Raw genomic sequence first — 55867 nt, forward strand, 5'->3', positions numbered from 1 at the left:
TCCCGAATCCGGTCCCAATTCCATGATTTCAACTCCAGGTTTTTATCTTGAATATGCAATGTTTTATGCATAATAACCATAAACCTCCCCCATTCCCCAAAAAAACCTCCCTGGCTTGGGTCTCCCCAGCCCATCCCCTGCCCACTGTTTATTCAGTGTTTTTGAGTCACCCAATTTTCGAAACTCGGTTGACTCACGGTTTTCCTTTGGGTATACTGAGACCATTGAATTCAATCCCTGGAGGTACTCATGAGCAGCCGCAAAATCCTGAAAATCCTTGAAGAACATAAAGGAGAGATCCTCTCCGGCATCCATCTGGCCCAGGAACTGGGCCTGTCCCGCAACGCCATTTGGAAGGGCATTAACACCCTAAAGGAGGAAGGTTATCTCATCGAATCCGTGAAGAACAAAGGCTATCGCCTTCTGCCGGAAAGCGATTCCTTATCCGAAAGCGAAATCCGCCTGAAGCTTCAGCCCCAGGCGCCACACTACCAGTTCATCCTACTGGACGAGGTCCCTTCCACCAACTCCTACCTGAAAGAAAACCGGGAGAGCCATCTGGAAAACAACACCGTGGTGCTGGCCAAAGTCCAGACCCAGGGCCGGGGACGGCTGGGGAAAACCTTCCATTCCGAGGACAAAGGCGGCATTTACCTTTCCCTCTATAAGAATGAAAACCTAACGGATTACGACATTGGTCTCCTCACCATCGCCACTGCCCTGGCCGTATCCGATACTCTGGATGAGACAGCCCAGGTGAACACCGGCATCAAGTGGGTCAATGATCTCTATCTCCAGGGAAAGAAGATCGCCGGCATTCTCACCGAGGGTACTCTGGAAATGGAAACGGGCAGTCTCAGCAGCTTCATCATCGGCATCGGCATCAACGTCAATGTGGATGCTTTTCCCGAAGAGCTCACGGACATCGCTTCTTCCCTTTCCCTTCTCACGAAAAAAACCTATAGCCGAAATGAGATCATCGCAGCCCTCTTGAGCACTTTAGAGTCCTATCTCCTCCTGACGAAAACCGACCCGAAAGGACTTCTGGCCCGGTATCGGGAAAAGCTGCTCTTTGTGGGCGAGACCATCGAGGTCTTCCGAGGGAAGGACACCTTCCAGGGCACCCTCCAAACCGTCAATGATGAAGGGCACCTGGTGGTGGACTGTCAGGGACAGCGTAAAACCTTCAACTCCGGCGAAATCAGTATACGAAAAGCAAAGAATTAAAGGAGAACATCATGCAGACACAGAAGAAAAGATTGCTCACCACGAAAGAAATGGCCATTATTCCGATTTTTTCCGCCCTCACCGCCATCGGGGCCTTCATTAAAATCCCCATCGGACCCGTCCCGGTTTCCCTGCAAACCGTCTTTGTCATCCTTTCCGGACTCCTCCTGGGCCGCAAAGCCATTTTTGCCCAGCTCATCTATGTCCTCCTGGGCCTCATGGGGCTTCCCGTCTTCACCGGCGGTGGCGGCCTGGGGTATATCCTGACTCCTACTTTCGGCTACCTGGTGGGCTTCATCCTTGCCGCAGGACTCATCGGCTATCTTCGGGAAAAGCTCACCGCCCCCACCTTCCTGCAGCTCCTCACCCTGAGCCTCCTGGGGGTTCTGACGATCTACACCTTGGGTGCAGGTTACCTCTATGTGCTGAAGAACTTCCTGGTGGGAACCTCCCCCATGAGCCTGAAAAACGCCATCCGCTATGGCGCACTGGTCTTCCTTCCTGCAGACACCCTCTGGAGCATTTTCGCGGCCGGCCTCTCCCGGCGTCTGCTCCATCACCCCCAGTACAAGAGTCTCCTGGGCTGAACCTAACCTTAATCGAAAAAACACCCCATAACAAAAGGGGAAGGGACACACCGTGTCCCTTCCCCTTTTGTTATTTCTTTCTTTACGCTTCTTTGGCTTTGGCCATGACCTGGACCACTTCCACCAAATGGTGATTGACGGAAACCAGAACAACATATTCCTGGTTCCCCACTTGGACCAGCAACATGAACCGTCCCTTCCCCATCTCCGGACACTCTTCCCGGAGTGCGCCGTCCAGATCATACCGGGCAAGCCCCAGCTTTTCCATGGCCGCCTTGGCCTCCTGGGAATAAATAATAAATAGTTTTACTCTCAACATATCGCATTCTTTCATCACGCAGATCCAGTCCCATCAACAGTCACAGCAATACAGTCAGTGCAGCCTGAGAAACAGCGGCGGATCGAACGAAGCTAAGGCAAAATCCTGTGGGGATCTGCCTGTTTTTTTGCCTGCAGGATCTCTCTACTCTCTGCTCTCCCGCCTGCTCACTTCATTACAACGTCTTCAGCGCGCCTTAGTCATTCTTTCATCCTACTATACGCGTTTGGAAATGTAAATCAAATTTCCGTGAATTTACAAATATAGTAAAAGAGCCCTGCATAGGCAGAGCTCTTGCTACTCAAGGGATGGAGGAAGGCGGGTGAGTCCTTCCTCCGTCTTTTAAGAAATTACACGGTCTTTTGCTTTTTCAGGAGGAGAAGTCCAGCGCCTAGAAGGGTCAGTCCCAGCAGGAGGTAGAGGGCCCCACCAGCACTTCCCGTACTGGGCAGCGGCTTATTCTCCACATCCTCAATCTCCAGGACGTTGACAACTCGAAGGGTAACTTCTTCCTTGTCCGTCGTCAGGCGTACGGTTTTCGCCTCCGCATCCATGATATAGTTCTCCGGAGCCTTGGTTTCCATGACGGTGTAGCTTCCCAGGGGGAGAATCACCCTCAGAATTCCTGTCTCGTCGGTGGTACCGGTGAAGACCACCCGCTCTTCGGCATCCCGAATCACAAAGTCCACACCAGCCAGCGGTCTGTCCGCATCATCCACTTTCTCGATCTTCAATGTTCCCCGAAGGAGCCTGTTCAGGAGGTTATAGCCATCCACCGTCGATTCAAATCCCGGTACCGGAACCTCCTTCACGGTGTAACGATAGGCTTCGCCCATTTCATCAAACTCTGCCAGTTCCGGGAACTCATAGGTCCATTTTCCGTTCTCATCGGCTTTCACCACCACATCGTCATAGAGGACGCCGTTGCGAAGAAGCTGCACGGTGATGCTTTCCGGACGAAGGCCCAGATCATCCCAGGTCTTTTCGCCCTTGATGGTGATGACGGCATAACGGTTTTCAAAGAGGAGATCCTCCGGATTCTTGTCCGCCGTGGCGGTGAGGGTGCCATCCAGATTATCCTTCACGCTGATGACCAGCGGATAGACCGTTTCATCATAGAGGACTCCGTAGGCATTTTCTTTACGCTCACGGATCTCATACCCGTAGACTCCGGCTTCCGTAAACTCCAGGGCGGTGAACCCATAGGTGCCATCGGCAGCATTCTTCACCGTTTCCAGAGGCTCTTCGCCATCCTTGGCCCAAAGCTCAAAGATGAACTCCCCAGCCAGCAGCTCGCGGCCCAGAAGGGTCTTAAGCCCGGACAGGATATAGGTGGTCTTGGCTGCCATATAGGTGTTGACAAATTCCAGACCATTTTCCGGATATTCCGCAGTGGTGGTGAGGGTTCCGTCCAGATTGTCCTTCACGGTGACGGTGACCCTATACTCGGCATCGTCATAGGTTATTCCGCCTAATTCGCCCAGGACTTCCTTCACGGTATAGGTGTAGGTGCCTGCCTCGGTGTAGGTCAGCGCAGGGAACTCAATCTTTCCATCAGCATCGTTCTTCACCGTGTGGAGAAGCTCGTCCCCAGACCAGAGTTCAAAACTGAACTCCTCCGCCAGCAGCGGTCGTCCTTCCAGGGTCTTCAGCCCTTCCAGCACCGTTGTGGTGGAAGCGGCCTTGTAGATGTTGACAAATTCCACGCCACCTTCCGGATAGACTAGGGTGGCCGTGAGGGTGCCGTCCAAGTTGTCCTTGACGGTGACGGTAATCGTGTATTCCGTATCGTCGTAGGTGACACCGCCTAAAGTGCCTAGAACTTCCTTCACCGTATAGGTGTAGGTGCCCACTTCTGTGTAGGTTAGGGCCGGGAAGCTAAAACTTCCGTCGGCTTCATTCTTCACCGTATGGAGCAGTTCATCGTCGGCCCAGAGTTCAAAACTGAACTCCTCCGCCAGCAGCGGTCGTCCTTCCAGGGTCTTTTCCCCTTCGAGAACCGCGGTGGTGGAAGCGGCCTTGTATGTGTTCACAAACTCCACGCCGCCTTCCGGATAGACCGGGGTGGCCGTGAGGGTACCGTCCAGATTGTCCTTGACGGTGACGGTGATCGTAAACTCCGCATCATCATAGGTGACGCCGCCCAAGGTGCCCTCGACTTCCTTCACCGTATAGGTGTAGGTGCCAATCTTTGTGTAGGTTAGCGCCGGGAAGCTAAAGCTTCCGTCGGCTGCGTTCTGCACCGTATGGAGCAGTTCATCGTCGGCCCAGAGCTCAAAACTAAACTCATTAGCCAGCAGCGATCGCCCTTCCAGGGTCTTTTCCCCTTCCAGCACGGTGGTGGTGGAAGCGGCCTTGTAGGTGTTCACAAACTCCACGCCGCCTTCCGGATACACCGGGGTGGCCGTGAGGGTACCGTCCAGGTTGTCTTTCACGGTGACGGTGATCGTAAACTCCGCATCATCATAGGTGACGCCACCTAGGGTGCCCAGAACTTCCTTCATTGTATAGGTATAGGTGCCCACTGCTGTGTAGGTGAGCGCTGGGAAGCTAAAGCTTCCATCGGCTGCGTTCTTCACCGTATGGAGCAGTTCATCGCCGGCCCAAAGTTCAAAACTGAACTCCTCCGCCAGCAGCGGTCGTCCTTCCAGGATCTTTTGCCCTTCCAGCACGGTGGTGGTGGAAGCAGCCTTGTAGCTGTTCACAAACTCCAGCCCGCCCTCCGGATAGACTGCCGAGGCCACCAGGGCGCCCTTCAGGTTGTCCGTGACGGTGATGGTGATGTCGTAGGTCATTTCGTCATAGGTAATTCCGCCTAAAGCGCCCTTCGTTTCCTTCACCGTATAGGTGTAAGTGCCCGCCTGGGTGAACTTCAGTGCTTCGAAGGCAAAGCTTCCATCGGCTTCATTGACCGTGGACTGCAGGGCTGCCATGCCGTTCTTTTCCCAAAGTTCAAAGGTGAACTCGCCCGCCTTCAGCGGTCTTCCCGATAGGGTCTTCTCCCCTTCCAGGATCAGGGTAGCCGGTGTTGGCCCATAGGTATTTTCCACTGTGACCTGATCCGGCGTAACTTCGGCCTGAAGCTGTCCATTGCCATCATCGGTGACGGTGACGGTGACAGCCTTTTCTTCCAGGTCGTAGTTCACGCCACTGAGGCTTCCCGCCACTTCGGAAATGGTGTAGTGATAGACGCCTGCCTGGGTGAAGGTTTGAGCCGGGAAGCTAAAGCTTCCGTCTGCCTGGTTCTTCACTGGGCTTCCCACCACATCCCCAGCCTCATCCTTCAGGATAAAACTGAACTCTTCCGCTAGAAGAGGTCTGCCGGTGAGGATCTTCTCGCCCTTCAGGGTCACATCCACGGACTTTGCTTGATAGGCGTTGGTAAACTTCGGAAGCTCAGGAGAAACGGCGGCCTTCAGCTGTCCCTTTCCGTCATCGGTGACGGTCACCGTGACTTCATGGATGACGGCATCATAGGTCACACCACCTAAGGTTCCCTGGACTTCTTCCAGATAGAGCTTGTAGGTGCCTGGGGCATCAAAGGACCAGGCGGGGAAGGTAATCATGCCGTCGGCACCATTTGTCACGGAAAGTCCCAGCTGAGCTCCTGCGGCATTGCGCAGTATAAAGCTGAACTCTCCCGCCTTCAGAAGGCGGCCCGTCAGGTGCTTTTCGGCCTTCAGTTCCACAGAAACCGCCTTGGCGGTATAGGTATTGGTAATCTGGGTAAGTGTCGGATTAACTGTCGACTGAAGCTTGCCGTTTCCGTCATCGGTGACGGTGACGGTGAGGGTCTTCGGGGTCAGATCGTAGGTGACGCCGCCCAGAGTACCCGGATTTTCCTGAAGGGTATAGGGGTAAACCCCTGCAGCATCCAGAGTTACTTTCGGAAGCAGAATCTTTCCGGTGGCATCATGGGTGTATACCCCTAAAGTCTCCCCTTGGGGCCCCTTTAACATAAAGCTGAACTCTCCTGCGGTGAGGGATCTTCCCTGCAAAACCTTCTCGGCTTCCAGGGAAACTTCCACAGGTGCAGGGGTATAGGTGTTGGTGATGACCACGGGGAGGGTCTCCACCGTCGCCTTTAGCTGACCTTTTCCGTCATCGGTGACGGTGATGGTCACGGTTTTCTTCGTCAGATCATAGGTGATGCCAGGAACGGTGCCCGGGATCTCTTCGATGGTGTAGGTATAGACGCCTGTCTTGGTGAAGAGGATCTGGGGGAAGGAGAACTCGCCCAAGGCATTATGGGTCACGGAAGTGCCCACAGCAGCTCCATCCTTGTCCTTCAGAAGGAAACTGAACTCTCCGCTCTTTAAGGGGCGGCCAGTGAGGCGTTTTTCGCCCTGGAGGGTGACCCCCACAGGCTTGGCTTCATAGGTATTGGTGAAGGTCAGGGCTAAGGGATTCACCACGGCCACCAGTTCCCCTTCGCTGTTCTGGGTCACGGTGACCTTCACGGTCTTCACCGAAGGATCATAGGTGACGCCACCCAAGGTGCCCGCCACTTCCCGGACACGGAAGGTGTATTCGCCGGGTTGTCCAAACTGGATTCCCGGGAACTGGAAACTGCCGTCGGCAAGGTTGGCCACCGCCTGTCCCAAGGGATTTCCGGAAAGATCTTCCAGCACAAACTGGAATTCTCCCGCCTGAAGAGCACGGCCTTCCAGAACCTTTTGTCCGCGGATGACTGCCGTCACCGCCGAAGGCTGGTAGGTATTGCGGATGATCACCGGAGGAGACAGGACCACGCCATGGAGTTTCCCCTGAAGATCATCGGTGACGGTGATTGTCACGGGGTAACTCACCGGATCATAGGTGATGCCGCCTAAAGCGCCCGGAACTTCCGAGACGAAATAGGTGTAGACGCCCGCTTTATCCAGACTAAGTTCCGGGAACCGGAACAGGCCCTGGGCATCATGGGTCACAGGGTTCCCCACGGGATATCCCTGGGCATCCTTCAAGACAAACTGGAATTCTCCCGCTTTCAGGGGTCTTCCCGTGAGGACTTTCAGCCCTGTAACGGAAACCTGCGCGTTTTGGGGGAGATAACGATTGACAAAATGGATACCCCCTTCAGGAATCACCGGTGTAGCCACCAGATTTCCCTGAAGGTTGTCCGTGACGTTCACCGTAATGGTGTACTCCTTGGCATCATAGGTTATGCCCGGAAGGGTTCCCTTTCTTTCCCGCACCACATAGGTGTAGGTTCCAGGGACCTGGAAGGTCAGCGCATCAAACTGGAAGGTTCCTCCAGAGGTATTGGAGGCGCTGTCCAACAAGATATCCCCAGCAGCATTGTAGAGTTCATAGATAAACTCATCTGCCAGGAGTGGTCTTCCCGTAAGAGTCTTCGTCCCCGATAGGGTCAGAGACGCCGGCAAGGCCTCATAGCGGTTCTGGAAGGTAAAGCTTCCCACGGGAGCGGAAACGCTGGTGGAAAGGACACCCTTAAGATTGTCCGTCACCGTTACGGTGACGGGATACTCGCGAACATCATAGGTGACTCCGCCTAAAGTTCCTGCCGTCTCCTTGACGATGTAGCGGTAGGTCCCTGCGGCAGTATAGGTCTGGGAGGCGAAGGTAAAGGCACCCAAATCGCTGTTGGTCGTTACCGCCAGCGGTGTGGCAGAGCCCAGGGCATAGAGGGCAAACTGGAACTCGCCCGCCTTCAGCGGTCTTCCCGAAAGGGACTTGGTCCCGGAAAAAGTCACAGAAATCGGCTGGGGAACATAGGTATTCACCGCCTCCAAGGCGCTCCCCGGATACGTGACCACATAGCCGTCGGAGGTTCTGGCCCCGTCACTCAGAACTTGTCCGTTTTCCAGTTCCCGAACATAGTAGCTGGTAAAACGCTCACCAAACTTCGTGGTGATGGGCACTTGGAAGGTTCGGGAAACTCTGGCCCCGCTGACATTGGAGGTCAGGGTCAGGGGCGTAATCACCTGATCATTGACATCATAAGCATCCAGACGATAGACTCCCGAAGGGGCAACGCCAAAGATGGCAAAAGACGCCGTCTTTCCGCTGGCGATGCTGCCGCCGGTCCAGATCTTTCCGATGGTGACAGGATTCGTCACCAGATCAAAAATAATGTCTCCGCCCAGGTTATGGCCTCCGCCCTGCCCTTCCACGAAGATGCTGAGGGTACCCTGAAGCTGAGCCCGGGGGAACGTAAAAATGGTAAAATGGCTATCTTTGGTGTTGCCATTAAGAAGGTCCGGTGAATAGAACGTCCCATCAATGCTAATGCGAGTGCCCGCCAGATACTCCCAGCGGCTCACCGAGGGAACGGAAACCATGCCACCCGCGGTATTCACCTGCATGGTCATGGCCTTCACCGTATGAGTCGAAGAGATCACGGCATACAGGTAATCCCCGCTGACCCATACCAGGCCATCCACACTGGTGTGACTGTTGGTCGAGTCTCCGTAGAAAATATCCACCACCTGATACCCAGGATCGGAGGTGAAGGTCGTGGGACCCTCCGCACCGCTGACCCGAGTGGAGAACTGGAAATTCGGCAGAACGAAGCTAAGCAGCAGCAAAACCGCAACGAAGGTCCTCCTCAGTCTGTTCTTTGTCAATTTACTCACCCTTTCATGTTTGCTCGAGTAACACTCGAAAATAACGACAATATTAAACATTTCATGTCTATTCTGCGACAACTTTGAATTTGCTTTATATTCTAACTCTAATTATAAACGATTTCCGACATTATTCACGTCTTATTCGACAAAATTCACAGTAATTCCATATAATCCCTGTGAACACTCGCCGGTACTTTTACGATAAAATAATAGCTATTGAATAATCTTCCCGCGGATGATGTCGAATAATTGCACCCATATATTTTACCCATAGTTATCTGTAATTTATCCTGCACACTCCACAATCCTTCGCCTTGACGCCCTTTATTTCCCAGCTTTAATGGAAATAATACTTTTATGGCGACTTCTTAAAAAATCTCTCTTGAAAATCATTCTCATCTTTCCTTTCTCTATTCTTCACCCATTTCAGCAAATCCCGATTAATCCGCCGGCAGAAAACGAATTTCTTCCTCACTCCGACAATATATTCAGATCCCAGCCCCTCTATACCGGTTTTATTCAGAAAAGCGCATGCTCATCCCCATCCCCTTCCGGTGATTTTTTGTACTGCTGAGTTCATTTTTTATTCATAAACCATAGAAAATACTCTTTTGCATGAAATTATCTGCTAAAAAAATGAAAAGAGCGTAAAAGCAACCCCTATAATTCCCCTCAGATCACCCCCTATTCGACAGATCAGTGAGCTGCTAAATCGATTAAACTTAAAACTCCATACAAAAAGGCTGGCCAACCCGGAGTTTCCTCCGGGGGCCAGCCTTCCAAGCATGATTAGGGTGAGTAATATCAAGTGCCAAACATGCCTAGTCTTGATGCGCTCTAAATAGCATGGTTGTGCGATTCTTATTTTTTGTCAAAATCCAAATTATACCTTATTAGTCTTCGTTTTGTTGACTAATAGTTGACCAATTGCACAAAATCAAAATACGCGCAGAAAATAGCGGCATCCTTAGTGGACGCCGCTATTACTCACTTATATGTCCTGGTTACCATCCTTCTTTATCTCCAAGTACAGTTTTCGCCAGAACATGTCTTGTGACTCCACAGACTCTCTTACTTTAGGCCGCAGAGAGGTATAGTCTGTTTGTACTTCTTCACAGCAGTAAATGTATCTGATCCCCATCAGTTCTTCTAGGTCATTCTCCTTCGAGCAATAATAGCATCTCATCTAGTCACCTCCTCATAACTAAATTATGCGAAGATCCAGAGAAAAGCATTAAGCACAAAAAAAAATAAACCGGATCGACTCCGGCTTATACTTTGCTATGATATAGGGGATAGCACCCCTATCAGCCCCGCACATAAGTGTGGGGTTTTTAATCGTCTTCTTTTTCACTCAACTGCTTCCTGGCCGCTCGCTTTCCATAAACTGAGGTTCCAAAGAATGTAAATGCTGTAGTTACTATAACAACTATTCCTTGAATATTTTTATCGTTTAGTAACAGTACAGTACCACAAATGATCGCCGAGGTAGCTATAGCTCCAGCAATATAGGTTCCAGCAATACTTTGCTTGTTTCTGGAAAAAATAAATGCTTTTTCAATTTGCTGTCTATGCGTAGATTGATTTTCAGCCATCGATAGGATTCTATCTGCAGCTCCCGGGCAAATTTCTTCGTATTTTTCAAAAATTTCTGGTGGAGGTAAGGGCCCCGAGAATTCACTTCTTTCCTCTAAAACCGCTCGTCCGGTAAGAGTCTCTATAGCACCTTTCTTCTCTGTTACTTTATGGTTACGATCGCCTCTATTTTGCAAATTCCTTTTCCCACTCATAAAAAGCTTCCTTCAAATCCTTCCCCGCCATTTCAAAATCAGCCTTCATCGCTTTCATATCTGCCTCATTAGACGATGCGGAATCATTAATTGTGCTGTTATCAGGAAATAGATCAAAAGCAGATGCCACTCCAGATGCAAAAGATGGGATTGCAAACAATCTGAATGTTTTACTATTCTTAATCTTATAGTCACCCATTTCTTTCACTCCTTTCATATTAAAGGTATCATAGTATTCTTAAGAATAATTATAATTAAGAAAACTTTACTTTAAATTAACTTTTTGCGTGATGTTTATTTTATCACTAATTTATTTGCGTTTCAAGAATAATCGAAGCGCCTCTTTAATCCCTCTTTAGACGCTTCGATTGTTTCTTTTATTGAAATGACGGTCTTATTTGTCTCAATAGAGTTCTCATTAATATGTTTTCCCTAAAAGCTGAACCTCTAGCATGGCTGTAATCTCATATCCTATAGATCTAGCCAAGGCGTGCATCACTGGATCCTGATAACGTTCAACGACAGCCTGCACACAGTCCATGGCGGCAGCTCGGTAGATCTCCCGGGTTGAGACGTCACTCTCCGGGGTGTACTCGGTTAAATCATTAGCGCTGCACTTGATCTTAACCTGGGGAACCTTGAAATACACCAGTAATACCTCTCCAGCTACGGCCTGGATCTCTCCTATGCCGTAGTGCTTGTATTCCTCGTTCTCCCCAGTGTATACCACCGGCATCCCAATGACATAGGTCATGTGCATCTCCTCCTCGCGCGTATACGCCCTCCTGGGGCGTTTTTGCTGTTATAGGGTTCTCGTCCATTTATCGCCGAAAAACTCCACTCGCTTTGAGCCTGCGGCGAGTTGCTACACTCTTTCGGTGTAGTCAAGGTTGATCCATCCGGCTCCGCTTTTGAGCTGTCCCCAGCCGTCCTTTTCGCCCACGATGGTGTAGACCTGTCCCAGGCGGATGGTGGTTGCGATTGGGTGGTTGATCCCGGGTCCTTTTCGCACGTTAAGGGCGTAGGCCGTAACCTTCACCAGGTACTCCGTAAAGGCAGGTGCTGCTGGAGTAGCTTTGCTGTACGCCACGAACTTGTCGCCTGTCGTGATAAACAGGCCGCTCTTTAGGCGATAAAACTGGCCATCTGTGGTGATTCCGGTGACCGTGAATACTTCCCCGGCTTTGACCACATGGTCCACAGCGTCCTGCTCGAAGCTCGGGGCCTTCCTGGCATTGACGCCGTCTGCGCCGGTGTAAATGATCTTTACTGTTCCGGCCAGGTCCTTGATGCCCGTTGCAGGAGCAGGTGCTACCTTCTTTTTGAGTTTAAAGGTCTTGACCAGGGCGCGGGTGATGGCGTCCGCAATGGCGGGCTTATTGTCGATGATCCATTTTGCCGTGGTCGGGTTGTCGTGGAAGTCCACCTCCAACAGAACCGGCTTCAGGTCCTTCTCGAATGGCTCCCTGATCTCTCCGGCTCCGGCTCCCTTAAACAGGGTCATGCCGTCCACCACCTGGCTGTTGCGGTTCTCCTTGTTCGGATTGATTGCATTGAGCTCTGCGATCAGGTTTGTGGCCAGGGTCTTAGTCACGGATGCCTTAGGATGATAGAAGGCCACAGCCCCCTGAGCCTTGCCAGCTCCTCCAGCATTGGAGTGCAGCGCCAGATAGTGGGTGCAGCCCTTTGCCTTAGCCTCGTCATCTCGCTTGTTAATATCATAGCTCAGTGTTGCCATGACCAGGTCGATCTCGTAGTCCTGGAGGCGGGCCTGGACCAATTTGGCCAGGGCCTCCATCTGGATTTTTTCGGTGGTGCTGCCCACGGCGTATTTGTTCGCGGGCTGGTTTGAAGGGCTCAGGTAAAGTTTCATGAATTATTCCTCCTTGGTTACGTTGTAGGGGATCCCGAATCCAGGGTCAATCTCTGCCGGGGTGGCGGGGGTGTTATTGAAAACAATGCTTCCGGCGGGTTTGCTGAGGGTCAGGTTATGGACAAAGGCTTCAATGAGAACCTGGAGCTCCTCCTCGGTTACGGTGAGGCCGCGTTGGTTGATCCAAATTAAAACCTTGGCTTTGGCCAGCTCGAATTTTTCCTCTGGCTTCAGGTCGATGCCGATTTGCTCTACAAATTCGACGGTCGCCTTGATGAATTGCATCAGCCGCTCCTGGTTGTCCTTGTCGATCCGGGCGTCAAAAAACGCCTTGATTTTGGTGGCCAGGTAGCCGGCGATGGCGGTCAAAATGATCATGATGTAAGGGGTGATCTGGGTCATTAATTCTTCCATTTTTGGTCCTCCTTTATTTGGCAAGAATGGGAAAAACGGCGTATAGAATATAGGCGACTACAATGCCAATAATTACGCCCTCGACTTGGCTCAGGCGTCGTTCCTTTTTTGTGCGCTCTGCTTTGATGGGTTCTTCGTAATGGTCACTAAATCGGGCCTTGGTCAAAAGCTCGACGTTGCCGTCTATTTTGTCTACGGCCTTCCGGGTGTATTCCATGTCTTTTTTCATGAGCTCCATGTTCATCTCGAGGGCGTTCTGGCCTTGTTTCAAGCCGTCCACCTCCCTCCAGATCTCTTTAATTTCGCCCTCTATCTGGTCAATGCGTTGTGGATCCATGTCCCACCTCCGTGTTTATGCTTTATTCTCAAGTGCGCTTAATCTAGCCTCTAGAGCATCAATGGTTGCCTGCTGGGTGCTGATTTTGTCGTTTAATTGCTGGATGGCTCGGGTGACCGCTGGTAAAATTTTTGATACGTCAGGCGAGAGCATTTCGGTCCCGTCGGTCTGCAAAACGCCGTATACAAACGCCGGGTCGATGGTCTGCAGCTGCTGCGCGATGTAACCTACATCGTCCAGCTTGTGTCCGTCCCTCCAGTCGAATTTTTTGTGTTGAATGGCCATGACTTTTGCGAGGCCGTCGTCGTCGAAATCTCGAATATTTTTTTTCAGGCGCTCGTCGGATACGAAAATTGTTACACCGTAAGTGGTGCCGTTCGTGTCGAAAATCGCCATATAATTCGATGCGGGTACGTTGTGGAATTGTTTAATATTATTTGCCCATGGCAGGTAGTCAGTCCCGACCCGGGGAGCCTGTTTGAAAATGATGTTTGCAGCGGCATCCAATCGAATCTCCCAGCCCTCAACAATCAAGGTTCCGTGACCGTCCGTAGTGTCACCACCGGTGGTTATCAATCGAACATCATAGTCAGTACCGGTTCCTGCGCTGTGAAAGTCTATATATGACAATCCAGCCAGGTCCTGGTTGCCGATCTCGATGCCGGCGTTGCCTTGTAGCTGCTCAAGAAGGAGCTTTGTGTCCTGGCCGCGGTTTTGGATCAGCATATCTCCGAAAAGTTCCAGCATTGCTAGTCCCTCGTACACTTTTCCGATGGCCAGCCCTTGACCGTTTGCGGCAAAGTCGATCAGGGTGAATGCTGCGCCGACCTGGAAAATCTGCGCGACGGACCCGAAGTAATCCGTTATGGTCAGCCTTATATCATATGCAAAATCAAGGCCTAGGAGGGCGGTGGCGGAAAGGTAGGATGAATTGAGCGCGTAGACGTTCCCGGAGGAGGCCTGGATCCAGGTAGTGTCTGCCTGCTTTTTGTACTCGATTTTGTAACTCTTACTATTTTTGTTTCCGACCGGGGCTATGGAAAAATTCATGATAGCTTTCATGTAATTTCCATCGTCGTTATCCTCTACTCCTGCAGAGGTGGCTCTCAAAACCTTAAAGTCGGTAATTGTCGGGGTGTAGTAGTCCACCACGGTTACGGTCGAGCTATGGGTTGCGGTGCGTCCTCGGCTGTCTGTTACGGTGACCAGCACGGTTACGGTTCCGGCGCTCGTAAGCTCGGCAGTGGTGGCCGGGTTTCCGGTGTATGGGGTTCCCAGGACCTCGGTCCTGTATGCTGCGATGGTGCTGCCGTAGGCTCCGGCGGCGGTCGTGGTCACGGTGAGTTTTGATTTGTTTTTTACAAACGCTGCAAACTGCGCAGCCAGTCCAGCTACGGCCTCAGCGATGGCCACCTGGCTGATCGTGGGCCGAAACTCCGCCGTGTCCGGGACGTTTCCTGTAAAGTTGAGGATGGTGGACCCGATGAAGGTTGTCCCGCTGTAGGTCTCAATGAGGAGCCGGCCTCCTCCTGAGAGGCTATTCGGTATGTTGTTGGCATAGCTCTTTGGAACGGTCCAGGCCAGCGATGTGGCCACCTTCCCGCCCGTTGTGAGCTTTGTCCAGGCTCCTGCGTACCAGTCAACATAAACCTCATGTGTAAAGGCTGTTGATGCCCTGGCGATGTTGATCGTCACGGCGTCGCCCAGATTGGGGGAGGCATTGGACAGGGATCCGGAGGAGGCTCTGGGGATAGTGGTCAAGGTCATTGTTCCGGATCCGCTGGCGTTTCCTGTTGGCTGATTGTTTGTCCAGGTGATTCCGATTTCCTGGGTAAAACTAAACGGCATATTGGGTTTGGTCCCATCGCTGTTGTGGGGTACGTTGACCGTTCCGGAGGCGATGATCTTGTCGCCACTGCCGCCGATGGTCGTTGTTCCGCTGGCCACGGTCACTCCGTCGATCTTGACGGCGTATGCCTTGGCCGATGAGGATGAGACATAAGAGGGCCGATGCAACACCAAGGACCAGGCGATGGTGCTGTAGTTTTCGGCGATATTTTGAGATTGCTGATTGACGATGAGCTCCACAGTCGGTGCGTATGCGATGCCGCTGGTCCAGGTTATACTTGCCATTTATGTCACCTTCCTGAATGATAAATTTCCGTTGTCCCGCGGTACAAAGGCATAATTGCCGATGCGCAGGCTCTTTACGATGTGGCCGTCGTTTATGTAGAGCTTTTGGGTTTGGGCTTCGTTGCTCAAATAAGCGACCTCCACGCCGTCCTGGATGAAGCAGATGCGGTTGTTTCGGATCTCCAGGATGAAAGGGTTTGCCACCTGTCCAAGGATGATCTTACCGTCGATGAATCGGATGTGCTTTTTGATCTCGGAGAATTCTGATTTGGTGTCCCCGTCCAGCTTTGTGACCCGCTCGTCGTAGTTGGTAAACTCCAGGTTGAAATCCTCGGCCGTCTGAGTGATGGCCAGGGAAACTTCTTCCTTGTAGGTCTCCAGGTCTGTCTTGGTGGTGTATGTCTTGGCTATCTCCCTGGTGATCGCTTCGGCGCTTTCCGTGATGGCCGTGTTCAGTGCCGTGGTGGCGGTGTTTACGACATCCACGGTGTTCTGTTCTACATCCTCCGGTGCCGGAGTGTAGTCCGTGGCGATGTTGCCTCGTTCGATTTTAACGTTTTTAACACTTGGGAATCTTCCAGTTCCGTATGTTCCATAAAACGCAAGGCTTGTAATAGACGCTGAAGCATTGTTCAAGGTCACCTCAACCGTCATCGAATAGCGAGCATATTCCGTTGTTGCTGAGAATATTTTTTGCGGGAAGTTATATTTGATTTCAGAAGCGGCTCTATCCGCACAATAGACTTGAATATTTCCGGCAACCGGGGATTTCATGTCAAAACTTATCGTAAATTGACCGACCCCGTGTTCATCAAATACGCTTGCTATGTTCGCGTACTGTAAATATTCCGTAAGCGATACCTTTTCCGCGCTACTATTCAACAACAAATTCCGTCCTCCGACTTTGACATTGTCGTACAGCGGGGACCATTGATAGTCGGCAGCGTTGGTGCTTTCCGTGGATGTTGTCTTGTTATGGGCCAAGCCAAGGAACCTCTTTCCCGTCGGGCTGTCGCTCATGCCGGTGCCGGTGATCGTGTCCGCGTACTTGACCCAGGTGTAGGTCGTGACGCCATTTGCTCCCGGGGCTCCAGGGAGTCCATCTGTACCTTTAATGAGGGACCATGAATAGTCCGCGTAAGTGGTGGACTCGGTGGCCGTCGTCTTATTGTAGGCGATGCCCATGTAGGTCTTGCCGTCTGGAAAATCACTCATCCCGCTGGTGGGGGTGTCGGCGTACTTGACCCAGGTGTAGAGCGTCTGCCCATCAGTTCCGGGCGGTCCTGGGATTCCTGGAGGACCCGGTTCTCCCTGTGGCCCGGGTGGACCTGGGGTGAGTTGAATATTCTTGAGGCCCAGCTCGGTCTGAAACTGCTTTTCGGTGAGGCTGGTATACTCCGCGCCGACCGTGATGATGTTGTTCTCCGGGTTCATGAGGTCGATGTCCATCTGGCGGATCAAATAAAAATCGCCTAACTGGTGGGCCTGGCTCTCCACCTCGACATATTCAAAAATGCGGAACTCGTCGATATTGACATCGATCATACTAAGATCCACGGCTGTCAGCTCGATGGTGTTTAATTGCAAAATAGATTGAGCTAAAGCTTGGTTTGCCTTGGTTAAGAGATTTGACGGTACCGTGACATCGTCGAAGCGGATCATCTTAAATATCCATCCGTACTGATCCACCGCATCCGGGTTGTAGACATAGTCCACTCCACCATTAACAGTCTTGATGTCCACCCTGTACTTTGAACCGTCTTCATTCTCTAGCTCCGCACCGATGGGAATGATCGCGGTGGCGATGGTGTCTCCGCTGCGCTCCTGCTTTACCTTGAGGAGGTTCTCCCCGAGACGGATCACCTGGTCGCTACGGACGGTAGAATCGGTCAAATAGTCAATGTAGTTGATCCCGCCGGTCCTGCGGATGATGATGTATCCGCCCAAAGTCCCCAGAAGCTTGCTTTCGATTTCCTGCCAGGTATTTGGGAAGTCAGAATTTCCGCGGGTGATGTAATTGTTCGGGTCCGTGACCGTGATCGTCCCCAATGTGAAGTGCTTGCTTGCCTCCACCTGGGCGTTGTGGTCTGTGATGAGCTTTGTCAGATAGTCCGAGATGGATCCCTGGAAAGAGTAAGGTCGGACCAGGCTGTCATTGAGCATGGCCAGGTCGCCTTCGCAAATGATGTCTTTGGCGTTCCATGTGTCCAGCTCGTCCTCCAAGGGGCGCCCTCGGAAAATGAGGACGCCGTCCTGGTAAACTTCTACCACGGATTTCAGCTTTTTGATTTGGTTGTAAAGGGGGTGCCGAGGTAAAATGCGAAACGCCAAAGTTCCGGCCTTGTTGACCTCCAGCTTGACCTTCGGTTCCTCGATCTTGAGCTCCTCCACCCGCGGGTCCCAGAGGATTTGGTTGTCCAGCTTTATGGTATACATTTAAATCGCTCCTTCCTGGTACTCGATGGAGTAGGTTGTCCCGGCTGCACCAGTGATCGTGATGGGGTTCTGGCCCTCCTTGAAGATGATGCTGGTGGTTTGCCATGTTCCAGTGCTGAGGTTGTAAGTGTTGCCCTCGAAAGCGATGGACACGGCTCCGCTCACCGTAATCTTCGGGATGACCCGTTTTCGGCTATTGCTGCAGCTGAGGGTTATCGATCCGCCGGCTCCAATTGATCCCGAGTAGATGGTCGGGTCCAGCTTGTATTTGTAAGGATCGCATACTGCCTCTATCTCAAGTTTTCCGATGATCCCGTTTGCCTTAAAGCTCGATATGGCCATGCGGCCGTAGTAATAGTGCTGATCGTCATCCGGGAGGATGATCTTCCGCTTTTTGCCGTGGATGTAGGATCCAATGGCAGAGAGAAGATCTGCGCGCTCCGCCGGTGGGCAGAGCATGTCAAACTCAAAGGTGCCCTCCCTGTCCTCCAGGGAGACGTCTCCGTATATGGCCTCAGTGAGGTCAATGGATCCGTCCCCGATGGGCAGGTCGATATATTTTGTCTTGACCTTGGGAGGCTCCATCTCCTGGGCGGTAAGGATGAGATCCCAATCGTCAGCAGTGTGGAGATTGTCAAAGATTATTCCTCGTCGCATTAGATTCCTCTCTCCCTTCGTGCGCTATTTTTGCCGAGCTCCCTGTTTACCCCTGGGGCTACGGCTCCAACAATGGCGCCCGTGTCCATGACAAGCTGCATCTCATTCTCAAGGTGTGGCAGGTATTGCGCCAAGATGGCGATCATGCTGTCAATCTTCCCGGCCAGGCTGCCGTTGTCTCCAAGGCTGGACCTGACGCTCTCCAGCTGCGTGCTTGGGCTGACCAGTGGGTTTCCGTTCATCATGTTGACCATCTGCGGGGTTCCGGCATCCATGACCTGGGCTGTCAAGTCGTCCATGGCGTCCACGGCCTTGCTGGCGTCCGCTTCGATTCCGACGGCTATGCCCTGGGGCATCATTTTTCCGACTTCGTCTCTTAGCTTTGTGGCGGGGGAATGGATCCCCAGGAACTTTTTCACACCCTTGACGGCCATGTCCACCACTTCTTTCGCGGCGTTCGCGAGGCCTGCGGCAGCGCCCAGAACGCCTTCTTTTATGCCGTCGATGATCGCTTTTCCCACGGTCTGGTAGTTGTAATTTTTAAAGGCATTGATCAGTGATGTGATGATTGTGGGGATCTGTTTGAGTAGGTCTGGGATGGCCTGGACAAGTCCAAGGGCCAACATCACCATGATCTGCACCGACGCCTCAATGAGTTTCGGAAGGTTCCGGCTAATAGCCTCGACGAGCTTGGCAATAATGACCGGCGCCTTGGACAAAAGCTGCGGCATAGCCTTAAGCAAGCCGTCCGCGAGGGCCATCATAATGGCGATGGCTGCATCGATCAGCATGTCTATGTTCTCGACCAGGCTGTCCACCAGAGTCAGGAGGGCGTCGATGGCCGCCGGGATGAGGGTTGGTAAGTTCTCCGTGAGACCCTGGGCCAACATCATGATGATGGTGATGGCGGCTGTCAAAATAAGTGGAAGGTTATCCATGAGTGCCTGCGTAAGCATGAGTAAAATGGTCATCCCGGCTGCGATTAACTGCGGAAGCATCCCGGTTATTCCACCGATGATCTTTGTAAGCAGATCAGCTCCGATAGCTATTAGCGCAGGTAGATTGTCCATGATGGCCGTGACCAGGGTGTCCACGATTATCCATGCGGTCTCGATGATCTGACCGATTTCTCGGAGGAGCACATCCGCAATTTTCGGGATAATTTGCGCTATGAACTCCAGGAATATCGGGAGCAGCTCATCTGCTAATTCCATGATCGTGTCGGTAAGCGCTGGAAGCACATCGAAAAGACTAGCCGCTATGCGCTGAATGACCGGGATGAGGTTCGACAGGACCGCCTTGATGCTGTCTGCCAGACTTTGGGAAAGCTCGTCCAGGTTGGCGTTCTCGTCGGCCAGGCCTGAAATGAAGTTTCCATAGGCGGATTTCATCTGCCCGATGGATCCAGATATGGTTTCCGATGCTTCCTTGGCGGTGGTGCCGGTGATTCCCAGCTCCGTTTGTACAACGTGTATGGCCTGATATACGTCATTCAGGTTGTTTATGTCGTACTTGACCCCGGATAGGGCGGTAGCGTCTTTCAGCAGCCGCTCCATTTCCGTTTTGGTTCCGCCGTAGCCTAATTTCAAGTTGTCGAGCATGGTGTAATTTTGCTTGGCAAATCCCTGGTATGCATTTTGGATGTCTGAAATATTAGACCCCATCTTATTAGCGTTGTCTGCCATGTCAATGATGGCCATGTCCGCCACCTGCGCTGCCTTTGCCGTATCGCCGTTTAGCGATTGCAGAAGGCTAGCGCTGAAAGAGGTAACCTGGGACATGTAGTCGTTCGCTGTGATTCCGGCGGCCTTATAAGCTTCGTTTGCATACTCCTGGACCGCTTTGGCGCTGTCCTTGAAGATGGTTTCGACACCGCCGACCAGCTGCTGCGTTTCTGCGTAGCTTTCCACCGCGGCTTTCCCGATGTTAAATACACCGGTAACCATGCCCTTTATGGCTCCGCCGATCTTCTTAATCCCTCCGATGATAGCTTCGCTGATCAGATTCGCCTTGATGATGTCTCCAAGTTTGAGAGTCTCGGTTCCAGCGCCCTTTGCACCTTTGCCCACGTCTTCCATACCGTCTGCCACTTTCTTTACCTGGCCACCGGTTTCATTGAACTCTTTCTGCTGGTCCTCTAGTTTTCCGAGTTTTTGCTCAGTTGATATGATTTCACGCTGAAAATCACGGTATTGGTCGGATGTGATCTCCCCTTTATCAAATTGCGCCTGGACTTGACCTTGCGCATCTTTCAAAATCGCAAGTTTTTTCTTGGTTTCTTCGATAGTTTCGTTTAGGATCGTTTGCTTCTGTGCAAGCAGCTCAACGTTCTTTGGGTCCAACTTTAAAAGACTCTCTACACCTCGAAGCTCACCCTGCAGTTCTCCTGCCTTAGCGCTAGACTTACTGATCGCTTTATCCAGTTTAGTAGAGTCGCCGCCGATCTCGACCGTGATTCCTGCGATTTTTTTCTTTGCCATTTTTTCACCTCTTTTCGGTTAAAAAATAAAAAAGGGACACCTTATGATGTCCCCTGCGTCCCGATCTTCTTTTCGCGTAGGCGCTTCCTATCGGGAGCGGTTTGTGTGATGCGCCATGCGTTCTCCAGGTATTCCTGGCCGTCCTCGGTTTGCATGAGATTGTAAATTCTTGCATCTCGGAAATAGCAGTAAAACTCAACGATGTCCAGCTCCTCGATCTCATAGAAATTGAGCCCGGTATAGTCGCTTACGGTCTTTTCCATGATCGTGTATATAGCCCACTCATGTCCCTTACTATCAGTCTTTTTAGGATAGTAAGGGATTTCTAGTTTTTTGAGTTTCGGATTTCTCCTACCCAGGTAAAATAGGCCTTGAGCAGTTCCTGCATCTCGTCGATGTTCATGGTGTCCAGGACAAAATCGACGGTGATTTTCTTTCCCTGCTTGTTTTTGCTCAGGGCCCTTGAAACGGCCTCGGCCAGTGCCTCGAACACGTCGCTCTCTTCTTTCATAGATTCCTTATCGATCTTAGCCATGTCGCTGATCGATTTCAGGACTTTTAATTTCGGCGGCTCGACGCTCAGCCGGAGGCCGTTGGAAAGGGTCACTTCAAAATAACGGATGTTCAATTGTCGCATGTCAAACATGATTTAAATCCTCCTCTGATTTAGTGTTGTTTAGCCCGCTACAACGGGGATCTCTTCCTCGATGATCACGAGGGTCCCTTCACTGTCGAGGCTCGGGTTAGCCTTGAACTCTGCATCAACGACGGTTTCTGCATCCTTGGCAAAGGCCAGGGTAAATCCTGCCTGGTTCTGCCCGGCAATGGTGATTCTGACATCACCATCTACTGGATCCTCATGGAGGAATCTTAGCAGGTATTCCTTGCCGTCTTGATTGTGGATACCACCGATCTTCAGCGTTCTCTTTCCAGTGGCCGGAGTCTCGGTAACTCGGGCCGTAGCACTCAGTTTCTTCAGGGTGTTGCCATTCCAGGTCATAATGCCGGATTTCAGCAGCACATCTTCGCTGATGATCTTTGTCTTTTGGACGTTTCCCAGGTCATCCTTGGCGGTGTAGGTCTCCATGGCATACTCCAGGGAGGCTCCGCCTTTGATTTCACCGATACGGTTTTCTGCCTTCTCGATGTCGGCGTCTGCGGGAATAGTCCCTGGTGTGGCAAGCTCCATAATATAGAGCAGCCCTGATCCCAGAGTTATGACTTCTTTATCTCTTTTCATGCTTCTATCTCCTTTTCTCGATGTAGTCAAACGTATAGACGGTCATGTAGATCTGCTCATCCTTAAGCCAGGTCCGGTCTTGTTTTCCGAACTCCATGGCTCGAAGAAAGAGCTCAAACTCAATTTTCGCCTCGGCGTCCGTGTCAATGTTCGGGCTGTACAGTTCGATGGTGGAGGTGTGCTCCAGAATTAGGATTGTGCTGTCGGATCCTCTGGCACTTACCGCATCAAAGTAGACGGCGTATGTTCCGGCAGGTGGCTGTAGAAACCGGACCTCTTTATACTGGACGCCGGCGGCGGTCAATATATCCTTAACCATTCGCGATCGCCTCCTCGACTTTTCTCACATATTCCTCGGTCACGAGCTCCGTTGCGGTACCTAAAAAGCCGTAGGCCTTTGTGCGGGTTCCCGCCTTGGTCATGTGGCCATTCTCCAGGAGGTGGGTAAGTCTATACTCTGGATCCTTAACATACCAGGCCATGGTGATCTCATATGGGCTTTCCCAAATCACCGTTGAGGATATGTTCCGTCTGTATGCCCCGGTGTCCCGCTCAAATCGCTGGGCCTTGGTCATTTTAACCAGGGCTTGCATACTTTCCTGCGTAGCGATCTTGATCTTCTCCAAGGTGTTTCTATGGTAGAGGGTCAGTTCCTTTTCGATGGCGCTGCTGATGTTCTGGATCAGAACTTTATTAGCCATTACCTCACCCCCAAAAGTCTGACTTCTTGGTGTCGCTCTTCAAAGTCGTCATAGCCCACGATGTTGTAGTTCTGGCCGTCAAAGATGATCCGATAGAGCTGGGTATTGCCGTCGATTGCTTTCAGCATGGGGTTATACCTGACTTTAAAGACCTTTTCGGACTTATTTTGTAGCGCTCCTGCATTCAGATACTCAGAGTCTCCTTTGCTCTTGTTCACATTGGAGTGGACCAGTGGAAGGTAGTCCTCCCACTTTTCCGTCTCCAGATTGAGCTTTTCAATGGCTATAGGGCGCTTGTAGATCATACGACTTCACCTGCCGTCCTCATGTCCAGCCTGATCTGCAGGCTGAAATCCTCTACGAGGCGGCGGATATTTCCGGCTACCTTTTCGTTGAGGGTGTGGTTGTCGTACAGGTCCGCGATGACGATCAGAGCCAGCTCCTTGACCCGTGGATCCTCAGTTGGAAAACCAGTCCCGAGTGAACCCTCCAGGTACTTATTCGCCACACTGATGATCTGTGTAAGTCTTCGGTCTGTTGCGGCATCCATGTAGTCTATGCCGAGGTAATCCTTAACGTCTTGTAGTGTAGGCATTCATCGGATCCCTCCCTTCGGTTGATTTAGCTTGCTATTAGCCAGTGACGACGGGAGTGGCCTCGAACGTCGCGTAGATGTAGGCATCGGCATCGGTCTGGATGACATCGAAACCTTCGATTACACGGATCGCGGTCTGGTTCTTGCCGAAGTAGAAGTGCTCGGAGGTGGCAAACTGCAGGTTCTGGTAGTCCTCGAACTCTGCGCCAGCCTTGAGGGAGCCGTAGAACATGGGAGCCAGTCCACCTACAAGGGGCAGTTGCGCGTCAGAGAAAACACGAACCGGCAGACCCTGGAACAGCTTCTCAGTGCGGTTTGCAGGATTCTCCTGGAGTACAGGCTTTCCATCTGCGAACTTCTCGGCATCCAGGATGGAGAAACCGGTCTGATTCGTTACGATTACAGCGTCCAGAAGGATGGCGGGGTCCAGCTCGGTGTTGATAGACAGCTTCAGCGCTTCCCATCCCTTGATGGCCTTGGCGACCTTGCCGGATTTCAGAGCAGTAAAGATGGCATTGTTCTCAGTATAGACAGCGTTCTTGATGAACCATCGGTTCAGGTATCCCAGCAGCCCGGCCTTTTCAGCGCCCTGGAGGATGTTGGAAACAGGGATGATCTTCGCGAAGAAGTCAATTGCCCAAGGCTTTCTGGTGAAAGCGGGCTGTCCTGTTGCGTCGATGTCATTTCCATCGGTGAGGGCGGTCAGGCCGACGACATCTCCAGATTCATAGTTGCTGGATCCGGTCAGGGCGTTTACGGGGTTTACAGTGACCAGGTCCTTTGCGGAGATATAGGAGCGTCTCAGCTCTTTGATGGCCAGCTGGACATCTTCGGGCAGGAGGTACTCTTCACCAGAGGTTCCGCCGACGATCAGGGCCTTTTCGGTATCATCCAGTTTCTGGTTCTTGAGCATCTTAGCTACGACTGCGAATCCATCCACAGTGCTGTCCTTTTCCTTGTCCTGGATCTGGTCATCGGTGGGAGCGTTGTGGGCCTTTTCGGATTCGAAGAGTCTCTTCTCGATCTCGAATTCCTTGGTCAGCTCATCGATTTCATCTAGGAGTCCCTTTGCCTTGTCCAGGTCCTTGGTCTCCCCCTCGGTAAAGGCTTTTGCAGCGATTCTCTTCTGTTCAATCTTCGCGAGCAATTCTCTCATTTTCTTGTTCATTTACTTGTTATCCCCTTTCATTTCGGAATTTATATTTACAAACAGATAGACATCCAGCTCCTTGAACTTGAGGTCTATAGCTTCAGCATCAGCCGTGGGTGCAGGTGTCTGTGGTTCTTCCTTGGTTTTCTCTCCGCCGTAATTTTTGGTGGTGCCAGCTCTTGGCTGTGCCGGTACCGCGACAAAGGAAACCTCGTAAGCATCGGACGGATCCTCCAGACTGAAATGACAAATCTGCTTGTCATACTCTTGGCCTGGGTAGTGTTTGCACCACTGCTTTGCATTGTCCGTTCCACAGATGCTGCAGAGGGCTTTGTTCACGCGTAGTCCTACGGAGACCTCTTTCTTGATCCCTCCTTTGATTTCGGCAATGAGATCCTTATTGGCTTCCGTGGCCAGCATGTAGCAGTGGGCCACCAGTTGGGTGTAGACTTCATTCTTTTTGGTAACCTCAGTCTCACTGGCCGCCAGCTCTGTCTCGTAGATTCGAGCGACCTGGTTGTCAGCGCGCCTGACATGGTCCTTGATCATGGTCTTGCCCACAAAGAGCTTTTGCATCTTCTTGAGGCTGGCTAGTGGGAAAACTTCACCAGTTCGGTCAATCTCGTTGTCGCACATGGCGACCTTGAAAACAAAAACATCCTCTGACTTGAGCGGCTCCAGGGCGAGCTTGTTGATCTTGGCCAGCTCTTTGGCGTCCACTGCCAGGGTGGAAACCTGCGCAGCCTTGGTGATTATGCCGTGCTCGATTCCGTGGACATCTCTTTCAAGATTTTCATTATCCATTGTTTTGCTTCCTCCTTTCCGATAGTTGTGTATTGGGAGCCGGCAAACTGGATAGGGATGCTGGCACCGTTGCCGAGAAGCTGATCCCCGCCGTCCTTGTCTTCAAGGTCGAGCAGGTTCCGGGCCTCGTTGGGGGTATAAATAAAGCTGTTGACAGCTGTGCTGAGGGTGTTGATCTGGGTCTGCTGATCAGCCCGGAGGATGACTGCAGTGTTAAATTTAAAGTGGTATCCGGCTCTGATCTCCTCACGGCTGAGCAGCTTGTATGTGATCTCCTCCTCGTACTGCTTTACGATAAATAGCAAGGTGTCCACGTAGAATGAAAGCTGCTGCGCTTCGGCGCTAGCATAGCTCGCTTTGGTGTAGTCACCGATCTGGTATGGCTTGATCCCAAATGCGGAAGCGATCTGCAGAGCACTGTACTGCTTAACCTCAATAAACTGGTTGTCCGCCAGTTTGATGTTGAGCGGTGTGATTGTCGTTCCAAGCGGGACCGGGATGATATTCTCCAAGCCCTCGTCTTTTAGGTCACCGCGCATATACTCCTCGATCCCTTTAGCAAAGATCTTCGCTTTGTCCTCGGATAGGGATCCAGTGTACTGCAGCACAGCTTTGGCCGTGAATCCACTGTCATACATTTTATTAACCATGGCCTGCGCTTTCACGTTGCCCTCGATGGTGGCCTTGAGCTGATCTTTCACGGAGATGCCCACGACACCGTCGAAGGTGTTGGAGGTTTTAAAGTGCAAGATCTCCTCCGAGGAGAATTTGATCCGCTTCCCTCCTTTGGTGTAGATGTAGTAGATGTCCGGGACCTCACCCAGGAGTTTCTTGTCATCGTACCAGGGTTGGACCTTATCACTCTCCAGGATCCACAGCTGCATGTTACTTCCAGCACCACTGATCAGCACATAGGCATTGCCGAAGTGGTTTCTGTTGTACTCGACAGTTGACCAGAATGTTGAGCTTGTCATATAAGGGTTTGGGCGCCGATTGAGGACATTGTATAGTGGGTGCTCTCGGGCAGTCCTTACTCCGTTCTTGTCGGTGTATGCCAAGAGTTTGAGTGGGAGCTTGCCGATGCCCTCTCCCAGGACCTTGAGACACGCAAAATAGGTGGCCTCGGACAATGCGTTTCTAGGGGTTCCGGCGATGCCTAAGAAGTCCACCAGCTGCTCCAGAGTGATGTTCGTGTCGCTGACCGTCAGTGCCTTCATGGCGTTCTGAAGTCTTTTGAAAATATTCAATGTCTCACCTCTTTTCGTGTTTTACGCTTGGCCGCTCCGCCCGGCGGCTGGGAGATGTTGATCACCTCCTGGGCTTATGTCCATCCCATTTTCTTGAGATAGTTGTCCATTTCTGAAGCAACATCCACCACTTCCTTTTCCTTGAATTTCAATTTCACGGTGTGGGCATCGATGGCTGCATCGACGGGGTCGATTCTCTTAAATTTGGCGTGCGGTTCTTTGTCCACCTTGATCTCTCCAAAACTGTTCTTCACCGTCTTGGCGTTGGTAAAGCTCCAGGTGAGCAGCTCATTGGCTGAGTTGTACTCATAATGTTCAGACTTGACCAGCAGTTGGATGTCCACGGTGGCGTCATTGAGGAATCTCGCAGATTGCGTGACGATCAGCACCGGGCATCCGAAGTCTTCCAGGTCGGCCAGTATCCCGTCCGCGTTGTGCGGGTCCACGCCGATGCCTAAAAAAGTCAGATCATAAGCGTCCTGAAGATCATGCAGGTGTTTGATGATGAACTTATAGTCGTTCTTGAAATCCCCGGATCCACCGGTGACGGTGATGAGCTCCATCTGTTCCCAGAGGTCATAAGGCGCCAGGTCTGTTTCGATATGTTCCTCGAGCCTGCCTCTAGGCATGAAGCTGTGGGAGTAATTCCAGACCTTTTCGCCTTCCCCATCAAACTCCAGGTGCAGCGTGGTGAGGTCACCACCAGAGGAAAGGTCCAGGCCTACCCAGCATGAGCGACCTCGGAAGTCTTCCAGAGTTCCATTGGTGCCGTTCTTGGCCCATTTTTCCACGTCAATAAAGCCGTTTTCCGGGTTATTAACCCAAATATTGAGGGCCTTTGTCAGGAAGTCCCGGAGATCGGATCCTCCCATATCGCGTGCGGTCTTCGCATCGGTCCGGAGTGTTTCCATGCCTTGTTCTGTCCTGGCTAGAAAGGGATTAGACTTGATCCAATTTTTCTCATCCCAGATGTCGTCCTTTGGATCTAGCGCATAAATGTCCACAAAAAAATCCTCTGCGGTGGTAACACCGTGGAGGATCTTGATGCAGTAGTCGTCCATCTCTTTACAAAATGAATTGAGCTTGTCGCCGCGCGTAGTGATCATGGAGACCAGGGTCTCCGGTAGCGCTCTTGTTCCGTTGTACATGGCCTTGTAGATTTTGTTGTCTCGGTGTTGATGGATCTCGTCGACGGATGCGAAAATCGCACGGAATCCGTCGTCCAATCCGGACTCTTTTGAGAGAGCCTCGATTGTGCAGTGAGTCATCTTTGCTTCGATGATGGACTTATAATCCTTCACATCGAATAGCTCTCCGAGGTCCTTATCCACCGTGATAAACTTGGACATTTCCTCCCATGCCAGGCGGGCCTGTCGCTTTTTGGTCGCCACTGTGAAGAGTTTTCCGTAATTGTACCCAGAGAAGTTGGACACATATGTGCCTAGGATACCGTTCTCAAAAGTTTTCCCGTTCTGCCTTGCCACGCTCTTGTAAGATCTTCGAAACCTGCGGTTTCCATTCATTTTACGCCAGCCAAATCGGCATCCGATATCAAAGGCTTGTTCGGGGATCAGTTTCACGGCTTTTGGCGCATCACCTTCGGCAATGGTCAGTGTTTCAGCAAAGTCAATTACCCTCTCGGAGGCTTTAACGTCCCAATAGTAGGGAAATGCCTCTGTCTTTTGCTTCTTAAGATCATTGAGATGCCTCTGACAGGCCAGTCGATGCAGCTCCCCAGCTATTACTTTCCCAGTGGTTACGTTCAAGGTAACATTGAGTGCGTGCTCCGTTACTCTATCCAGTGGACTCACCACCGAACTTCGCCAGGAACTTATTCTGTTTCGGCTCTTCGGCTTTTGGAACCACAAGTTTTGCCCTGGATGAAATCGTCAATCCCAGATCACTGGCACTGGCTCGGCACTGTTTGAAAGCTCGATCCTGCATCCGAGTGATTTTATCCAGGTCATCAATAAGCCATTTCTCTCGAACCGCTCTTCGGTACATCTTATTAGCCTCCAGGTACTGATCTTGAGCAACCAAATACCTGGCGAGCGAGTCTTCATCCAACTCCGTCATGATGTTCAGCTGCAAAAGCTTTCCCGCAATCTCGTTGAACTCCTTTTTCTGCCTTGCCGTCAGATACGATGGAGGTTGTACGTCCTTCAGGTCGACATTCAGCTCCTGGGCTTTTCTCTCTTCGATCTGCGCTTTAGTCATATGCGCTTTGCCCTTGTGTTCTAGTAAAGCGATAGGTTGTCTCGGCCTTCCTGCCACATCGTCCACCTCCTCCAAGCTGACGGGTATCGGCGTTAATTGTCTGAATTAGGTACAAAACTTATAAAATTTCATTTAAGGAGTTTTTTCCACAGGGTAGTCCCCTGCACCGTTGCCCTACCTCACTTCCGTACTTTTTGACCTACCCCCTGTCATATTGTTTTAACAATATAATCAATTCAATAGATTTCGTGGTTTTGTGTCCGGCTTATTGGACAGTGAATCGATCATGCGCCTTGTTGTGGCATCGGATACACAGCGCCCGAAGATTGTCGTAGTCCAATCGTCTTAGCCAGCCGTCCGCTGTCTGTATGGGTACGACGTGGTGCACTTCGGCAGCCATGGCCTTGCAATCTTCGCAATGATACTCATGGTCCTGAAGATAGACTCGGGCCAGGGTGATCCAGTCTTGGCTTCTGTAGAAAGCCCTGTACTTGGGATCCGCCTTCGTGCTTCGCTTCTTGTTGTATCGCTGCTCCCTCAGCTTCTGGTTGATCTCTTTCTGTTCTTCGATGGCAGGTCTGCATTCCTCACAGTAGGCCAGGGGATAGGGGATGGTTCTTCCGCATCGTCGGCATGACTTAACTAACATCTTTTCACATCCTTTCGATGACAAAGGAAAAGAGGTCCGGCGGGGTTGTGTGCCGGGCCTCTTAGGCCTGAGGAGGAAATCATGAACGGGCCGTATCCATTTCTGGACAATACTATTATCTCACCTCAGAATAGGACATGTCTTGCCATCTTTTGATGGTTTCATATTCCCTCAATGCCTCTCCATGGAGCCGGCAGATGTGGCGGTAACTGTAGTTCGTCATCTCTGATATGTCATTGAAACTTAGGTACTTAAAATATCGCTGATATAAAATGATTCGGTAGATGCTGCAGGATAAGCCGAAGATCACCAGCTCACATTTTTTCTGATGATCCCGAAGCTGGCTGATCCTTTGCCAATACTCTTTTTTCATCTCCACCAGCTTGCTGATTCCTGTGGCTATTTTGTCATTGTCTCCTCCGCCCTTCGGCATGTCGGATAATATTGGTGTAATTCTGGTCAGCTTGGTTTCAAGCTCCAGGAGACTGTCTTCCAGGGCTTTTACTTCCATGTCAATCTCCCGGATCTGTCGTAGTTCTTCTTTTGCTGTCATCCTTTACCTCCCTCAAGTTCCGTCTTCATAGCCTTCAGGGCATCCAGAAGGGCATCCTGCCGATTATTTTTACCCTGTAGAACCTGCAATACTCTCTCATCGATTGTTCCTTCTGCAATGATGTGGTGGATGATGACGCCCTCCGTCTGGCCTTGTCGATGCAGCCTGGCATTGGCCTGCTGGTAAAGCTCCAAGGACCAGTTGAGTCCGTACCAGATGATGATGTTCCCTCCGTCCTGGAGGTTCAGGCCGTGCCCGGTGCTTGCCGGATGGGCCAGCATGATCGGGACCTTTCCGGCGTTCCAGTTCTTAATGTCTTCGGCCGTTTCCAGTTTCTGGGCCTTTGGAAATCGCTCCTGAATCCTCGCCAGATCATGCTTGAAGCTGTAGAACACCAGGACAGGCTTTCCGTTCGCTGCCTCCACCAGATCCTCCAGGACGTCCAGCTTTCGGTCATGGATCCGGATGTAGTTTCCATCGGTGTCATAGACAGCTCCGTTGGCGATTTGAAGGAGTTTCCCTGCGACGGCTGCAGCGTTTAGGGCGGTGATTGTTCCTTCCTCCAGCTGCAGGATCGCGTCCTTCTCCATTTCTCGATAGGTCTGGAGCTCCTCCTTGCTTAATGCTGCCGGCACGTTGATGTAAAGGGGCTCTTTCAGCTTGAGGTAGTCCTTGGCCTTCATGCTGATGCAGATATCTTTGATCTGGTCATTGATCCGCTGCTCGCTTCCCTCCCGGATCTTGTAAAGCTGAAAGCCTGGCCGCTGGACCGTGTAGAAATACTCTTGCCGGTAGGCTGTGATGTTTTTGCCCAGGCGCTCTCCGCGATCAAGGAGATAAACCTCTGCCCAGATGTCCATGTAGCCGTTAGGCGCCGGTGTTCCGGTGAGTCCTACGATCCGCTTGATCAGGGGTCGTACTTTTTTCAGGGCCTTGAATCGCTTCGAGGTGTGGCTCTTGAAGCTGGAAAGCTCATCGATGACCACCATGTCGAAATCCCATTTCAGCCCCAGTGTGCTCACCAACCACTCGGTATTTTCCCGGTTGATGATGTAGATGTCGGCCTCTTCCTGTAGGGCGGCCAGTCTTTGCTTTTCCGGGCCCAGGATCTTGGCAATTTTGAGATGCTTCAAGTGATCCCATTTCTCGGTCTCCCGGCTCCAGGTGTCCTCTGCTACTCTCAGCGGTGCGATCACCAGGACCTTATCCACCTCTAGGTAGTCATTCATCAGCTGGTCCACGGCGGTCAGTGTCGTCACGGTCTTGCCCATGCCCATGTCCAGGAGAAGCCCGGCAGCGGGATTCTTTATGACATGATCCAGGGCTGTCTTTTGGTAGTCATGCGGTACAAATTTCATGGATAAACTCCTCCACATCCTTCAGGCAGTCCAGCACTCGGACCTGGAAGCCTTGGCTCCGGATCTCCTGGTGGATATACTCCTGCAGCTTTCTGGGCTTTTTCCCTGGAGCCTTTAATTCGATAAACCAGATTTGACCTCTCCATAGAACGATCCGATCCGGCATCCCGTTTGTGCCGGGTGACGAACATTTTAAACAAAGCCCGCCTATTTGTTCGGTTTTTTTCTTTAGATATTTTTCGACTTGTGTCTCTCTCATTTCTCCTCCTGGCTGTCCGATTTATAAGGGTGGGCACAGTGGGCACAGAATTTCTGTACATGCTACGTAAAATAGGGTGTATTCCCCTGTATATACGTATATACATACCTATTTCTTTATTTTTAACTTTAATGATAATTTTTGTGTACTTTGTGCCCACTTGCCATCAAAGCAAGATGTGTCAATGGTTTGAGGTGGGCACAAAGGCGGGCACAAAGCATGAAATTCTGTGGACATTGTGCCCACCACTAAATATGAACTAATTGTTAACTTGTGCCCATTGTGCCCACTTTGGAGGCACTTTGTGCCCACCTATTTTTTCTTCAAAAATGCCCTTTGTTTTCCATAGGCAGCTCCAAATCTTAAACTCTCTCCAGCTTGTTCCCAGTCGTCAAATGTTCGTAAAATGTCATTGATCTCTCGACTTTTTAGCGGAGTCAGATTTTTCGGATCTCCTCCGTAGCACTCCGCCCAGACCTCGGCCACGCAGATCTTATCCCGCTGCACGTTGCCGGTGTCGAAGTTGTCCTCTGAATAACTGCTGATGTAGTCCCGGCGGTCGTACCTGTCTAGCTGGTACCAGTCTTCCGTAATCGGGATCTGGAGGTATTCGTAGACCATACCGGCGTTGTCGTTGACCTCGGTATGGCGTTTCTTGATCTCTGCAGCTTCCTTCAGGACCTCGATGGGCAGGTCGAAGATGATCTTCTTTTCGGTCATCTCCTTGTAGACCTCCACGGCCTCTGCCCAGATCTGATCCACCTCTTCCGGAAGATCGTCGAAGATGCTTCGCTTTGGCTCCTGATCCCCACACTTCACGGGCCAGTATCTTCTGTCCCCGGTGCGGTCTCGCAGAAACTCGTTGTCGTTGGTGGTGGCGAAGAATACACATTGACGCTTATGACGGACTGTGCGCCGGCCATAGGCTTCTCTGTAGATATCCTCGGTCTTGCTTAGGAATAACTTAATCGCTTCCTGTTCGGCCTTTTTGGTGGCCATCATCTCCGCGATCTCCAGGAGCCAGACGCCCTGCAGCTGCTCATAGGCCTCTTTGCCCTGGACGGTGGTCAGACTATCTGAAAACCACTGGTTTTTTGCCAGGATCCGGATAAAGGTTGATTTTCCGATGCCCTGGGCGCCGGTCAAGCTGAGCATGGTGTCGTATTTAAAGCCTGGGCGCATGACGCGGGCCACGGCTGCTGCCAGATGGATCCGGATCGTGCAGCGATGGTAGGGTGTGTCCGGCGTGCCCAGGTAGTCGATCAGCAGGTGATCCAGTCGCGGGATACCATCCCACACTAAAGACTCCAGGTACTCCCGGACCGGGTGGAAACTGTGCTTCGTGAAATGGACAGCCAGGCCGTCCGCGATCTTCTGCGTGCCGGTGATGTCGTAGGTCTTCTCCAGGTAGTGCCGGAGGCCGGAGTCATCCGCATCTGTCCAGTCCCGGTCCTTTTTGTCCTTATTCCAGGGTAGCGCCCCGGAGATGATGGATCGACCAGCAAAGGCGTTATACTTGAGCTTGCCCTTAAGGATCGGATCATGGCCAAGGATCACGGCCACGTTGTTGATCGTGGACTTGTAACGGTCCTTGACCATCTCCAGCTGGCCCATCCAGTCGGTGTCGAGCTCCGGCGTTTCCTCTTTCCCCTCATCTGGGGAATCGTCCAGGTCGAAGTCGTCCAGGGCCTCCCGGAGCCGCTCCTCGCCGATGGTCTTGCGGACCAGGTCGTCCGATGAGGCGAAGTCACTCATGGCCAAGAAGCTCGGCAGCTTGACCCCCGGGGTGTCTGGGGTCGTGTTGTCGTCCTGGTGGCCAAACTTATGGATCCTTACCAGGTCAAAGGCGTTGCATAGCTGGCCGGTCGTCGGATCTGTGCCGTGATGGCTGTAGGTGTAGCGGTCATCGTAGACGATCATGCCGCCGAAGGTAGAGCCTCCGTTGTAGGTGTAGCGGTTCTCTGCGCTTGTCGGTAGGTAAACCTCTGGGAGAAACTTTTCCATGGCCTCCTGGATCGTATAAGCTCGGCAGAATGCACCGATGATACCTTTCTTCGTCAGCGGATCCTCCTGCTTTTTCATGAGCTTCTGGATCTGCGTGTCTTGACGGCTGGAGACCGGCCACTGCGTGACGTCGGTCCAGTCCTCGTACTTACTGAGATAATACTCCGGGTTAAGCATCGGCCCATCCTGGAAGAGGAACACGGGCTCGATGTCTCTCGGGTGTGATGGCCAGTACATCAGCCGCACTGGCTCGTAGGTAGAATCGTCAAACATATCGATGCCGATCTCCTGCGCGATCTTGCGGGAGATGGCCTGGTACTCGTCAGGCAGCACGGGCCGGTCCATCGGGATGATCAGCCGGAGCCGGGGCGCCTCGGGTGAGTGCTGGTGCGTGGAGTAGATCACCATGGCATAGTCGTTGAGCATCGTGTGACTGTCCCAGAGGTCGCTCACTCGGCCCTTGACATAGTCCAGGTCCAGCGTGATCAGCGTCCGGTTGGCCACGTTCTCGGCCTTGCGGCGGCCCTCCTTGAGAGGACCCCCAACAAATCCGCCGATGTCCTTGATCTGGCTCTGCTTGTCCTTACTCATCTTGCGGTATTCCACCAAGGTTTCCGCGGTGCGGATGGAATCGGACAGCTTCTTCACGAGATCTGACCACTCCACCTCCTGCCGCTTCCAGTGGGTTTCGTACCGGCTCTTGCCTGTCGAGATAGCCAGGGTCTTGTCGTACTTAACCTTGATCGGTTTTGTGTCTGTAGAAATCATAGCTACCTCCTAGGTCGATGTGCTGCCTGTTACCACTTGATGTGTGGATGTGTTCTGAGATAGATCTCCTTGAGCTCTTTAACCTGTTTATTCTTGCCAATCTCCTGGATAATGATGGCATCCTTAAATTCATTAGCGGTCTGGTAATCCGGAAGATCTGAGATTTCAGTCTGCAGGCTGCTATTGGAATTCAGCTTTTTGACCACATTATCCAGTTTCTTCTCTCGCTCTTTTTTCAGCTCCTGGAGAGCGACTCTGGGGTCCTCTGTCGGTATGGCTTCAGCTTGTTGCTGTGAAGGCTTTACAAATCGATAGAAGTAATTTTGAGCGGATCCACGACTTACTCCGAAGTCATCTCTCATCTGATCAATAATCTTCCCCGGGGGGAAATCTTCAGCCAGCATCTGGATGTATTTTGAGTAATCCCGATCATCAGGCTTGATCCTCTCTGGTTGTGCTTTTTCTTCAGTTTTTTGCACATTTTCGGGTGCTTTTGTGCTTTTTTCCGCGATTTCTGCGATTTCTGCGATTTCCTCTGTTATCTCCTTCGGGAGAAATCTGCTTGCTTCTTCCGATGGATCTTCTTCTGGTGGCTCTATGTAGTCAGGGCATTCCTCGTCGGTTGTGGGCCGGAATACCGGATCCGGATCCTGTATCTTCGGGATAAGCATCGCCATAGGTAGATCCATCAGCTTACTCCGAAATTCCTCATATTCTGCAGCGGTCATCATCCAGTCAGTCCCGAACATGCTTACATTAAAAAACAGTTCGACTTTGATTTCCATGCTTATTCCTCCTCTCTGCCATCAGCTTGTCGTATTCGTACAGTTGTCCTGTCATGTAATACAATGTCGGAGATGCGATCCCCAATTTTTTATTTATCCATGCAATAATGAGACGGCTGATCGCGCCGGAAATGTAGAGAATCATGATTCTTCCTCCCGCAGCTCCATTTCGGTGTGAAAAATGGTTACTCCATGAACCTTGGCAATGTCGATCGGTTCTTCACCTTGGGCGTCCAGGTGGTCCATGAACTCGTATATGTCGTTCTTCCCGTCGAATTCTTTTTGTTCTCGGATGGCGTGTACGATTTGGGCAAGGTCGGAATATGTGATTCTCATTTCGCTTCCTCCTTGTCCAGCTCCTCGTCCAGCTCCTTGGCCATCTTCTCCAAAACATCGGCCCTTGATTTGAGCTCATAGATTCTATCGCTTCTTTTCCAATGCTCATCGTTCAAAATCTCGATCTTTTCCTCGAGATCTTTATTCTGCTTCTCTAGTGCCTCCAGCTCCTCCCTGATCTGTTTCGCCATCCGCTTCGGGATATTGGTCACGACGATCTTAGCGACTTCGTCTCCGCCGATTTCGATGGTGATTGATTCTGATTTCATTTCTTCTCCTCCATTTTTTTCGCTTTCTTTGAATTCTACGCGGGGAATGTCTTTCAGTCTGTTTGCTGGGGGCGGTGTGTGAAGGGTTAGGAAAATCATGCCCCCGGTCGGTTTTTTCACCGGATCGCCGATGAATTTTTTTGATCGTTCCTGAGAGGCTTCGGTTACGGTTTGGACAGGCTTTCCGATCTCCTCAATAAAGAGGCCGCTTGGGCGCCTTCCGATGAAGTCTTGTATAAACTTAATCACAGGGTTCTCCTCTCTCATTCCTTCTCCTCCTTTATCCGCTTGATTGTGACGATGTGCCCTTGCTCCTCGGCCTCATGCTTATGCAGGAGGGCCTCCTGGGCCGTGCTGCACTCGATGGTCGTGTCGGGATAATCTTCGATGCTTGTGATGTATAGTCTGTATTTGCTCATTTCCGCTCCTTTCGTGCAATGACATTCTTCGCATACCTCAGCTGTTGCTTGATGTATTGGTCACTCTCTTTCCCACCGGATGCCATCCAGTCGCTGCAGCGCTTGTCAATGTCCATGAGTACATCGTGTGGGAGTTGATTAGAAATTTTGGAAATCTCGCTCAGGTAATTCATTTTCGCTCCTCCTCTTAGATGATCTGGATCTCTAGGCCCAGGGCATCCAGGACCTGAAGAAAAGCGAAGATGTTGACTGGCTCCTCGATCAGGAGACGCCGAAGAGTACCTTCGGAGATGTTCGCCTTCTTTGCCAGCTTCGGGGTGGTGATCCCCTGGGCTTCCTTGGATGCTTTGATCCGCCGGATCATCTCCGGGTAGTCTTTCGGCTTGATACTTGGCTGCATCATTTCTTCCCCCTCATCTGTTCAGTTATTTTCACGGATACCTCAAATCCGCATTTGCAGGTTCTCTTAAATTCCCAGTCATCTACAAGTAATGTTCCTTGCCCATTCCCCAGGTATGGATTTCTGCACTTCGGGCACTCTTCATAGGCTTTCATAAGGGCTTGGCTTATTCTTATGTTCATTCCTTACCCCCGAGGATCTGGATCAGCTTATCCTTAGTCATCAGGCCCTTATTTCTGTGTACCAGTTCATCAATCCGCCGCTGCAGCTCTCTGTTTTCACTACGCAGGTCCTCTGCAATAGCCTTCAAGTCGTCAAGCGCATTTTGTGTTCTTGAGAGTCTCTCCTCACAGGTTGGAAAATTTTTTGCGTCTTCGTTCATTATTTTCTTCCTCCTAATCTTTCTGATAGTAGCTGCACTCATAGGCATCGGCCCTCAGCGGAAGACCCTCGGCCCAGCTGATCGGTCTGCCCATAATGGCGCTGATCTTCTTCAGTGCGTCGGTGTCGATGTTCGGTGCCTCGACGATGATCTCGTCGTGGACGTGCATCACGATCTGGTATCCGGCAGCCTCGACTCTCACCATCGACACGGCCAGGCAGTCCCGGGCGGTCGCTTGGACGATGTTCTCCACGAGCTTGCCTCCGTAGGTCTCCTGGGTTTCCCAGGCGTTTGTGGTCTGGTTCTGGCCCTGATAGGTGATCTTGGATCCAAACTTCGACTCCTCCAGCTTCGGCTCCCGATAGGCCAGTCTCCGACCAGAGGGAAGCTCGATGAAAAGATAGTCCGGGGATCCGATAAACTTGAGACCCTTCTGCATCTGCACGATGGTGTTGTCCCGGATGGCTTCCTTGGCTGCCGCTTCGCAGTCCTTCCAGAATTTCGTGATGGCGGTGTTTGCGGATCGCCACTGATCCACCAGCTCCTGCAGCTCGTCATCGGATGCCTGGGCAGCCCATTTTCGGTCCATGGATCGGAGAGCACCCGGTCCTCCCTGGTAGCCCAGGGCAAGCTCCGCGACTTTTCCTTTTTGACGGAGCGCGGATCCTTTGGTCACTGTCTCGATCGGCACCTTAAACATCTGAGAAGCGGATGCCTCGTAGATCTTGCCGTGGGTCTGAAATACCTCCATGCGCCAGGACTCTCCAGATAGCCAGGCGATCACCCGGGCCTCAATGGCCGAGAAGTCCGCCACCACAAAGCGGTGGCCAGGCTTGGCGATAAAGGCCGTCCGGATCAGCTGGCTGAGGATGTTGGGTACCTTGTCGTAGGTCATCTCCAGGAGCTCGGTGTCTCCGGTGGCCACGATCCTCCGGGCGGTGTCCAGGTCTGAGATATGGTTCTGTGGCAAGTTCTGTACCTGAATCAGGCGACCCGCCCATCGGCCCGTCCGGCTTGCCCCGTAAAACTGCAGCAGTCCTCGGGCCCGTCCATCGTCCAGGACCACGTCGATCATCTTCTGGTACTTGGTGACGCTAGTCTTGGCGGTCTCCTGCCGGATCTCCAGGGCTTCCACGACTTCCGGCATGTTCTTCTCCCGGGCGGTCTTGATGAGCTCCGGAACGGTTTCTTTGGTGACCTTAGGCACGTCGATGCCCAGCTTTTCTGTCAGCCACATCTTGAGCTGTGCCACGCTCTTAGGGTTGTCTAGTCCGGTGATCTCCTTGAATCTCCCCAGGATCTCCTCCTGGTACTCGGAGTCGATCTTGACGGCGGCCTCGGCGAAATCCTTATCGAGGGCCACGCCTCGGTCATTGATCCGCTGATCCAGCTGCCAGAGTTCAATCTCCTCCGGGGTGGTCTTGTACTTGGCCAGGGCCTTGTCGATGTTCCTTTCCACTTCCACGTCCTGGATGCAGTAGGTTTTAAACTGTTCCCACTCCTCCGGCTTGTCGTCCGAGAAGAATGAGGTTTGATACCCGTTGGCCTTGGATGGCTTCCTAGGCACGGAGAAGAGCCGGATAAGGTTCTTGCCTGTCGTCAGCTTCTGCATGTCCTGGGGAAAGCCCAGGGCTTTGGAAACATTGTCCAGACTTGCTGGGAGTCCCAGGGTGAGGGCCTTGATCATCGTACACTCCCAGTTGACCGGATCCAGCTGCTGCCTGAAATGGCTGGATAGACAGACCCGCTCAAATTGTGCATTGTGGGCCACCTTCCGGATCTCGGGATCCTTGATCAGGGCCTCCAGCTTTTCCGGGATGCTGTCCCCGTTTTCCAGATCCAGGATCCGGACCTGGCGGTCATCGATGGCATAGGCCAGGAGTAATACTGTAAAAGAAGGATGTGAGGCGTATTTGTATACGCCCACATCCGGTAGTGATAAGTCGCAGTAGCTTTCGATGTCGAGATGGAGAGTGGTCAAGGGGACCACCTCCTAAAACTCGAAATCGCCGTCGTCCTCGGCCAGGTCGAAATCGTCCTCGACGCTTGATCCTCCGCCGAGTCTATCCCCATCCTGCGTCTTGAGAACGTTGCCCAGACCTGCAGCGATGCCCTTGTTTCCGCTGGTGTTGTAGGCGTAGAAGTTGAGACTCACGCAGCCGTACATGCCGCTGTAGACGTCATCCGTGCTGTCGATGGGATCAGCCTTGACCTTGCCGTCCGTAGTGAATTTGATAAACTCCAGGACCCTCGGCTTCTGGGTGCTGTTGGCGTTGATGAAGTAGCTATTTGCGTAAGCCTCATCATCTGGACGATCCTCATCTCCGTCCCGGACCGGTGTCTTGAGGTTTGCGGGGATCTTCCCGCCGAGCTTACCCTTTCCGGCTTCCTTGGCTTCTTCGATGGCCTCCTTGATGGCTCTCAGGGTTTCCTTGTCGTCCTTGGGGATGATGATGGAGACGCTGTACTTCGGTGTCTGTCCGTCCTCGATGGCCTTAGGCTCCAGCAGGTGTGCGTAGCTCAGTCTTACCTCTCCGGTTGTTACCTTTGTTCCTTTTCTTCTCGCCTTAAATTCTTTTGCCATTTTGTTTTCCTCCTAATATTTAAAATTCAAAGTCGTCGATGCTGATCTGTGTCTTGGGCAGCTCCTGGATCACAAAAGCGCCGTCATGTTCTTTGATCTCCAGCTCGGGAGCGTAGGACGCTTTGAGCTTGGCCACCTTTTTCAGGGTGGTGGATATGGCCGAGTCTATGCAGGGCCTGCGGTACTCGTACATCGTCTCGATGGTGTCTCCGGTGAGAGGATCCTCTCCCGGCAGCTTAGTATAGTCATCCAGGATAGAAAGCGAGATCTTGATATTGAGATCCCCACTCTCAAACTCTCCTTTGTAGACTTTAGCCAGGAGATTCGCCAGAGCGATGTCGATCAGGCTCCTGGTCTCGTCAAATACCTCGGAGTCAAAGCTGATCTCAGGTACTACGATTTTAGGTTCATTCATTTTTACACCTCCAGGTTGAAATCATCGGCAGCAGTGTTCAGTTCAGGGCGCTTGTCGGTTTCCGGGACCAGGGTGGGCTTGCCGGGTGGCTTGATCACATAAGGTCCGAGCAGTTGTTCAAACATCTTCTTGCCCACCAGCTTCTCCAGGTCGGTGATGCCTTTGAGCTTTTTATTGTAAAGCTGGTCCTCGGTGTAGTCCTCCATTACCAGGGTGGCCACGACTTCCTCCTCATCGGTGATGACTCGGTTGGATCGGCCCTCCACCAGCTTAAAGCCGGGGTATCGGGTGCCGTCCAGGGCAGCCTGCAGCGCGTTTTCTTCCACGTCCTTGAGCCAGTTCTTGATCTCGAGGGCCATGTCCAGGACCCGGGAGATCTCCTCCGGTGCCAGCAGGTGGATGCCCTTGAGGGTGTTGTCCTCGTCGCGCTTGGACTCGATAAAGGTGAGGTTGTAGTCAGCTCGGGCCTTGCAGGTGGATCGGACTTTGCAGAAACGGCAGTGATCTCCGGCCTGGAGCTCTCCCTCACCACTCCAGGCTTTGTCTGCAGCTGGCTTGAGCTCCTCTTCGGCCCACTTGAGCAGATCCTCGACGGGCATCTCAAAGGTGGAGATGTTGTCGATCCTGGGCTGCACGATGGTCATTTTGATGGACTTCGGATCGTATAGCCACTCGTACTCATGGTAGGCGCCCAGGGCGTAGAGCATCATCTGAGGGTTGTCATCCGCGGAGACCTCCACGCCTTTGCCATACTTGAGATCCACGATCTCGATGACGCCGTCGGAGATGATCACGGTGTCCCCGGTGCCGAAGCCCTCCGGGACCCAGGCGGAGAAGTCGAGCTTCTGCTCCAGGAAGACCAGGGCGTCCTTGGATCTGGACTTTGCCTCGGCCAGTCGCTCCATGACATAGCCGGTATAGACGGCCACGTGATCCGGCATCTCTGCGGAGTAAAGCTCATGGGCCTGGATCTTCCTGAGCTCCTTTGTGTACTCCCTTTTGGGGATATTCTTGAGCTGGTAGTTGAGCTCCAGCTCTCCCAGGCTGTGAGCTACGGTGCCCTCCTGGGCGAAGATGGACGAGGTGTCCTCGATGTCCTCGGTCAGCCGGGCCGATGGTGGGCAGTGCATCCACCGATGAGCGGCGGAGGCGGACAGTAGTGCGTGTTGTCCTGGCATCAGATTTCCTCCTTTAACTTGATTCCGGGGCTACGTTTTTCTAGTGCATCCAGCTCCCCCATCACATCCGCCAGAGTTTCGAGGTGTGACTGCTCGGATCTCAGAGAATAGCCAAGGATGAGCGCTGCAGCTCCGTGGATTTGTGAATCGAGACTTCCATGAATCTCAACATCATCCCGATTTTCGTAGATGTCGATGGTGATCGAGGAGATGAGCTTCTCGTCGTCTTCCTTCTTGTTCACCATCTCTGAGGACCCGTCCAAGACCAGCTCGAAGATCTGCAGGATGTGGGCATCGGATAAGCCTTTAGCTCTCAGATCCTCGATGACCGGCATAATCGCAAACACGTAGTCTTTGGTTTTCCCCATCTATTTGACCTCCTGGAGAGCCTTGTAGAGCTCATTGATCTGCGCCTGGTCCATCTCGGTGATCTTTCGGATGCCCATAGTGGTCATGACTTCCTTGGCCTTTTCCTTGTGGGCTTTCGATTTCATCACCAGCTCCCTGGCCGTCTCCATGTCGATGTCCTCTGAGGCTTCCGGGGCTGGATCTTCGACGACTTCCACAGGATCCGGGATCATCGGGGCCGCTTCCTTCTTCTTGGTTTTCGACTCTGAAATCTTCCCGGTAGTGATTGCTCCAGTCGGTGCGGGCTTACCCGCGATCAGGGCGTTGTGTTCCTGCAGCTGTTCTGCCAGGGCAAGGATGGCCTCCATCAGGCCGGGGGCTTCAATTTTCAATGTGATTTCCATCTTTATTCCTCCTCTTCGATTTTTCTAAAGATAATATTTTTATCCGTCATAACCATTTCAAAGTTACCCATTCTCAAGCTAGTCTCCCCTGTATCGCTATTTGCTTTAATTGTTGTGGTCTCTTCCTTTGTCTCTTCTTCTGGAGCGATAACCATAATAATTCGGGCATCTTCTGCCATCTCTGATTCTTTATGTAAATAGGAGTACACGGTACCTAACCAGGGGTTAGAGGTTGTCTGAAAGCCTTTATCACGAAGATGCTGCTCCGCTTCTTTATAAGAGCGGAATAGTCTGGTGGGTTCTTTATGCCTGATCGTGTTGTAATACTGGATCATGTAATAGGTCATTTTTCTTCCTCCTCTTAATCTACTTATTTTGGGTTGCAGCTTTATTTAGCTGATCAGCAAGGGATCTGCATTCTTTCTCGACATATTCCATTGACCTGACCACACCATGGTTGGAGCAGAACGCTCTCATCAATTCGATGTATTCTTTGTTTTCTGGAAAGAGGGTCAACGCCAGATAAAAGTCTGCTCCATCGCCGATGTGTGCGCAGTCAAACCCAAACCAGTGAAGATCGGATTTGATTGGATAGTTACCACCACCGCCGGCATACGTCAGGCCTCCGTGGACATCGACAGCTGAAAGCTCTCTCTCGTCATAATCCTTACCAAAATAGGGGTGCCCCTTTGGAACTCCTACATATCCGGTTCTGTGGCCAAGGGGTCCAAACAGGACCACACACTTGAGCCCCTCGTGCTCGAATTCTTTTTCAACTATGTACTGGCTCATTTTTTTCCTCCTCGTGTTATAATTTATTTGACTGTTTTGGTCTGGTCGCTTTGGGATTGCACTCCCAGGGCGGCTTTTTTCATGCGGTTTCTTTTGATTTGTATAGCACGTACTCCGCGCCCAATCTTCTCGGACAGCTCACTATCGCTTAAGCTCCGATCCATCACCAGGGTCATTTCTTCCTGGGTCCATTGCCTTCGGCTATATCCGCTGGTCTTGGCATAGTAGCGATGCCTCTGGGCGTTCCTGGTCTTCCGAAACTGTGCCATGTCTGCGTACTTATCCTGGCGTAGCACCATCATTCCTGCACCTCCATCTCATTAAGGGCTTTGACTGCTGCGGCAAGAACTTCTCGATCCTCCACATACTGACCGGCATACTCTCGATTGCCGGAGTGATCGGGCTTATCCTTATCCCGTAAGCGGTAAGCAGCGTACATCTTTGCATCCCCGATCATCTGGGATGTGACTTTCCATTCTGATTTCATTCCTGCACCTCCTCGCACTCCCAGTCCCGCATCGGGAACAGGGCGTCTGTGCCGTTATCCATCCGGACAACATAGTTGTCGCTGGTCTTGTACAGGAGCCCTCCTGTGGTCTTGTAGCCGGTCTCCCGGCAGGTGAGGATCACGTTCATTATTTTTCATCCTCCAGTCCGATTTCATTTTTCAAAATGCCGATCTCGTTTTCTAGCCAAGCCATAAATCGCTTCCTAGAGTTGTCATCTGTTATATGGGTTCCGTTGTCTCGGGTATGTTTCGGTGTAATGATTGCCCACCACATTCCTACTCCAGCGATAAGCTTTTCTTTTAGCCTTTCATACTCTTTCAACTGCTCGAGTTTCATGTAGTTCTTCTCGATCTGTTCCCTTTTCATTCCTCTTCCTCCTCCCAACGCGGTGGCATCGTGTAGTAGTTGGTTCTGTAGGGTTGGTCTAAACCGACGATATGCCACAGATCTCGCATGATACCCTCGCCCTGATCCTTGGAGTACGTCCCCAGGATTACGGTATCTCGGGGCAGCTTAGCCAGGATGTTGACTTCTCCGTTATCCAGCGGTAGGGATCGGAAGTGTTCGACATTGAGGATGTGTTCGCCGTTTTGTGATCTTACCCACATCTTAGTAATCCTCCCCATACAGCTCGTCGTGGGTGAGCTCGTCCCCGTAGTGGTTGTTCAGGATCCGGTCGCTTACGGTGTCATAGCAGTCCAGGCAGACCTTTTTAAAGGGGATCCCGTAAAGGTCTTTTACCCAAGCCAGATGGTCTTTGCTGGGCACGGGCTTGTTACATTCTGGGCAGATGTGCTGTCTTTCCTCCATTTTTATACCTCCTCTATTTCGAAATAAGCTGGCTGCACGTAGTAGCGGACTTTGTCGGCGCCTTCGACGATGTAGTAGACGTCATTGTGCTTTCCAACGATCTTGCCGGCTATGACCGGGAAACCGTTGCATTTCCCTGTGGCCTTGATTTTTGTCCCGATGGGGAGTGTTAGGTATTCATTCACTTCATTGCACCTCCCGAGATCCGGATGATAAACCACACCATGGCGGTGATCAGGGTAATAAGGTTAATAATCCAAGCAGCTTTATCCTTCATAGCATCACCAGCACCAGGGCGGTCCAGGCTGCAGCTCCGAGGATCATGACAGCCAGGGTGAGGATTGCTTCGGTCCAGTTCTCTTCTTTGTGTTTCATACAGATCCTCCTCTATAGGTTCGCTTCCATCCCGGCCCTAAGCATGGTCCGGATCGTATTCTTTAAACATGCAATTTCTTCGGTTTGCTCTTTCAGCTGCTTCCGGAGCTTCCGCTCGGTAAATGTCTCGGTACTCTTCAACCAGTCGGTCTGGGCATCGATAAACTCTCTAGGGATTCTCGGTGCATCCATCACGCTGGATACCGGAATTACTCCACTTTTAATCTTTCTGTAGATCGTGTTTGGGGTTGTCTGTAGTGCAGCAGCCAGCTGTTCCACAGTGATAAAAAGAGCATCATCGGGTATTTTTGCTGACTCCATTGGTAAACTCCTTTCTTTTAATCTTCGTAAAAGCGGGTCCATTCAAACTTGAGTACTTCTGCGATCTTCCTTGCGGTTTCAACCGGAAGTTTCCCGCCGCGATCTCCAGTTTCTATTGCTGCATAGTAGCTTTGAGACATTTTGGCTAGCTCCGCGACTTTATACTGGGATAGCCCATGTGATTCTCGAGCTTGTTTTAACCATTCACGCATTACTTTCACCTCCGCTCTTTGTATCTTTTACGATACTTCTAGTTAAAAAAAATTTCAGTCACCCTCTCCGGCGATAGCTCAAGTAGATCGCGAAGCGCACCTATCTCCGAGGACTTAAACTCTGTAATAGCGTTCACTTTCCGTTGAAATGCTACGACTGAGATGCCAAGCGCTTTCGCTGCATCCTGATAGTTTAGATTCTTTCGCTGCAGCTCAGCTTTTAACTCATTAGGTTTCATTTTTACTCACCTCCTGATTTTTCATTGTGTCGTTTAGGACACTTTCAGGATAACACGGGCATTCAAACTTATCAAGGCTTTTAAGATACTTTTTTTAAAGTTTTAGTGTCTTAAACTATCTTTTTTGATTGTTATGTGCTATATTAGTCTAAAGAAAGGAGGTTAAGCGCATGAATTTAGGAGAAAGAATCAAAGAGCGTAGGGAAATGAAAGGATTGACCTTGGAGGAAGTTGGTCAGTACGTTGGAGTTACTAAATCGACGGTCCGAAAATGGGAAACCGGCGATATTGAAAACATGAAACGTGACAAAATCGCAAAATTAGCTGAGGTTTTATCGGTATCACCTTTATTTATTATGGGTATGATTGATACCTATCAGCGTCGAGAAACAAGCGGTATCTCAATCCCTCTTCTAGGCACGATCGCTGCAGGCCTACCAATTTTAGCCGAGCAGAATATCGAAGAGTACTTTAACCTGGATAAAAAGATTAAAGCCGACTTTTGCCTGCGGATCCAGGGAGATTCCATGGTTAACGTCAATATTCTTGACGGAGACATTGTATTTATCAAGCAGCGTGAAGATCTGGAAAACGGTGAGATCGGCGCAATTTTGATCGGATCTACAGCTACTCTCAAAAGGTTCTATCGTACCAACGGCCAAGTAATACTACAGGCCGAAAACCCAGCATACCAGCCAATCGTCCTGGACCATGGAGACGTCCGGATCCTGGGCAAGGCAGTAGCGAATCTAAGACAGTTTAAGTAATGGCAAGGGAGCAGTCGCGAAGCTCCCTTTTCCATATCTAAAAATAAGGAGGATAACTATGAATGACCGGATCATCGTCCACCCGCCGAAAAAAGAAAAAGACGGCACCTTCACCCTCACCGTCTCCTACTACCTAAACGAGAAGCGAAAACAAAAGCGGAAGAAACAGATTAGATCCAGTAAAGAAGCGAAACGAATCGGTGAGGAAATCAAGGCCCAGCTGGAGAAGGATCTCCCCATTCTCGAAGCAACCAACGGCGAAAAGGTTACTTTTACCGCGTTTGCTACGGAGTACCTGGAGTCTCGTAAGGGAAGGAAAGGATGGGCCTACAACACATATCGCTCATATCTCAACGCCCTAAACAAATGGCCTTATCCAAATAAATATATCGATGAGGTCCAGCCCTGGGAGATCGAGGAGGCCATCCTCCATTTGCTGGAGACGTATGCGCACACTACCGTAACAACCTATGTAACCTACTGGGTGAGCCTCTTTAATGTTGCCTTGAAAAGGAAGAGGATCCTAATTAATCCAGCTTCAACCTCTCTTATCCCAAAACAGTCAGACACTGGGAAAAGAGTAAAAGCCCTTACACTTTCTGAGGCAGCAGGAATAAGCAATAAAATAGCCAACCAGCAGCTGCACTTAGCAGTACTGATTGGCTATACATGCGGTCTCCGTATCGGAGAGATTGCAGATCTCAATGTCTTAACAGATATTGATTTTACTAAAGGTGTGATCAACGTCTCTCACCAACGCCAGCTGAGTGATGGGAAATATCAGCGCCAGCGTCCGCTGAAGACAAAAAACTCTTACAGGACCGTCCCGATTCCACCCTCTACCTTGAGAGCGATCAAAGAGTATCCTATGCGCACTATCGACGGTTATTTGTTTTCCATGACCCCTCAATCACTCTCAAGAGGTTTTGGAAGGGCAGCGGTCCAGCAGGGTTACTCTGAGACTACTTTCCACTGTCTCCGACATACCTATGTCACCGGATTGATCCGGTCTCGGCAGTTCGATATCCAATCGATTGCCAGCCTTGCAGGTGACTCTGTGCCGGTTATCTTAAAAACCTACTCACACTACCTGGAAGAGGCAAAGTCGGAGAATGCTGAAAAGATTAATTTGTTGTTTTGTTGACTAAAAGTTGACTAACCCTGCTCAAACCGTTGCAAATACTGGGTAAAACATATTAGGGTGAGTAATATGCTTGCGGCGTTATCGCATTAGGTGAGGGACCTCTTTTTTCGGAGGAGGAATGCTCCGCCGAGAAGGGTGAGAACACCCATGAGGTAGAAGACTCCTGTGCCTGCAGAACCCGTTTGCGGCAGCGGCTTCGGCTCCACATCCTCGATTTCCAGGATGTTCACCACTTCCAGCTCCACCGTAGTCTTATCGGCACTGAGCACAACGGTATGGATCTCATCGTCGATGATGTATCCCTTGGGGGCTGCAGTCTCCTTCACGGTGTAGGTACCCAGGGGCAGTTCCACTTCCAGGATACCTTCTGCATTGGTTTTGCCCTTGAAGACCAGCTTGCTGTCCTTGTCGTAGATTTCAAACTCCACGCCAGCCACCGGATCATCGGCATCGTCAATCTTGATGATTCTTGCCGTAGCTCTCAGGAGACGGTTGGTGATGTTGAATCCATTGACGGTGGGCACATAGCCAGCCACCGGAACTTCTTCCACGGTGTAGAGGTAAGGTTCGCCTTCCGGATCAAATTCTGCCAGATCTTCAAAGGTGAAGAACCACTTGCCGCCTTCGCCCGGAACAACTTCCATATCGTCATAGAGTTCGCCGTTTCTGTAGAGATTGATGACAACCTTAGCCGGTCGTACACCCAGGTCATCCCATAGCTTCTCGCCGCCCACATCCACCACATCATAGGAGTTGGTGAAGACGATGGCTTCTGCTTCGCTGTAGGTAGCCGTGGCGGTGAGGGTTCCATCCAGATTGTCCACAACTTCCACTTTCACATGGAACACAGTCTCGTCATAAGTGATGGCGTAGCCCATGCCCTTCACCTCAACCACCATGAAGTGGTAGGTTCCCGGCTGGTCAAATTCCAGAGGAGCAAAGGCAAACTTTCCATCGGCAGCATTCTTGGCGGTGAGAAGAGCCTCTTCGCCTTCCATCTCCCAAAGTTCGAAGGTGAATTCCTCAGCCAGGAGCGGTCTTCCGATGAGCTCCTTGAGGCCCTCAATAATGAGGGTGGTGGGTTCAGCCTTGTAGCTGTTCTCAAAGACCAGTCCGCCTTCCGGATAGATGGCCGTTGCGGTTAAGGTGCCATCCAGGTTGTCGACCACCTTGACCATGATGTGGATTACTGCAGCATCATAGGTGACTCCACCCAGATCTTCTGCCGTTTCCTTCACCAGGTACTCATAGGTGCCCGGCTCGGTGTAATGCAGAGCTTCGAACATAAACTTTCCATCGGCGTCATTCACGGCGGTCTTCAGGGGAGCTTCCCCTTCCAGTTCCCAAAGCTCAAAGGTGAACTCTCCGGCTACCAGTGGTCTGCCGTCAAGATTCTTCAAACCTTCCAGAATGATGCTGGTGGGTGCCGGTTCGTAGCTGTTCTCAAAGACCAGCCCGCCTTCCGGATAGGTAGCCTTAGCCGTTAAGGTGCCGTCCAGATTATCCACCACCTTGACAGTGACGGCATGGATGGCTTCGTCATAGGTGACTCCGCCCAGGGTTCCCACTGTTTCCTTGATCAGGTACTCGTAGGTTCCCGGCTCCTCGTAGGCAATAGCTTCAAACATAAACTTTCCATCGGCAGTGTTCACTGCGGTGAGGATCGGCATTTCGCCGCCCTTCTCCCAGAGTTCGAAGGTGAATTCTCCAGCGACCAGCGGTCTGCCGGTGAGTTCCTTCATGCCCTGGAGCGCCAGTCTCGTCAATCCCGGTTTGTAGGTGTTCTCAAAGAGGAGTCCGCCTTCGGGATATGTCGGGGTGGCCGTTAAGGTTCCATCCAGGTTGTCCTTGACGGTGACGGTGATTTCAAAGAGAGTGTCGTCATAGGTGACGCCGCCTAAGGATCCGACTTTCTCCTTCACCAGGAAAGTGAAGACGCCGGCCTTGTCAAACATCTGAGCATCAAAGCTGAACTTGCCGTCAGCAGCATTTACTGCAGTATCCAGAGGCTCCAGGCCACCCTTCATCCAGAGTTCGAAGGTGAATTCCCCGGCAACCAGCGGTCTGCCGGACAGGGTCTTCATGCCTTCCAGGACAAGTCTTGTGGGAGCCGGTTTGTAGCTGTTCATAAAGAGCAGCCCGCCTTCGGGATACTTGGCTGTAGCGGTTAAGGTGCCATCCAGGTTATCCACCACCTTGACGGTGACAGGATGGATGGCCACATCATAGGTGACGCCGCCCAGGGTTTCCACTTTCTCCTTAATCAGATACTCGTAGGTTCCCGGCTTATCATAAGGAATGGCTGCGAAGGCAAACTTTCCATCGGCACCATTCACGGCGGTGAGGAACGGCATTTCGTCACCCTTCTTCCAGAGTTCGAAGGTGAACTCTCCGGGGACTAGCGGTCTTCCGACGAGGTTCTTCATCCCTTCCAGAATGATACTGGTGGGTGCCGGCTTGTAGCTGTTCTTGAAGATCAGCCCACCTTCCGGATATTTGGCTGTGGCGGTCAGGGTGCCATCCAGATTGTCCACCACCTTAACGGTGACGGCATGGATCGCTTCATCATAAGTGACGCCGCCCAGGGTGCCAGCCTTCTCCTTAATGAGGTATTCGTAGGTTCCCGGCTCCTCGTAGGCAATGGCATCAAACATAAACTTTCCATCGGCAGTGTTCACCGCGGTGAGGATCGGCATTTCGCCGCCCTTCTCCCAGAGTTCGAAGATGAATTCTCCAGCCACCAGCGGTCTGCCGGTGAGTTCCTTCATGCCCTGGAGCGCCAGTCTCGTCAATCCCGGTTTGTAGGTGTTCTCGAAGAGGAGTCCGCCTTCGGGATATTTCGGGGTGGCCGTCAGGGTTCCATCCAGGTTGTCCACTACGGTGACGGTGATTTCAAAGAGGGTATCATCGTAGGTGACACCGCCCAAGGATCCCGCCTTCTCCTTCACCAGGAAGGTGAAGACGCCGGCTTTGTCAAACATCTGGGCATCAAAGCTGAACTTGCCGTCGGCTGCATTCACTGCGGTATCCAGCGGTTCCAGACCACCCTTCATCCAGAGTTCGAAGGTGAACTCCCCAGCAACCAGTGGTCTGCCGGACAGGGTTTTCATGCCTTCCAGGTCGAGTCTTGTGGGGGCCGGTTTGTAGCTGTTCAGGAAGACCAGCCCACCTTCGGGATACTTGGCTGTGGCCGTTAAGGTCCCATCCAGGTTGTCCACGACGGTGACGACGATTTTGTGCATCTTGGTGTCATAGGTGACTCCACCTAAGCTTCCCAATACTTCACGGACATAGTAGGTGTAGGTTCCTGGCTGGGTGAAGTTCAGTGCGTCAAAGGCGAAGAGGCCGTTCACGTCATTCTTGGCTTCATCCCAAGGTTCCTCTGCGCCATCTTTCCAGAGTTCGAAGGTGAACTCTCCAGCGACCAGCGGTCGTCCGGAAAGCATCTTGGTTCCCGAGAGAATAATGGAGGTGGAACCAGCTTTGTAGGTGTTCGTGATGGAAACATTCTGGGGACTGACCACAGCCACCAGGTGGCCCTTCAGGTCATCCGTCACCGTGACGGTGACGATCTTGTCCGTGGTGTCATAGGTGACTCCGCCTAAGCTTCCTGCCACTTCTGCCACCTTGAAGGTGTAGATTCCAGGTTCCGTGATCTTCAGGGCCGGGAAGCTGAAGCTTCCATCAGCTGCGTTGTAAACTGCCATCCCAATGGGTACGCCTTGGGCATCCTTCAGAATGAAGCTGAACTCCTTCTCCAGGAGAGGACGTCCCACCAGGGTCTTGGTGCCGCCAATGGTCACATCCACCGGGGCAGCCTTGTAGGTGTTGGTGATGAGCGTATTTTCCGGGGTGACCTGTGCCACCAGCTTTCCCTTAAGATCATCCGTGACCTTCACGGTGACAATCTTTTCGGAAAGATCATAGGTGACTCCACCCAGGGATCCGGACTGCTCGACGATCTTGAAGGTGTAGGTTCCCACGGAAGAGAAGCCCAGAGCCGGGAAGCTGAAGCTTCCGTCAGCGGCATTGAATACCGCCACACCCACCTGACCGAAGTCATCCTTGAGAATAAAGCTGAACTCACCCGCCAAAAGCGGTCGGCCTGTCAGGGACTTGGTGCCCCGGATGGTTACCGAAACGGGATCTGGCTTATAGGTGTTCGTGATGGGAACATTCACCGGGCTGACCACAGCACTGAGATTTCCCTTGCCGTCATCGGTGACGGTGACGGTGATCTTCTTGTCTGCGGTGTCGTAGGTTACCCCCGGAAGGGCTCCAGGCAGCTCGGCGATGTAGAAGGTGTAGACGCCTGGGGCTGTGAACTGAAGAGCCGGGAAGCTGAAGCTTCCGTTGGCGGCATTCTTTACAGCCGTGCCGATCTGAACACCCTGGGCATCCTTCAGGATAAAACTGAATTCATTGGCCAGAAGGGGTCTGCCCACAAGAGTCTTCGTTCCGGCGATGGTAGCATTGGCGGGAACCAGGGTGTAAGTGTTGGTGACCTTGAGACCAGTGGCATCATAGGTGACCACATAGCCTTCCGAAGTTCGTCCACCCGGTCCAATGACCGTATTGCCATCCAGTTCGCGGATGTAGTAGCTGGTGTAGATTTCGCCATCCAGCGTGGTGCGGGGGACCTTGATGGCGCGGTTCGTGAACCCGGCATCGGTGGGTCCTGTGATCGTCAGGGGATTAATGGGGTTTTTCTGGGCATCCATGGCGATGATGACATCCGTTCCGGAAGGAGCGACACCATAGATTTTAAAGGTTGCGGTTTTTGCAGGATTTGCGGGTCCGCCGATCCACTGCTTGGCAATGGTCAGGTCCACAGGAAGAATATAGAACTTGATTTCGCCTTCCACATCATGGCCTCGTCCAATTCCCCGGACATAGGTCCAGTTGTTCTCCACGAGAACGCTTCGGGGGAAGATGAACACGGTGAAGTGGCTGTCTTTGGTGTTTCCGTTGAGATCCGTCGGCGGATAGGTCGTGCCGTCAATCTTGATGCTTTCGCCAGCAGGATAGACATGCACCGGGTATTCGGTGTGTCCGTTGATTTGCATCAGTTCCAGCATATGGGTCGATTTCACGGCCACATAGAGTTCTCCGTTCTGGATCCAGACCAGACCATTGAGCATGGTGTGATCATTAGTGGATGTTCCAAAGAACGCCTCCACCACCATGAATCCGTCATCAGAATTGTAAACGTAGGGCAAAGCCATGGGGACCACGGCAGCCAGCGGTTCTGCTTCCGTCACCACCGGCGCTGGGGCCGGATCCGGCGCCAGCGCCGGTTCAAGAACCGGAGCATCCGTTGGGGTTTCCTCTGCACTGATCTTCAGCGCATTGGGCATGATCATGGCAAATGCCAAGAAGAAACTGAGCGCTATTCTAGTCCACCTGTTCCGTCTCATTCTTTCTCACCCTCCTTGAATTTTGCGTAGGACAACATCAGCCGATGAGTACATCTTCGTGTGACAATGGTTTCCAATACTTGTTTCGCCTGCGGTCATTTCGGATAGCAGCCCCTTCCTTGGGAATCTCTTTTGGGGAACCACAATCCAAATCCAAATCGAACTTTATACTATTATTCTATTTTATTCGACATTCCATATCAACCAATTTATAATTTAACTCAAATTATAGGTTAGCAATCCGGCAATCATACACAACATTTTCAAATCCATAGATTCTGATCATCCTTCCATGGCGAAGCCATTAAACGGGACACGGAAAAATAGCCAGAATCTATCAAACCCCAGCATTTGAGCCAATTTTGTTCACCGTTTCAGCAAAAATCCGTTTACGATTTTGAACCTTCACTATAAGAAACCCAGATATAAACATTTCATCACCAGCAGTAACACTTCCTTTACATTCAAGACTAAAAAACCGTGCAACCCATTGATTTCAATGGAATTGCACGGTACAAACCGTTCATGTTTTCCCCTGGCTTTTTCATTGCCCCCACGAAAATACAAAACTTGCGATAACGGATAATTATTATTACAATTTTTCCAATCAGATGAGTTATTACTCAAAATCTGCAAACAAATCAGTTTTCGTCAAAAACTTATCACTTTCGAACTTTCGATGCTCTTTTTTCGCCAAATTCTCTCTTTCCAGGATCCCTTCTGGATCCTTCTTTCTCCGCCAGCCCTGGACCTTAACCCGATGCCCGGCAAGCCCTCAAACCCGGGCAGATAAAAGCATGGCGAAGAAGATTTGAAGAGCTAAAAAAAGGTGAACCCCAACGAGAAGCGTAAAAAAAGAACCGCAGCTCCTTAGGAGGGAGCGGCGGCTCTTGCAGCACATATCTTATAAAGCTTTAGCCAAGGCAATGTTGGCAATGTTGGTGATGTTGGACTTGATGTCCCGCTCAAAGATCTCATGGGCATTTTCCACAGAAGATTTAGAGATATTGAGGGTACCTGCGGTGATGAACTTCTTCTGGGTGGGGGTAGCAGAAGTGACCAGAGCGCCCACTTCTTCCAGGGACTCCTTGTACTTCAGGTCGGATACCTGGCTCACCAGACTCTTCTGGACATCCCGGATCCGTTCCTTCATGAGGTTCTTCTTCTCCGCCAGATCGTAGGCCACACGGAAGAGCATGTAGTTGCGCTCCGTGATGAGCTTTTCCTCTTCAATGAGGGTGCGGATGATGTAGCGCAGCGCCTTGGATACGTTATTCAGATAGATGGAAGTGGTTTCGGAACCCACCAGGAAGGCCAGAAGGGCCCGCAGGGTGGTTTCCAGAATTTCTTCCGGCGTTTCTTCACCCAGGTTCAGGAAGGAACCGTCAGCCTGCTGATTCTTCGCCAGAACGCGCAGCAGGTTATCCCGGTCGTACCGGATGGCATTTTTTGCTTCCTTATGGGTGAGACCCGTGGAGGCCATCTTTTCCCGGATATTGGCATCAAAGCTGTAGGCTGCCTCATCCAGGAAGTAGCCTCGGGCAAGATTCTTCATGGTGGTCTCATCCATATCCACGGGAACGATCTTATGGAGACCGATGCCCAGCACCGGATCCTCGATGGTTTCCATCATGATAAAGCTGGTCTCCGAGGAGATGATGGAATTTTCCTTGGACAGCCGAAGAATTTCTTCCTTGATCTGCTCCGCTTCGACGCCTCGTGCAGAACGTTCCTTCTCCACCAGGGATTCGATCCGCTTTCGAGCCCAGACTTTTTTGATCAGCTTGGAGTTTTCTTCAATCTCCAGCTTGTCCAGGTCGATGTGCATGGTGTAGTCCACATCATCCACCACACCGTGGATATCGATGCTTCCTTCGATGTAGCCGTTGACCAGGGCAAAGATGGTGAAGGGCTCCCGGTCATAAAGATAGGTAATGGTACCCGGATAGGTCTTTTCCACCACCATATCCCCGAAGTTGATGCCCGTCACATCCAGCTGGGGATTGTGAATCCGGTTAAACTGCCGGAGAATAATGTCGTCGATGCGCTCTCCTTCATCAATGAACTCGGGGCGGCCATTGCCCACCTCCGCCAGCTTGTTGATGAAGTAGCTGTTGACTTCGGTGTCCATGCCGATGGGGAAGATTCGATTGATGCCCACGTTGGAGCGGACATATTCCAGTACTTCGTCCTCATTTTCCACATTGTCATCGGTGAAGAGGAAAATCGTATTTTCCTCACCGTCTTCTTCCGCTTCCCGGATGGCATCCTTCAAAGCATCAAAGGTGCTGTCTCCCTCCCGGGTGGTGAGTCCTTCCACCCACTCCGTGGCCGCAGCCAGGTTTTCCTTGGTGAACTTCACCTTTCCGCCGGCGGAGAACTTGTAGACTTCCTCATTGTAGGCGATGAGGTTGAACTTATCCCCCTCATCAAGGCTTCTTAGGGCAATGAGCACGGCATTCTTGGCTTCTTCGAGCTTAAATCCCTCCATGGAGACACTGGTGTCCAGGATGAAGCTGTAGTTCGTGGTGTACTCCACGGGGATATCCGGCAGCACCGGCGTCAGCTTCAGCATGAGGATGGCCTTTTCTTCCTCGTCCTCAAAATAGCTGTAGGCCATGCCTGCCGCAACCTGGGACTTCGTTTCCCGAAGCCGCAGGATAAAGTCGTGATCCAGGGTCTGTTCCTTGGAGACCGTTACCTTGGACAGGGTATCATCTTCCCGCTCCACTTTGATCTTGTGGCTGGGGGACTTGAAGTCCATGCGGGAATAGGATTCCACCAGAAGAGACAGGTAGAAATCCACGTCTTCGGTCTCTTCCTCTTCGTCATCCTCGGTGTAATACACCGGATCCACCACCGAAGGGATATAGAGGGTCAGCGTGTCATCCTCATAGGTGAGCTGATCCATATAGGTAATTTTCAGATTAACCTTCTCATTGGGAAGGATGTTGCCGATGGTGACGGTGAAGTACTCGTCATCCTTCTGCTCCAGAGTAAGGGTGTTGATCCCCTCTTCCTTGCTTTCCTTCAGCGTCGTCAGTACGCCGTCCCGGGACTCCACCACGGCTTTCAGATTGCGTCCGCCCAAATTCACCTCAATGCCGGTGATCAGGGACGTGGTGGGAATGGGAAAGCTATACACCCCTTCGATATTTTCCCCGGTGGTGTTCTTATAGTCCTGGGAAATCGTGTATTCCGTATATTCGCCGCAGATATTTCCCGTGACTTCCAGCCGGTTCAGCTTGACCTTTTTGTTGTCCTTGCCGGCAAGTCCGTATTTCTTCATCATCAGTTACCTCCTATAAAGGCCGTCTATTACACCTATTATAAGCGAAAGCCCCCCGGCGTTCAAAGGGAGATTGGTGAAACT

General features: G+C 51.6%; 62 protein-coding genes. 4 read left to right on the forward strand and 58 right to left on the reverse strand.

The features are described from left to right. Positions 1 to 249: 249 nt before the first annotated feature. Together KCG48_RS04855 and KCG48_RS04860 are read left to right on the forward strand one after the other, a co-directional pair. The gene (locus KCG48_RS04855; protein WP_211800198.1) at positions 250 to 1227 is read left to right on the forward strand and encodes a biotin--[acetyl-CoA-carboxylase] ligase; all 978 of its coding nucleotides are present in this window, start codon (positions 250 to 252) and stop codon (positions 1225 to 1227) included. 11 nt (positions 1228 to 1238) lie between these two features. Beyond that, the gene (locus KCG48_RS04860) at positions 1239 to 1814 is read left to right on the forward strand and encodes a biotin transporter BioY (protein WP_211800199.1); all 576 of its coding nucleotides are present in this window, start codon (positions 1239 to 1241) and stop codon (positions 1812 to 1814) included. A gap of 82 nt (positions 1815 to 1896) precedes the next feature. Here the strand turns inward: KCG48_RS04860 and KCG48_RS04865 are convergent, their stop codons facing one another. From KCG48_RS04865 to KCG48_RS05140, 56 genes are all read right to left on the reverse strand, one after another. After that, entirely contained in the window at positions 1897 to 2133 is a 237-nt protein-coding gene (locus tag KCG48_RS04865; RefSeq protein WP_211800201.1) for a hypothetical protein, read from the reverse strand. A gap of 350 nt (positions 2134 to 2483) precedes the next feature. Further along, the gene (locus KCG48_RS04870; protein WP_211800202.1) at positions 2484 to 8729 is read right to left on the reverse strand and encodes a Spy0128 family protein; all 6246 of its coding nucleotides are present in this window, start codon (positions 8727 to 8729) and stop codon (positions 2484 to 2486) included. A gap of 1328 nt (positions 8730 to 10057) precedes the next feature. Further along, complete coding sequence (locus tag KCG48_RS04875) at positions 10058 to 10513, reverse strand: DUF2335 domain-containing protein (RefSeq protein WP_211800204.1); 456 nt, start codon at positions 10511 to 10513, stop codon at positions 10058 to 10060. Further along, on the reverse strand, positions 10485 to 10712 hold the full coding sequence (locus tag KCG48_RS04880) for a hypothetical protein (RefSeq protein ID WP_211800209.1): 228 nt from the start codon (positions 10710 to 10712) through the stop codon (positions 10485 to 10487). Before KCG48_RS04880 ends, KCG48_RS04875 begins: the two co-directional genes overlap by 29 nt. A gap of 219 nt (positions 10713 to 10931) precedes the next feature. Next, entirely contained in the window at positions 10932 to 11267 is a 336-nt protein-coding gene (locus KCG48_RS04885; protein ID WP_211800211.1) for a hypothetical protein, read from the reverse strand. 111 nt (positions 11268 to 11378) lie between these two features. Beyond that, on the reverse strand, positions 11379 to 12386 hold the full coding sequence (locus KCG48_RS14735) for an SH3 domain-containing protein (RefSeq protein ID WP_230977011.1): 1008 nt from the start codon (positions 12384 to 12386) through the stop codon (positions 11379 to 11381). 3 nt (positions 12387 to 12389) lie between these two features. Further along, a complete protein-coding gene (locus KCG48_RS04895; RefSeq protein ID WP_211800213.1) occupies positions 12390 to 12800 on the reverse strand; it encodes a phage holin, LLH family in 411 nt (136 codons plus the stop codon). 13 nt (positions 12801 to 12813) lie between these two features. Next, positions 12814 to 13137, reverse strand: coding sequence for a hypothetical protein (locus KCG48_RS04900; protein WP_211800215.1), 324 nt, complete (start codon positions 13135 to 13137; stop codon positions 12814 to 12816). 15 nt (positions 13138 to 13152) lie between these two features. Continuing rightward, positions 13153 to 15270 carry a DUF859 family phage minor structural protein gene (locus KCG48_RS04905; protein WP_211800216.1) on the reverse strand — a complete coding sequence of 706 codons (2118 nt, stop codon included), beginning with the start codon at positions 15268 to 15270 and terminating at the stop codon, positions 13153 to 13155. Beyond that, complete coding sequence (locus tag KCG48_RS04910) at positions 15271 to 17706, reverse strand: phage tail spike protein (RefSeq protein ID WP_211800218.1); 2436 nt, start codon at positions 17704 to 17706, stop codon at positions 15271 to 15273. It lies immediately after the preceding gene. Further along, the gene (locus tag KCG48_RS04915; RefSeq protein WP_211800220.1) at positions 17707 to 18363 is read right to left on the reverse strand and encodes a hypothetical protein; all 657 of its coding nucleotides are present in this window, start codon (positions 18361 to 18363) and stop codon (positions 17707 to 17709) included. Beyond that, the gene (locus KCG48_RS04920) at positions 18363 to 20843 is read right to left on the reverse strand and encodes a hypothetical protein (protein WP_211800222.1); all 2481 of its coding nucleotides are present in this window, start codon (positions 20841 to 20843) and stop codon (positions 18363 to 18365) included. The genes KCG48_RS04915 and KCG48_RS04920 overlap by 1 nt, the downstream gene beginning before the upstream one ends. A gap of 41 nt (positions 20844 to 20884) precedes the next feature. Next, a complete protein-coding gene (locus KCG48_RS04925; protein WP_230977012.1) occupies positions 20885 to 21106 on the reverse strand; it encodes a hypothetical protein in 222 nt (73 codons plus the stop codon). 62 nt (positions 21107 to 21168) lie between these two features. Beyond that, the gene (locus tag KCG48_RS04930) at positions 21169 to 21489 is read right to left on the reverse strand and encodes a hypothetical protein (protein WP_211800223.1); all 321 of its coding nucleotides are present in this window, start codon (positions 21487 to 21489) and stop codon (positions 21169 to 21171) included. A 30-nt stretch (positions 21490 to 21519) separates the two neighbouring features. Continuing rightward, positions 21520 to 22083, reverse strand: coding sequence for a hypothetical protein (locus KCG48_RS04935; protein WP_211800225.1), 564 nt, complete (start codon positions 22081 to 22083; stop codon positions 21520 to 21522). Positions 22084 to 22087: 4 nt separating this feature from the next. Beyond that, positions 22088 to 22402, reverse strand: coding sequence for a hypothetical protein (locus KCG48_RS04940; RefSeq protein WP_211800226.1), 315 nt, complete (start codon positions 22400 to 22402; stop codon positions 22088 to 22090). Continuing rightward, positions 22395 to 22784 carry a hypothetical protein gene (locus tag KCG48_RS04945; RefSeq protein ID WP_211800227.1) on the reverse strand — a complete coding sequence of 130 codons (390 nt, stop codon included), beginning with the start codon at positions 22782 to 22784 and terminating at the stop codon, positions 22395 to 22397. Before KCG48_RS04945 ends, KCG48_RS04940 begins: the two co-directional genes overlap by 8 nt. Then, a complete protein-coding gene (locus KCG48_RS04950; protein ID WP_211800229.1) occupies positions 22784 to 23089 on the reverse strand; it encodes a phage head closure protein in 306 nt (101 codons plus the stop codon). The genes KCG48_RS04945 and KCG48_RS04950 overlap by 1 nt, the downstream gene beginning before the upstream one ends. Next, positions 23086 to 23379: a head-tail connector protein gene (locus KCG48_RS04955; protein ID WP_211800230.1), complete on the reverse strand. Its 294-nt coding sequence runs from the start codon at positions 23377 to 23379 to the stop codon at positions 23086 to 23088. The genes KCG48_RS04950 and KCG48_RS04955 overlap by 4 nt, the downstream gene beginning before the upstream one ends. Before the next feature lie 37 nt (positions 23380 to 23416). Then, complete coding sequence (locus KCG48_RS04960) at positions 23417 to 24535, reverse strand: phage major capsid protein (RefSeq protein ID WP_211800232.1); 1119 nt, start codon at positions 24533 to 24535, stop codon at positions 23417 to 23419. 12 nt (positions 24536 to 24547) lie between these two features. Next, the gene (locus KCG48_RS04965) at positions 24548 to 25333 is read right to left on the reverse strand and encodes a hypothetical protein (RefSeq protein WP_211800234.1); all 786 of its coding nucleotides are present in this window, start codon (positions 25331 to 25333) and stop codon (positions 24548 to 24550) included. Continuing rightward, positions 25282 to 26550 carry a phage portal protein gene (locus KCG48_RS04970; protein WP_211800235.1) on the reverse strand — a complete coding sequence of 423 codons (1269 nt, stop codon included), beginning with the start codon at positions 26548 to 26550 and terminating at the stop codon, positions 25282 to 25284. The genes KCG48_RS04965 and KCG48_RS04970 overlap by 52 nt, the downstream gene beginning before the upstream one ends. Before the next feature lie 104 nt (positions 26551 to 26654). After that, positions 26655 to 28391 carry a terminase large subunit gene (locus tag KCG48_RS04975; RefSeq protein WP_211800237.1) on the reverse strand — a complete coding sequence of 579 codons (1737 nt, stop codon included), beginning with the start codon at positions 28389 to 28391 and terminating at the stop codon, positions 26655 to 26657. Next, positions 28375 to 28854 carry a phage terminase small subunit P27 family gene (locus tag KCG48_RS04980; protein WP_331000372.1) on the reverse strand — a complete coding sequence of 160 codons (480 nt, stop codon included), beginning with the start codon at positions 28852 to 28854 and terminating at the stop codon, positions 28375 to 28377. The genes KCG48_RS04975 and KCG48_RS04980 overlap by 17 nt, the downstream gene beginning before the upstream one ends. Before the next feature lie 208 nt (positions 28855 to 29062). Then, positions 29063 to 29446, reverse strand: coding sequence for an HNH endonuclease signature motif containing protein (locus tag KCG48_RS04985; RefSeq protein WP_211800239.1), 384 nt, complete (start codon positions 29444 to 29446; stop codon positions 29063 to 29065). 115 nt (positions 29447 to 29561) lie between these two features. Beyond that, a complete protein-coding gene (locus tag KCG48_RS04990) occupies positions 29562 to 29999 on the reverse strand; it encodes a hypothetical protein (RefSeq protein WP_211800241.1) in 438 nt (145 codons plus the stop codon). Continuing rightward, a complete protein-coding gene (locus KCG48_RS04995; RefSeq protein WP_211800243.1) occupies positions 29996 to 31357 on the reverse strand; it encodes a DEAD/DEAH box helicase in 1362 nt (453 codons plus the stop codon). The genes KCG48_RS04990 and KCG48_RS04995 overlap by 4 nt, the downstream gene beginning before the upstream one ends. Then, complete coding sequence (locus tag KCG48_RS05000) at positions 31338 to 31616, reverse strand: PDDEXK family nuclease (protein ID WP_211800245.1); 279 nt, start codon at positions 31614 to 31616, stop codon at positions 31338 to 31340. Before KCG48_RS05000 ends, KCG48_RS04995 begins: the two co-directional genes overlap by 20 nt. A gap of 312 nt (positions 31617 to 31928) precedes the next feature. After that, the gene (locus tag KCG48_RS05005) at positions 31929 to 34388 is read right to left on the reverse strand and encodes a virulence-associated E family protein (RefSeq protein ID WP_211800247.1); all 2460 of its coding nucleotides are present in this window, start codon (positions 34386 to 34388) and stop codon (positions 31929 to 31931) included. A 29-nt stretch (positions 34389 to 34417) separates the two neighbouring features. Further along, positions 34418 to 35173 carry a hypothetical protein gene (locus KCG48_RS05010; protein WP_211800249.1) on the reverse strand — a complete coding sequence of 252 codons (756 nt, stop codon included), beginning with the start codon at positions 35171 to 35173 and terminating at the stop codon, positions 34418 to 34420. Beyond that, positions 35145 to 35318, reverse strand: coding sequence for a hypothetical protein (locus KCG48_RS05015; protein ID WP_211800251.1), 174 nt, complete (start codon positions 35316 to 35318; stop codon positions 35145 to 35147). Before KCG48_RS05015 ends, KCG48_RS05010 begins: the two co-directional genes overlap by 29 nt. Further along, a complete protein-coding gene (locus KCG48_RS05020; protein ID WP_211800253.1) occupies positions 35315 to 35509 on the reverse strand; it encodes a hypothetical protein in 195 nt (64 codons plus the stop codon). The genes KCG48_RS05015 and KCG48_RS05020 overlap by 4 nt, the downstream gene beginning before the upstream one ends. Further along, positions 35506 to 36045, reverse strand: a complete 540-nt coding sequence (locus KCG48_RS05025) for a hypothetical protein (RefSeq protein WP_211800255.1) — start codon at positions 36043 to 36045, stop codon at positions 35506 to 35508. The genes KCG48_RS05020 and KCG48_RS05025 overlap by 4 nt, the downstream gene beginning before the upstream one ends. Then, positions 36042 to 36197 (reverse strand): hypothetical protein, encoded by a 156-nt coding sequence (locus tag KCG48_RS05030; protein WP_211800256.1) that lies wholly within the window; start codon positions 36195 to 36197, stop codon positions 36042 to 36044. Before KCG48_RS05030 ends, KCG48_RS05025 begins: the two co-directional genes overlap by 4 nt. Continuing rightward, on the reverse strand, positions 36194 to 36370 hold the full coding sequence (locus KCG48_RS05035; protein ID WP_211800258.1) for a DUF6877 family protein: 177 nt from the start codon (positions 36368 to 36370) through the stop codon (positions 36194 to 36196). Before KCG48_RS05035 ends, KCG48_RS05030 begins: the two co-directional genes overlap by 4 nt. Before the next feature lie 14 nt (positions 36371 to 36384). Further along, positions 36385 to 36600, reverse strand: a complete 216-nt coding sequence (locus KCG48_RS05040) for a helix-turn-helix domain-containing protein (RefSeq protein WP_211800260.1) — start codon at positions 36598 to 36600, stop codon at positions 36385 to 36387. Beyond that, on the reverse strand, positions 36597 to 36779 hold the full coding sequence (locus KCG48_RS05045; protein ID WP_211800262.1) for a DUF3797 domain-containing protein: 183 nt from the start codon (positions 36777 to 36779) through the stop codon (positions 36597 to 36599). The genes KCG48_RS05040 and KCG48_RS05045 overlap by 4 nt, the downstream gene beginning before the upstream one ends. After that, entirely contained in the window at positions 36776 to 36979 is a 204-nt protein-coding gene (locus tag KCG48_RS05050; protein ID WP_211800263.1) for a hypothetical protein, read from the reverse strand. Before KCG48_RS05050 ends, KCG48_RS05045 begins: the two co-directional genes overlap by 4 nt. A gap of 13 nt (positions 36980 to 36992) precedes the next feature. Beyond that, entirely contained in the window at positions 36993 to 38969 is a 1977-nt protein-coding gene (locus tag KCG48_RS05055) for a DNA polymerase (RefSeq protein ID WP_331000373.1), read from the reverse strand. Between the two features lie 3 nt (positions 38970 to 38972). Further along, positions 38973 to 39563, reverse strand: a complete 591-nt coding sequence (locus KCG48_RS05060; RefSeq protein ID WP_211800267.1) for a DUF2815 family protein — start codon at positions 39561 to 39563, stop codon at positions 38973 to 38975. A gap of 19 nt (positions 39564 to 39582) precedes the next feature. Further along, the gene (locus tag KCG48_RS05065) at positions 39583 to 39978 is read right to left on the reverse strand and encodes a hypothetical protein (RefSeq protein WP_211800269.1); all 396 of its coding nucleotides are present in this window, start codon (positions 39976 to 39978) and stop codon (positions 39583 to 39585) included. Positions 39979 to 39980: 2 nt separating this feature from the next. After that, positions 39981 to 41156 carry a DUF2800 domain-containing protein gene (locus KCG48_RS05070; protein WP_211800271.1) on the reverse strand — a complete coding sequence of 392 codons (1176 nt, stop codon included), beginning with the start codon at positions 41154 to 41156 and terminating at the stop codon, positions 39981 to 39983. Beyond that, positions 41156 to 41524, reverse strand: coding sequence for a hypothetical protein (locus tag KCG48_RS05075; RefSeq protein WP_211800272.1), 369 nt, complete (start codon positions 41522 to 41524; stop codon positions 41156 to 41158). Before KCG48_RS05075 ends, KCG48_RS05070 begins: the two co-directional genes overlap by 1 nt. Next, positions 41525 to 41908, reverse strand: coding sequence for a hypothetical protein (locus KCG48_RS05080; RefSeq protein WP_211800273.1), 384 nt, complete (start codon positions 41906 to 41908; stop codon positions 41525 to 41527). It lies immediately after the preceding gene. A 2-nt stretch (positions 41909 to 41910) separates the two neighbouring features. Next, a complete protein-coding gene (locus KCG48_RS05085) occupies positions 41911 to 42255 on the reverse strand; it encodes a hypothetical protein (protein WP_211800274.1) in 345 nt (114 codons plus the stop codon). Between the two features lie 19 nt (positions 42256 to 42274). Then, a complete protein-coding gene (locus KCG48_RS05090) occupies positions 42275 to 42700 on the reverse strand; it encodes a hypothetical protein (protein WP_211800275.1) in 426 nt (141 codons plus the stop codon). Between the two features lie 23 nt (positions 42701 to 42723). Continuing rightward, positions 42724 to 43002 (reverse strand): hypothetical protein, encoded by a 279-nt coding sequence (locus tag KCG48_RS05095; protein ID WP_211800276.1) that lies wholly within the window; start codon positions 43000 to 43002, stop codon positions 42724 to 42726. Continuing rightward, on the reverse strand, positions 42999 to 43187 hold the full coding sequence (locus KCG48_RS05100; protein WP_211800278.1) for a hypothetical protein: 189 nt from the start codon (positions 43185 to 43187) through the stop codon (positions 42999 to 43001). Before KCG48_RS05100 ends, KCG48_RS05095 begins: the two co-directional genes overlap by 4 nt. Further along, a complete protein-coding gene (locus KCG48_RS05105) occupies positions 43184 to 43336 on the reverse strand; it encodes a hypothetical protein (protein WP_211800280.1) in 153 nt (50 codons plus the stop codon). Before KCG48_RS05105 ends, KCG48_RS05100 begins: the two co-directional genes overlap by 4 nt. Beyond that, positions 43336 to 43575, reverse strand: coding sequence for a hypothetical protein (locus KCG48_RS05110; RefSeq protein WP_211800282.1), 240 nt, complete (start codon positions 43573 to 43575; stop codon positions 43336 to 43338). Before KCG48_RS05110 ends, KCG48_RS05105 begins: the two co-directional genes overlap by 1 nt. After that, positions 43572 to 43817: a hypothetical protein gene (locus KCG48_RS05115; RefSeq protein WP_211800284.1), complete on the reverse strand. Its 246-nt coding sequence runs from the start codon at positions 43815 to 43817 to the stop codon at positions 43572 to 43574. The genes KCG48_RS05110 and KCG48_RS05115 overlap by 4 nt, the downstream gene beginning before the upstream one ends. A 1-nt stretch (position 43818) precedes the next feature. Continuing rightward, positions 43819 to 44019 (reverse strand): hypothetical protein, encoded by a 201-nt coding sequence (locus tag KCG48_RS05120; protein ID WP_211800286.1) that lies wholly within the window; start codon positions 44017 to 44019, stop codon positions 43819 to 43821. 2 nt (positions 44020 to 44021) lie between these two features. Beyond that, the gene (locus tag KCG48_RS05125) at positions 44022 to 44204 is read right to left on the reverse strand and encodes a hypothetical protein (RefSeq protein ID WP_211800288.1); all 183 of its coding nucleotides are present in this window, start codon (positions 44202 to 44204) and stop codon (positions 44022 to 44024) included. A 202-nt stretch (positions 44205 to 44406) separates the two neighbouring features. Further along, a complete protein-coding gene (locus tag KCG48_RS05130; RefSeq protein ID WP_211800290.1) occupies positions 44407 to 44715 on the reverse strand; it encodes a helix-turn-helix domain-containing protein in 309 nt (102 codons plus the stop codon). Positions 44716 to 44732: 17 nt separating this feature from the next. Next, positions 44733 to 44927: a helix-turn-helix transcriptional regulator gene (locus KCG48_RS05135; protein ID WP_211800292.1), complete on the reverse strand. Its 195-nt coding sequence runs from the start codon at positions 44925 to 44927 to the stop codon at positions 44733 to 44735. A 38-nt stretch (positions 44928 to 44965) separates the two neighbouring features. After that, positions 44966 to 45166, reverse strand: coding sequence for a helix-turn-helix domain-containing protein (locus KCG48_RS05140; protein ID WP_211800294.1), 201 nt, complete (start codon positions 45164 to 45166; stop codon positions 44966 to 44968). Positions 45167 to 45336: 170 nt separating this feature from the next. Here KCG48_RS05140 and lexA point away from each other — a divergent pair, with 170 nt between their 5' ends. Further along, positions 45337 to 45933, forward strand: coding sequence for a transcriptional repressor LexA (gene lexA / locus KCG48_RS05145; protein ID WP_211800296.1), 597 nt, complete (start codon positions 45337 to 45339; stop codon positions 45931 to 45933). A gap of 58 nt (positions 45934 to 45991) precedes the next feature. Further along, on the forward strand, positions 45992 to 47077 hold the full coding sequence (locus tag KCG48_RS05150; RefSeq protein WP_211800298.1) for a tyrosine-type recombinase/integrase: 1086 nt from the start codon (positions 45992 to 45994) through the stop codon (positions 47075 to 47077). A gap of 86 nt (positions 47078 to 47163) precedes the next feature. Here KCG48_RS05150 and KCG48_RS05155 read toward each other — a convergent pair whose 3' ends face one another. Both KCG48_RS05155 and KCG48_RS05160 read right to left on the reverse strand, forming a co-directional pair. After that, positions 47164 to 52452, reverse strand: coding sequence for a Spy0128 family protein (locus KCG48_RS05155; protein ID WP_211800300.1), 5289 nt, complete (start codon positions 52450 to 52452; stop codon positions 47164 to 47166). A gap of 946 nt (positions 52453 to 53398) precedes the next feature. Continuing rightward, a complete protein-coding gene (locus tag KCG48_RS05160; protein WP_211800301.1) occupies positions 53399 to 55786 on the reverse strand; it encodes a VIT and vWA domain-containing protein in 2388 nt (795 codons plus the stop codon). Positions 55787 to 55867: the final 81 nt, after the last annotated feature.

Origin of the sequence: Proteiniclasticum sediminis, from assembly GCF_018128025.1 — a bacterium.
GTDB classification, from domain to species: Bacteria; Bacillota; Clostridia; order Clostridiales; family Clostridiaceae; genus Proteiniclasticum; species Proteiniclasticum sediminis.

Coding starts and splice junctions, on each gene's coding strand:
- KCG48_RS04920 (WP_211800222.1), bottom strand. CDS start 20,843: ATGGCAAAGAAAAAAATCGCAGGAATCACGGTCGAGATCGGCGGCGAC.
- KCG48_RS05010 (WP_211800249.1), bottom strand. CDS start 35,173: ATGGAAATCAAAGTCGAACTGTTTTTTAATGTAAGCATGTTCGGGACT.
- KCG48_RS14735 (WP_230977011.1), bottom strand. CDS start 12,386: ATGAAACTTTACCTGAGCCCTTCAAACCAGCCCGCGAACAAATACGCC.
- KCG48_RS05105 (WP_211800280.1), bottom strand. CDS start 43,336: ATGAACGTGATCCTCACCTGCCGGGAGACCGGCTACAAGACCACAGGA.
- KCG48_RS05020 (WP_211800253.1), bottom strand. CDS start 35,509: ATGAGAATCACATATTCCGACCTTGCCCAAATCGTACACGCCATCCGA.
- KCG48_RS05100 (WP_211800278.1), bottom strand. CDS start 43,187: ATGAAATCAGAATGGAAAGTCACATCCCAGATGATCGGGGATGCAAAG.
- KCG48_RS05110 (WP_211800282.1), bottom strand. CDS start 43,575: ATGAAAAGGGAACAGATCGAGAAGAACTACATGAAACTCGAGCAGTTG.
- KCG48_RS05045 (WP_211800262.1), bottom strand. CDS start 36,779: ATGAACATAAGAATAAGCCAAGCCCTTATGAAAGCCTATGAAGAGTGC.
- KCG48_RS04990 (WP_211800241.1), bottom strand. CDS start 29,999: ATGACAGCAAAAGAAGAACTACGACAGATCCGGGAGATTGACATGGAA.
- KCG48_RS04900 (WP_211800215.1), bottom strand. CDS start 13,137: ATGGATCCACAACGCATTGACCAGATAGAGGGCGAAATTAAAGAGATC.
- KCG48_RS04960 (WP_211800232.1), bottom strand. CDS start 24,535: ATGAGAGAATTGCTCGCGAAGATTGAACAGAAGAGAATCGCTGCAAAA.
- KCG48_RS04860 (WP_211800199.1), top strand. CDS start 1,239: ATGCAGACACAGAAGAAAAGATTGCTCACCACGAAAGAAATGGCCATT.
- KCG48_RS04875 (WP_211800204.1), bottom strand. CDS start 10,513: ATGAGTGGGAAAAGGAATTTGCAAAATAGAGGCGATCGTAACCATAAA.
- KCG48_RS04880 (WP_211800209.1), bottom strand. CDS start 10,712: ATGGGTGACTATAAGATTAAGAATAGTAAAACATTCAGATTGTTTGCA.
- KCG48_RS05115 (WP_211800284.1), bottom strand. CDS start 43,817: ATGTGGGTAAGATCACAAAACGGCGAACACATCCTCAATGTCGAACAC.
- KCG48_RS04950 (WP_211800229.1), bottom strand. CDS start 23,089: ATGATCTACAAGCGCCCTATAGCCATTGAAAAGCTCAATCTGGAGACG.
- KCG48_RS05075 (WP_211800272.1), bottom strand. CDS start 41,524: ATGGGGAAAACCAAAGACTACGTGTTTGCGATTATGCCGGTCATCGAG.
- KCG48_RS05090 (WP_211800275.1), bottom strand. CDS start 42,700: ATGAGCCAGTACATAGTTGAAAAAGAATTCGAGCACGAGGGGCTCAAG.
- KCG48_RS04995 (WP_211800243.1), bottom strand. CDS start 31,357: ATGAAATTTGTACCGCATGACTACCAAAAGACAGCCCTGGATCATGTC.
- lexA (WP_211800296.1), top strand. CDS start 45,337: ATGAATTTAGGAGAAAGAATCAAAGAGCGTAGGGAAATGAAAGGATTG.
- KCG48_RS04895 (WP_211800213.1), bottom strand. CDS start 12,800: ATGGAAGAATTAATGACCCAGATCACCCCTTACATCATGATCATTTTG.
- KCG48_RS05120 (WP_211800286.1), bottom strand. CDS start 44,019: ATGGAGGAAAGACAGCACATCTGCCCAGAATGTAACAAGCCCGTGCCC.
- KCG48_RS05095 (WP_211800276.1), bottom strand. CDS start 43,002: ATGATGGTGCTACGCCAGGATAAGTACGCAGACATGGCACAGTTTCGG.
- KCG48_RS04945 (WP_211800227.1), bottom strand. CDS start 22,784: ATGGCTAATAAAGTTCTGATCCAGAACATCAGCAGCGCCATCGAAAAG.
- KCG48_RS05030 (WP_211800256.1), bottom strand. CDS start 36,197: ATGAGCAAATACAGACTATACATCACAAGCATCGAAGATTATCCCGAC.
- KCG48_RS04910 (WP_211800218.1), bottom strand. CDS start 17,706: ATGTATACCATAAAGCTGGACAACCAAATCCTCTGGGACCCGCGGGTG.
- KCG48_RS04930 (WP_211800223.1), bottom strand. CDS start 21,489: ATGTTTGACATGCGACAATTGAACATCCGTTATTTTGAAGTGACCCTT.
- KCG48_RS04985 (WP_211800239.1), bottom strand. CDS start 29,446: ATGTTAGTTAAGTCATGCCGACGATGCGGAAGAACCATCCCCTATCCC.
- KCG48_RS05015 (WP_211800251.1), bottom strand. CDS start 35,318: ATGATTCTCTACATTTCCGGCGCGATCAGCCGTCTCATTATTGCATGG.
- KCG48_RS05050 (WP_211800263.1), bottom strand. CDS start 36,979: ATGAACGAAGACGCAAAAAATTTTCCAACCTGTGAGGAGAGACTCTCA.
- KCG48_RS05065 (WP_211800269.1), bottom strand. CDS start 39,978: ATGAATGAACCTAAAATCGTAGTACCTGAGATCAGCTTTGACTCCGAG.
- KCG48_RS05085 (WP_211800274.1), bottom strand. CDS start 42,255: ATGACCTATTACATGATCCAGTATTACAACACGATCAGGCATAAAGAA.
- KCG48_RS05025 (WP_211800255.1), bottom strand. CDS start 36,045: ATGAGAGAGGAGAACCCTGTGATTAAGTTTATACAAGACTTCATCGGA.
- KCG48_RS04885 (WP_211800211.1), bottom strand. CDS start 11,267: ATGACCTATGTCATTGGGATGCCGGTGGTATACACTGGGGAGAACGAG.
- KCG48_RS05035 (WP_211800258.1), bottom strand. CDS start 36,370: ATGAATTACCTGAGCGAGATTTCCAAAATTTCTAATCAACTCCCACAC.
- KCG48_RS05060 (WP_211800267.1), bottom strand. CDS start 39,563: ATGGCAAAAGAATTTAAGGCGAGAAGAAAAGGAACAAAGGTAACAACC.
- KCG48_RS05005 (WP_211800247.1), bottom strand. CDS start 34,388: ATGATTTCTACAGACACAAAACCGATCAAGGTTAAGTACGACAAGACC.
- KCG48_RS04935 (WP_211800225.1), bottom strand. CDS start 22,083: ATGAAAAGAGATAAAGAAGTCATAACTCTGGGATCAGGGCTGCTCTAT.
- KCG48_RS04940 (WP_211800226.1), bottom strand. CDS start 22,402: ATGGTTAAGGATATATTGACCGCCGCCGGCGTCCAGTATAAAGAGGTC.
- KCG48_RS05040 (WP_211800260.1), bottom strand. CDS start 36,600: ATGATGCAGCCAAGTATCAAGCCGAAAGACTACCCGGAGATGATCCGG.
- KCG48_RS05160 (WP_211800301.1), bottom strand. CDS start 55,786: ATGATGAAGAAATACGGACTTGCCGGCAAGGACAACAAAAAGGTCAAG.
- KCG48_RS04965 (WP_211800234.1), bottom strand. CDS start 25,333: ATGGATAATGAAAATCTTGAAAGAGATGTCCACGGAATCGAGCACGGC.
- KCG48_RS05140 (WP_211800294.1), bottom strand. CDS start 45,166: ATGAAACCTAATGAGTTAAAAGCTGAGCTGCAGCGAAAGAATCTAAAC.
- KCG48_RS05150 (WP_211800298.1), top strand. CDS start 45,992: ATGAATGACCGGATCATCGTCCACCCGCCGAAAAAAGAAAAAGACGGC.
- KCG48_RS04855 (WP_211800198.1), top strand. CDS start 250: ATGAGCAGCCGCAAAATCCTGAAAATCCTTGAAGAACATAAAGGAGAG.
- KCG48_RS05135 (WP_211800292.1), bottom strand. CDS start 44,927: ATGCGTGAATGGTTAAAACAAGCTCGAGAATCACATGGGCTATCCCAG.
- KCG48_RS04925 (WP_230977012.1), bottom strand. CDS start 21,106: ATGGAAAAGACCGTAAGCGACTATACCGGGCTCAATTTCTATGAGATC.
- KCG48_RS04955 (WP_211800230.1), bottom strand. CDS start 23,379: ATGCCTACACTACAAGACGTTAAGGATTACCTCGGCATAGACTACATG.
- KCG48_RS05000 (WP_211800245.1), bottom strand. CDS start 31,616: ATGAGAGAGACACAAGTCGAAAAATATCTAAAGAAAAAAACCGAACAA.
- KCG48_RS04905 (WP_211800216.1), bottom strand. CDS start 15,270: ATGGCAAGTATAACCTGGACCAGCGGCATCGCATACGCACCGACTGTG.
- KCG48_RS04915 (WP_211800220.1), bottom strand. CDS start 18,363: ATGCGACGAGGAATAATCTTTGACAATCTCCACACTGCTGACGATTGG.
- KCG48_RS04865 (WP_211800201.1), bottom strand. CDS start 2,133: ATGTTGAGAGTAAAACTATTTATTATTTATTCCCAGGAGGCCAAGGCG.
- KCG48_RS05070 (WP_211800271.1), bottom strand. CDS start 41,156: ATGCCAGGACAACACGCACTACTGTCCGCCTCCGCCGCTCATCGGTGG.
- KCG48_RS04970 (WP_211800235.1), bottom strand. CDS start 26,550: ATGAAGGCACTGACGGTCAGCGACACGAACATCACTCTGGAGCAGCTG.
- KCG48_RS05130 (WP_211800290.1), bottom strand. CDS start 44,715: ATGGAGTCAGCAAAAATACCCGATGATGCTCTTTTTATCACTGTGGAA.
- KCG48_RS05080 (WP_211800273.1), bottom strand. CDS start 41,908: ATGGAAATCACATTGAAAATTGAAGCCCCCGGCCTGATGGAGGCCATC.